At 59.5% G+C, this 56,320-nt stretch carries 53 protein-coding genes and 1 tRNA gene (2 of these 54 cut by a window edge); 28 read left to right on the forward strand and 26 right to left on the reverse strand.

The genetic code is table 11. The features are described 5' to 3' along the window. The 3 genes from QEH54_RS12840 to QEH54_RS12850 form a co-directional block, all read right to left on the reverse strand. Positions 1–387 carry the 5' portion of a hypothetical protein gene (locus QEH54_RS12840; protein WP_309019086.1) on the reverse strand. Its footprint begins 42 nt before the window's first position, so only the first 387 of its 429 coding nucleotides appear in the window; its start codon is at positions 385–387; the stop codon falls past the left edge of the window. A gap of 88 nt (positions 388–475) precedes the next feature. Beyond that, positions 476–1,282 (reverse strand): tryptophan synthase subunit alpha, encoded by an 807-nt coding sequence (gene trpA / locus QEH54_RS12845; protein ID WP_309019087.1) that lies wholly within the window; start codon positions 1,280–1,282, stop codon positions 476–478. 404 nt (positions 1,283–1,686) lie between these two features. Beyond that, positions 1,687–1,763, reverse strand: a tRNA-His gene (locus tag QEH54_RS12850). Positions 1,764–2,164: 401 nt separating this feature from the next. Here QEH54_RS12850 and QEH54_RS12855 point away from each other — a divergent pair. The 3 genes from QEH54_RS12855 (at position 2,165) to QEH54_RS12865 (ending at position 6,597) form a co-directional block, all read left to right on the forward strand. Beyond that, a complete protein-coding gene (locus tag QEH54_RS12855) occupies positions 2,165–3,376 on the forward strand; it encodes an MFS transporter (protein ID WP_309019088.1) in 1,212 nt (403 codons plus the stop codon). A 214-nt stretch (positions 3,377–3,590) separates the two neighbouring features. After that, positions 3,591–6,110: an ATP-binding protein gene (locus QEH54_RS12860; protein WP_309019089.1), complete on the forward strand. Its 2,520-nt coding sequence runs from the start codon at positions 3,591–3,593 to the stop codon at positions 6,108–6,110. Between the two features lie 55 nt (positions 6,111–6,165). Continuing rightward, entirely contained in the window at positions 6,166–6,597 is a 432-nt protein-coding gene (locus QEH54_RS12865; RefSeq protein ID WP_309019090.1) for a VanZ family protein, read from the forward strand. A gap of 90 nt (positions 6,598–6,687) precedes the next feature. Here QEH54_RS12865 and QEH54_RS12870 read toward each other — a convergent pair whose 3' ends face one another. Next, positions 6,688–7,971 (reverse strand): aminotransferase class I/II-fold pyridoxal phosphate-dependent enzyme, encoded by a 1,284-nt coding sequence (locus QEH54_RS12870; RefSeq protein WP_309019091.1) that lies wholly within the window; start codon positions 7,969–7,971, stop codon positions 6,688–6,690. 200 nt (positions 7,972–8,171) lie between these two features. On the opposite strand from QEH54_RS12870, the gene QEH54_RS12875 reads away from it, so the two are divergent. Then, positions 8,172–9,551 carry an MATE family efflux transporter gene (locus QEH54_RS12875; RefSeq protein WP_309019092.1) on the forward strand — a complete coding sequence of 460 codons (1,380 nt, stop codon included), beginning with the start codon at positions 8,172–8,174 and terminating at the stop codon, positions 9,549–9,551. A gap of 20 nt (positions 9,552–9,571) precedes the next feature. Here the strand turns inward: QEH54_RS12875 and QEH54_RS12880 are convergent, their stop codons facing one another. The 5 genes from QEH54_RS12880 to QEH54_RS12900 form a co-directional block, all read right to left on the reverse strand. Next, on the reverse strand, positions 9,572–10,939 hold the full coding sequence (locus QEH54_RS12880; protein WP_309019093.1) for an OmpP1/FadL family transporter: 1,368 nt from the start codon (positions 10,937–10,939) through the stop codon (positions 9,572–9,574). Positions 10,940–11,107: 168 nt separating this feature from the next. Next, the gene (locus tag QEH54_RS12885; RefSeq protein ID WP_309019094.1) at positions 11,108–12,004 is read right to left on the reverse strand and encodes a hypothetical protein; all 897 of its coding nucleotides are present in this window, start codon (positions 12,002–12,004) and stop codon (positions 11,108–11,110) included. Then, complete coding sequence (locus tag QEH54_RS12890) at positions 11,980–12,381, reverse strand: hypothetical protein (protein WP_309019095.1); 402 nt, start codon at positions 12,379–12,381, stop codon at positions 11,980–11,982. The genes QEH54_RS12885 and QEH54_RS12890 overlap by 25 nt, the downstream gene beginning before the upstream one ends. 63 nt (positions 12,382–12,444) lie before the next feature. After that, positions 12,445–13,290: a methyl-accepting chemotaxis protein gene (locus tag QEH54_RS12895; protein ID WP_309019096.1), complete on the reverse strand. Its 846-nt coding sequence runs from the start codon at positions 13,288–13,290 to the stop codon at positions 12,445–12,447. Positions 13,291–13,340: 50 nt separating this feature from the next. Beyond that, the gene (locus QEH54_RS12900) at positions 13,341–13,502 is read right to left on the reverse strand and encodes a hypothetical protein (protein ID WP_309019097.1); all 162 of its coding nucleotides are present in this window, start codon (positions 13,500–13,502) and stop codon (positions 13,341–13,343) included. A 392-nt stretch (positions 13,503–13,894) separates the two neighbouring features. On the opposite strand from QEH54_RS12900, the gene QEH54_RS12905 reads away from it, so the two are divergent. The 3 genes from QEH54_RS12905 to pdxH all read left to right on the forward strand — a co-directional run bounded on the left by QEH54_RS12905 (position 13,895) and on the right by pdxH (position 15,884). Beyond that, complete coding sequence (locus QEH54_RS12905; RefSeq protein WP_309019098.1) at positions 13,895–14,143, forward strand: hypothetical protein; 249 nt, start codon at positions 13,895–13,897, stop codon at positions 14,141–14,143. Between the two features lie 12 nt (positions 14,144–14,155). After that, positions 14,156–15,181, forward strand: a complete 1,026-nt coding sequence (locus QEH54_RS12910; RefSeq protein WP_309019099.1) for a Gfo/Idh/MocA family oxidoreductase — start codon at positions 14,156–14,158, stop codon at positions 15,179–15,181. A gap of 61 nt (positions 15,182–15,242) precedes the next feature. After that, a complete protein-coding gene (gene pdxH / locus QEH54_RS12915) occupies positions 15,243–15,884 on the forward strand; it encodes a pyridoxamine 5'-phosphate oxidase (RefSeq protein ID WP_309019100.1) in 642 nt (213 codons plus the stop codon). 47 nt (positions 15,885–15,931) lie between these two features. On the opposite strand, the gene QEH54_RS12920 is transcribed toward pdxH, so the two are convergent. Genes QEH54_RS12920 through QEH54_RS12935 form a run of 4 tightly spaced genes read right to left on the reverse strand, consistent with a single transcriptional unit; the run spans position 15,932 to position 19,652 of the window. Further along, positions 15,932–16,729: a DNA-formamidopyrimidine glycosylase family protein gene (locus tag QEH54_RS12920; protein ID WP_309019101.1), complete on the reverse strand. Its 798-nt coding sequence runs from the start codon at positions 16,727–16,729 to the stop codon at positions 15,932–15,934. Between the two features lie 5 nt (positions 16,730–16,734). Continuing rightward, positions 16,735–17,895, reverse strand: a complete 1,161-nt coding sequence (locus QEH54_RS12925) for a Xaa-Pro peptidase family protein (protein WP_309019102.1) — start codon at positions 17,893–17,895, stop codon at positions 16,735–16,737. 53 nt (positions 17,896–17,948) lie between these two features. Further along, a complete protein-coding gene (locus tag QEH54_RS12930; protein ID WP_309019103.1) occupies positions 17,949–18,746 on the reverse strand; it encodes an Hsp33 family molecular chaperone HslO in 798 nt (265 codons plus the stop codon). A gap of 60 nt (positions 18,747–18,806) precedes the next feature. Beyond that, positions 18,807–19,652 (reverse strand): hypothetical protein, encoded by an 846-nt coding sequence (locus QEH54_RS12935; RefSeq protein WP_309019104.1) that lies wholly within the window; start codon positions 19,650–19,652, stop codon positions 18,807–18,809. Positions 19,653–19,834: 182 nt separating this feature from the next. On the opposite strand from QEH54_RS12935, the gene QEH54_RS12940 reads away from it, so the two are divergent. Further along, entirely contained in the window at positions 19,835–20,563 is a 729-nt protein-coding gene (locus tag QEH54_RS12940) for a hypothetical protein (protein ID WP_309019105.1), read from the forward strand. A gap of 59 nt (positions 20,564–20,622) precedes the next feature. Here QEH54_RS12940 and QEH54_RS12945 read toward each other — a convergent pair whose 3' ends face one another. The 7 genes from QEH54_RS12945 to QEH54_RS12975 all read right to left on the reverse strand — a co-directional run bounded on the left by QEH54_RS12945 (position 20,623) and on the right by QEH54_RS12975 (position 28,623). After that, complete coding sequence (locus tag QEH54_RS12945; RefSeq protein WP_309019106.1) at positions 20,623–21,705, reverse strand: tetratricopeptide repeat protein; 1,083 nt, start codon at positions 21,703–21,705, stop codon at positions 20,623–20,625. A 125-nt stretch (positions 21,706–21,830) separates the two neighbouring features. Further along, on the reverse strand, positions 21,831–22,496 hold the full coding sequence (gene phoU / locus QEH54_RS12950) for a phosphate signaling complex protein PhoU (protein ID WP_309019107.1): 666 nt from the start codon (positions 22,494–22,496) through the stop codon (positions 21,831–21,833). A gap of 109 nt (positions 22,497–22,605) precedes the next feature. Beyond that, complete coding sequence (pstB, locus tag QEH54_RS12955; protein ID WP_309019108.1) at positions 22,606–23,388, reverse strand: phosphate ABC transporter ATP-binding protein PstB; 783 nt, start codon at positions 23,386–23,388, stop codon at positions 22,606–22,608. A gap of 56 nt (positions 23,389–23,444) precedes the next feature. Continuing rightward, entirely contained in the window at positions 23,445–24,515 is a 1,071-nt protein-coding gene (gene pstA, locus QEH54_RS12960; RefSeq protein ID WP_309019109.1) for a phosphate ABC transporter permease PstA, read from the reverse strand. A gap of 6 nt (positions 24,516–24,521) precedes the next feature. Beyond that, the gene (gene pstC / locus QEH54_RS12965) at positions 24,522–26,111 is read right to left on the reverse strand and encodes a phosphate ABC transporter permease subunit PstC (RefSeq protein WP_309019110.1); all 1,590 of its coding nucleotides are present in this window, start codon (positions 26,109–26,111) and stop codon (positions 24,522–24,524) included. A 157-nt stretch (positions 26,112–26,268) separates the two neighbouring features. Continuing rightward, entirely contained in the window at positions 26,269–27,108 is an 840-nt protein-coding gene (locus QEH54_RS12970; protein WP_309019111.1) for a phosphate ABC transporter substrate-binding protein, read from the reverse strand. A 174-nt stretch (positions 27,109–27,282) separates the two neighbouring features. Next, positions 27,283–28,623 carry a putative porin gene (locus QEH54_RS12975; RefSeq protein ID WP_309019112.1) on the reverse strand — a complete coding sequence of 447 codons (1,341 nt, stop codon included), beginning with the start codon at positions 28,621–28,623 and terminating at the stop codon, positions 27,283–27,285. Between the two features lie 361 nt (positions 28,624–28,984). On the opposite strand from QEH54_RS12975, the gene QEH54_RS12980 reads away from it, so the two are divergent. Together QEH54_RS12980 and QEH54_RS12985 are read left to right on the forward strand one after the other, a co-directional pair. Then, positions 28,985–29,572, forward strand: a complete 588-nt coding sequence (locus tag QEH54_RS12980) for a phospholipid scramblase-related protein (RefSeq protein ID WP_309019113.1) — start codon at positions 28,985–28,987, stop codon at positions 29,570–29,572. 48 nt (positions 29,573–29,620) lie between these two features. Then, positions 29,621–30,004 carry a VOC family protein gene (locus tag QEH54_RS12985; RefSeq protein ID WP_309019114.1) on the forward strand — a complete coding sequence of 128 codons (384 nt, stop codon included), beginning with the start codon at positions 29,621–29,623 and terminating at the stop codon, positions 30,002–30,004. A gap of 179 nt (positions 30,005–30,183) precedes the next feature. Here the strand turns inward: QEH54_RS12985 and QEH54_RS12990 are convergent, their stop codons facing one another. Continuing rightward, positions 30,184–31,605 (reverse strand): tetratricopeptide repeat protein, encoded by a 1,422-nt coding sequence (locus tag QEH54_RS12990; protein ID WP_309019115.1) that lies wholly within the window; start codon positions 31,603–31,605, stop codon positions 30,184–30,186. A gap of 325 nt (positions 31,606–31,930) precedes the next feature. Between QEH54_RS12990 and QEH54_RS12995 the strand changes: the two genes are divergently transcribed. Further along, positions 31,931–32,287, forward strand: a complete 357-nt coding sequence (locus tag QEH54_RS12995; protein ID WP_309019116.1) for a hypothetical protein — start codon at positions 31,931–31,933, stop codon at positions 32,285–32,287. Positions 32,288–32,377: 90 nt separating this feature from the next. Here QEH54_RS12995 and QEH54_RS13000 read toward each other — a convergent pair whose 3' ends face one another. Next, positions 32,378–32,947 carry a hypothetical protein gene (locus QEH54_RS13000; RefSeq protein WP_309019117.1) on the reverse strand — a complete coding sequence of 190 codons (570 nt, stop codon included), beginning with the start codon at positions 32,945–32,947 and terminating at the stop codon, positions 32,378–32,380. A gap of 140 nt (positions 32,948–33,087) precedes the next feature. On the opposite strand from QEH54_RS13000, the gene QEH54_RS13005 reads away from it, so the two are divergent. Next, positions 33,088–34,257: an isochorismatase family protein gene (locus tag QEH54_RS13005; RefSeq protein WP_309019118.1), complete on the forward strand. Its 1,170-nt coding sequence runs from the start codon at positions 33,088–33,090 to the stop codon at positions 34,255–34,257. A gap of 117 nt (positions 34,258–34,374) precedes the next feature. Here QEH54_RS13005 and tsaD read toward each other — a convergent pair whose 3' ends face one another. Next, positions 34,375–35,406 carry a tRNA (adenosine(37)-N6)-threonylcarbamoyltransferase complex transferase subunit TsaD gene (tsaD, locus tag QEH54_RS13010; RefSeq protein WP_309019119.1) on the reverse strand — a complete coding sequence of 344 codons (1,032 nt, stop codon included), beginning with the start codon at positions 35,404–35,406 and terminating at the stop codon, positions 34,375–34,377. A 194-nt stretch (positions 35,407–35,600) separates the two neighbouring features. Between tsaD and QEH54_RS13015 the strand changes: the two genes are divergently transcribed. The 4 genes from QEH54_RS13015 to QEH54_RS13030 all read left to right on the forward strand — a co-directional run bounded on the left by QEH54_RS13015 (position 35,601) and on the right by QEH54_RS13030 (position 38,744). Next, on the forward strand, positions 35,601–36,746 hold the full coding sequence (locus tag QEH54_RS13015; RefSeq protein ID WP_309019120.1) for a CsgG/HfaB family protein: 1,146 nt from the start codon (positions 35,601–35,603) through the stop codon (positions 36,744–36,746). A gap of 150 nt (positions 36,747–36,896) precedes the next feature. Continuing rightward, a complete protein-coding gene (locus tag QEH54_RS13020; RefSeq protein ID WP_309019121.1) occupies positions 36,897–37,916 on the forward strand; it encodes an SAM-dependent methyltransferase in 1,020 nt (339 codons plus the stop codon). 93 nt (positions 37,917–38,009) lie between these two features. Continuing rightward, positions 38,010–38,240: a 50S ribosomal protein L28 gene (gene rpmB, locus QEH54_RS13025; protein ID WP_309019122.1), complete on the forward strand. Its 231-nt coding sequence runs from the start codon at positions 38,010–38,012 to the stop codon at positions 38,238–38,240. 327 nt (positions 38,241–38,567) lie between these two features. Next, positions 38,568–38,744 (forward strand): hypothetical protein, encoded by a 177-nt coding sequence (locus QEH54_RS13030; RefSeq protein ID WP_309019123.1) that lies wholly within the window; start codon positions 38,568–38,570, stop codon positions 38,742–38,744. A gap of 433 nt (positions 38,745–39,177) precedes the next feature. Here the strand turns inward: QEH54_RS13030 and cysH are convergent, their stop codons facing one another. Beyond that, on the reverse strand, positions 39,178–39,897 hold the full coding sequence (gene cysH, locus QEH54_RS13035) for a phosphoadenosine phosphosulfate reductase (RefSeq protein ID WP_309019124.1): 720 nt from the start codon (positions 39,895–39,897) through the stop codon (positions 39,178–39,180). Positions 39,898–40,220: 323 nt separating this feature from the next. On the opposite strand from cysH, the gene QEH54_RS13040 reads away from it, so the two are divergent. From QEH54_RS13040 to QEH54_RS13055, 4 genes are all read left to right on the forward strand, one after another. Beyond that, complete coding sequence (locus tag QEH54_RS13040) at positions 40,221–41,405, forward strand: methyl-accepting chemotaxis protein (RefSeq protein WP_309019125.1); 1,185 nt, start codon at positions 40,221–40,223, stop codon at positions 41,403–41,405. Positions 41,406–41,617: 212 nt separating this feature from the next. After that, positions 41,618–42,826, forward strand: a complete 1,209-nt coding sequence (locus tag QEH54_RS13045; protein WP_309019126.1) for a SpoIIE family protein phosphatase — start codon at positions 41,618–41,620, stop codon at positions 42,824–42,826. Positions 42,827–42,955: 129 nt separating this feature from the next. Then, positions 42,956–43,936 carry an acetylxylan esterase gene (locus QEH54_RS13050; RefSeq protein ID WP_309019127.1) on the forward strand — a complete coding sequence of 327 codons (981 nt, stop codon included), beginning with the start codon at positions 42,956–42,958 and terminating at the stop codon, positions 43,934–43,936. 30 nt (positions 43,937–43,966) lie between these two features. Then, positions 43,967–44,734 (forward strand): alpha/beta hydrolase-fold protein, encoded by a 768-nt coding sequence (locus tag QEH54_RS13055; RefSeq protein ID WP_345785656.1) that lies wholly within the window; start codon positions 43,967–43,969, stop codon positions 44,732–44,734. An 18-nt stretch (positions 44,735–44,752) separates the two neighbouring features. Here QEH54_RS13055 and QEH54_RS13060 read toward each other — a convergent pair whose 3' ends face one another. Next, entirely contained in the window at positions 44,753–45,496 is a 744-nt protein-coding gene (locus tag QEH54_RS13060) for a hypothetical protein (RefSeq protein WP_309019129.1), read from the reverse strand. Positions 45,497–45,586: 90 nt separating this feature from the next. On the opposite strand from QEH54_RS13060, the gene QEH54_RS13065 reads away from it, so the two are divergent. The 8 genes from QEH54_RS13065 to QEH54_RS13100 all read left to right on the forward strand — a co-directional run bounded on the left by QEH54_RS13065 (position 45,587) and on the right by QEH54_RS13100 (position 55,394). Beyond that, positions 45,587–47,392, forward strand: coding sequence for a right-handed parallel beta-helix repeat-containing protein (locus tag QEH54_RS13065; protein ID WP_309019130.1), 1,806 nt, complete (start codon positions 45,587–45,589; stop codon positions 47,390–47,392). A 232-nt stretch (positions 47,393–47,624) separates the two neighbouring features. Next, complete coding sequence (locus tag QEH54_RS13070; RefSeq protein ID WP_309019131.1) at positions 47,625–48,272, forward strand: PspA/IM30 family protein; 648 nt, start codon at positions 47,625–47,627, stop codon at positions 48,270–48,272. A 48-nt stretch (positions 48,273–48,320) separates the two neighbouring features. Next, positions 48,321–49,694 (forward strand): hypothetical protein, encoded by a 1,374-nt coding sequence (locus QEH54_RS13075; RefSeq protein WP_309019132.1) that lies wholly within the window; start codon positions 48,321–48,323, stop codon positions 49,692–49,694. 153 nt (positions 49,695–49,847) lie between these two features. After that, complete coding sequence (locus QEH54_RS13080; protein ID WP_309019133.1) at positions 49,848–50,537, forward strand: DUF2293 domain-containing protein; 690 nt, start codon at positions 49,848–49,850, stop codon at positions 50,535–50,537. Positions 50,538–50,655: 118 nt separating this feature from the next. Next, positions 50,656–51,273, forward strand: a complete 618-nt coding sequence (locus tag QEH54_RS13085) for a hemolysin III family protein (RefSeq protein ID WP_309019134.1) — start codon at positions 50,656–50,658, stop codon at positions 51,271–51,273. 69 nt (positions 51,274–51,342) lie between these two features. After that, the gene (locus QEH54_RS13090) at positions 51,343–52,314 is read left to right on the forward strand and encodes a D-2-hydroxyacid dehydrogenase (protein WP_309019135.1); all 972 of its coding nucleotides are present in this window, start codon (positions 51,343–51,345) and stop codon (positions 52,312–52,314) included. A gap of 129 nt (positions 52,315–52,443) precedes the next feature. Further along, the gene (locus QEH54_RS13095) at positions 52,444–53,400 is read left to right on the forward strand and encodes an ADP-ribosylglycohydrolase family protein (protein ID WP_309019136.1); all 957 of its coding nucleotides are present in this window, start codon (positions 52,444–52,446) and stop codon (positions 53,398–53,400) included. A 686-nt stretch (positions 53,401–54,086) separates the two neighbouring features. Next, a complete protein-coding gene (locus QEH54_RS13100; protein WP_309019137.1) occupies positions 54,087–55,394 on the forward strand; it encodes an acetylxylan esterase in 1,308 nt (435 codons plus the stop codon). Positions 55,395–55,587: 193 nt separating this feature from the next. On the opposite strand, the gene QEH54_RS13105 is transcribed toward QEH54_RS13100, so the two are convergent. Beyond that, a protein-coding gene (locus tag QEH54_RS13105; protein WP_309019138.1) for a glycoside hydrolase family 43 protein crosses the window boundary here: on the reverse strand, positions 55,588–56,320 show its 3' portion. Its footprint extends 248 nt past the window's final position; the window shows 733 of its 981 coding nt (coding positions 249–981); its start codon lies beyond the right edge, outside the window; the stop codon is at positions 55,588–55,590.

Genomic DNA, 56,320 nt, shown 5'->3' on the forward strand with positions numbered 1-56,320 from the left:
TTTCTTGGCTACCAACAGGGGCAAGGAGCTTCGTTTCTCCCCGTCGAGCCAAAGCTGCACCTCGTAGCTTCCGAACGCGGGGAACACCAAACGGGAGATGTTCAGAACCAGATTGATCGCGCAGCTGGCCCGGTTCTCAGCTGGGCGCACGTTTACATTCGCCGTCATCTCGCTTGCGATAGCCTTGCCCGAATTGTCGACGATGCGCACGGCGACTGGATGCGGACCGCCCTCGTCCCGCATGAAACGCATGCGTACCGCGATCGAACAGCGCTCGCGAACGATCGGCGCCTTGGACGAAGCCATTCCTTCGAAGGCTCCCAACAAGTTCAACCGCCCAGCGTAATCCGCCGCCGCATCGCAAATGGAAAAGATCTCAACCTGCATCGAACCCGCATCCTGCGGCGATCCCGCGGGCGAGACAATCGCAATCGGAAAACCGCGAGACAAGAGCCGAGCGCCAGTCGCGCCCTGCCTACCTGACTTTGGTGCCAGCTACCAGATCGCTCACCAGCTCGCCCATCTTTCCCGTGATGGCGCCCACGTCGCCAAGGTTTTCCTTGATCGTATTCACAATGGCGCTACCGACCACCACGCCATCGGCAATCGAGCAAATGGTCGCCACCTGCTCGCGCTTGGAAACCCCGAATCCGACCACCAGAGGCTTGTCGGTGCAGGATCGGATCATGTCCACCATCTCCTGCAGATCGGAAGCCAGATCCTCCCGCACTCCCGTCACACCAGTGCGCGACACGTAGTAGATAAAGCCCGTCGCGTGCTTGGCAATGAACGCCACGCGCTTCGAAGGCGTGGTCGGAGCGATGAGAAACACCGTTTTCATACCATGCCGCTCGCAGGCTTCCATGTGATCGCGCGCCTCCTCCGGCGGCAGGTCCAGCACCAGAAGCCCATCCACGCCAGCCGCTTTGGCATCCGCGATGTACTTGTCCAGCCCGTTGCTGAACATGAGGTTGTAGTAGGTGTAGAAAACGATCGGCACCTGGTCGTTCTCCTTGCGGATATCGCGCACCAGCTGAAAGACGTCCGCTTGCGTGGTACCCGACTCCAGCGCCCGCTGAGCCGCCAGCTGGTTCGTCAAGCCATCGGCGAGCGGATCGGAAAACGGCACGCCCAGCTCCAAAACATCCACCCCGCTCTTGATCAAGGTGCGGCAAACCTCCAGCGACGTCGGGACGTCCGGATCGCCTGCGCAAACGTAGGAAACGAAAGCCGAGCGGCCTTCGCTCTTGGCTTTGGAAAATGCGGACTCGATGCGATTCATCGCCCAAAGCCATGAAGAAGCCACCATCAGAGGTCAAGCGCTGCGAGATGGCCTCCGGCCAGCGCGACACCTCGCGCATAGGACGCGCAAGGCGACAACGTTGTAGTCCTAAGCATCGGACTCATGCCCAGCGCCCTCGTCAACGACACCGTCGGGAACCCCTGTTCCCCAGCGGACGCGAAAAAGCCCGAGTCGCAGTCGCTCGGGCTTTTATCGAGGATGGGGTGGTAAACCGGGTTGACTCGCGGGCCCATCAGGCCCGTCTCGGGGCTGCGCCCACGCGAGCCTCAGCTCGCGTCCTCTCCGCTGCGCTGCGCAAACCGGCTTCGCCGATTCAAGCCCTCGATCATCGTCTCCGGACGCGAAAAAGCCCGAGTCGCAGTCGCTCGGGCTTTTATCGAGGATGGGGTGGTAAACCGGGCTCGAACCGGCGACCCCCGGAATCACAATCCGGTGCTCTAACCAACTGAGCTACTACCACCATCCTCAAATAAAGGAGAGCGACTAACTTCCATCGCCCCTCCCCTTTGTCAACGATTTTTCAGACGAATTCTCAATCCGCTTCCGCCCTTACCTGATGCCACGTTTTGGAGGAAGCCGATGAAGTGCCTCAACAATAAGAGCAGCGTTTCCTGCCGCCACGCTGACACTTTGAAGGCTTCTAGAGCGCTTAGTGATCGACACTTATAAGTTTTTCACAATCTTAGCCACGTTGCCTGACCATCAATCCAGCCGCGACGTCGAGCAGCTCGCGGCGAGCCCCATGACCTAGGCGACCAACCCCCAAACCACCATAAGCAGCGCCTGAAGGAGACCGTCCGACGACTCTATCGGAGTCGGCCTCTGCAACCTTCAACAACCGACTTATATATCACCTATCCCATGAGTTCTGTAAATCCCTCCAAACTGTTCACCGCTAGCTGCCTGGCCCTGATCGTAACCGCCATGTCCTTCGCCATCAGGGCCGGTATCCTTTCAGAGCTTAGCGCGGAATTCACCCTGACCGATCTCCAGCTCGGCTGGATCAACTCCATGTCGGTCATCGGCTTCCCGGTCGCCATGATGGTTCTCGGCCTTCTCTACAACTACTTCGGTCCGAAAAAGCTGATGGCCGTGGCCTTCATCGGCCATTTGCTCGGTCTGATTCTTACCATGTTCGCCACCGGATTCTGGAGCCTGGTGATCGGAGCGTTCTTCATCGGTTTCGCCAACGGATCGGTCGAGGCGGCTTGCAACCCGCTGATCGCCGACATGTATCCGAAAAACAAGACCACCATGTTGAACCGCTTCCACGTCTGGTTCCCTGGCGGGATCGTGATCGGAGCCCTGGCCTCCGCCCTCATGTCCCGGCTCCAGACCGGTTGGGAAGCCCAGATCGGGATCATGCTCATCCCTACCGCGATCTACGGCTGGCTGGTCTTCAAGCAGCCTTTCCCCAAGAGCGAGCACATCGAAACCTCGACCGGCACCAACATAAAGTCGCTCTTCAGCCCGCTCTACATTTTCATGATCCTGTGCATGTCGCTCACCGCGACCACAGAGCTGGGCACGCAACAGTGGGTGGAGCGACTGCTCAGCTCTTCCGGAGCCCATCCCATGATCATCCTCGCTCTCAGCACCGGCCTCATGGCGATCGGACGCCAGTTCGCAGGGCCCGTCATCCACCGACTCAATCCGATCGGGGTGCTGCTGTCCTCCGCGATCGTATCAGCCATCGGCATCTACTTGCTGAGCATCGCCACCGGCGGGCTGGTCTACCTCGCCACCGTCGTTTTCGCCCTGGGCGTCTGCTACTTCTGGCCAACCATGATCGGTTTCACCGGCGAGTACCTGCCGAAGACCGGGGCCCTGGGCATGTCCCTCATGGGCGGAGCCGGCATGTTCGCCCTCAGCGTCTGGAATCCCATCATCGGCGGATGGATCGACGCCTCTCGAGCCGAAGCCAAGCTGGCCGGTCTCACCGGGGAGGAAGCCGAACTGGCCGCCGGACAGGGCGCCCTCGGAAACATCCTGTTCTTCCCGCTCATCCTGATCGTGGCCTTCGGCATCCTCTTCGCCCTGCGCAGCAAGGTGCAGAAGGCGGCGGCCGCTTAAAGGTCCCTTTCGAAAAGAGCTTTCTCGAAACGCCCCATGCCTCGCCGCATGGGGCGTTTTTCTTTTGGCGCGACCGGGCCACAACACCGCTCGGCGCAAGCGGCGGGAGTTCGCGGCCCTGAACGAACAAAATCAGCCCTCGACTGGACCATTGTCCCAACTAGAGTAAGCTTTCCGCGAATAAACTCCTTAAACCACTCCCTTCACCCAAGCAATGAGGCAGCGATCGCGAACGCGCCACGAAGGAACGCACGCCCCCTCGCATTCCGATTTTCTTAAAAGCATATCCGAACTCCCTCTCATCGAAGGATTTCTGGAAGCTTCACCGCAGCCCCACCTATTTCTATCGAACGACGGCCTGGTGCTGCACGCCAACGCGGCCTATCTCCAGCGCCTCGGCTTGGATCGGGACGCGGTGCTAGGCAAGCCCCTCTCTCGCTTCGACGGGGCTTCCGACTCGAAAGAGCGCCGAAAGACCCCTTTCCTCTCCACCCAGGACCTTCCGGAAAACGCGATCGTTCAGCGAAACGAGTCCGGAGAGCTTTTCGTTTTCGAAATTCAAAGCTCGCAAATCGAGCTGGCGGGACAGCGGGCGCAAAGCGTCTTTCTGCACGACATCACCCAACGCGTGCGCCAGGACCAGCTTCGCAAGCAACTCGAGCTGCAGTTCAACGCCACCGCTCGCGTCGGCAAGATCGCCTATTGGGAGTTCGACGCCATCGAGCGGATCTTCACCTTCAACGATCACTTCTACGCCATTTTCGGCTACACCGCCGATGAGGTCGGCGGCTATCAAATGACGCCGCAACAGTACGCCGAGCGCTTCGTGCACCCGGAGGATCAAGGTCTGGTGGCCCAGGAAATCGCTAAAGCCATCGAATCCAAGCATGCCGGATTCCTGGAAACCATCGAGCACCGCATCGTCTACGCCGACGGTTCCAGCGGCTACATAAGCGTGCGCATCTTCCTCGTGAAGGACGAGCATGGAGCGACCGTCAAAACCTACGGAGCAAACCAGGACATCACCAAATACAAGGAGGACGAGCGCTGCCTGATTCGCCTCAACGAGCTGCTGAAAGCCATCCGCGACACCAACCAGTTCATCAATCGGGCCGAAGACGCCCAAGAGCTCGCCCGCCAGGCCACCCGCAACCTCATGGGAGAGCGCGGTTTCCCGTACGCATGGATCGCTCTGGCCTCGGAGCAGGACGGAAGTTTTCAAACGATCGCCTCCCAGCCCGAGTCCTCCCCCGGCCCCGAGCTTCTGCAAAGCGATGGCTCGCTTCCCGGACAGGAATGGCTGAAACGGTATCAGGAGCAGACTCATGAAAGACGCCAGGCGGAGGGACGCGCGATTCGCCGGTTGCAGGACGACGACCGCAAAACACTCTGCATCCCGCTCCGCCACAAGGAGCGAGTGTTCGGCTTTCTCTTCGTTGTCACCACAAAATGGACACAGCCAAACTCCATCGAAGAACAGCTTTGCGCGGAGCTAGGGGACGACCTGGCCTTCGCGTTTCACAAGCTGGAGCTCGACAGAAAGCAACGCCTGGCGACGGATGAGATTCTGCAGGCGAAAGAGGCCGCGGAAAAAGCCATCAAGGCCAAGGACGAGTTTCTCGCGGTCATGAGCCACGAAATCAGAACTCCGCTAAATCCGATTCTTGGATACACTCACCTGCTAAAGATCAGCAACCCGTCCGAAACCAGTCTGGGCTACCTCGAATCCATTTCGCGAGCGGCGAAACAACAGCTCTCCCTCATCGACAACATCCTCACGTTCTCCCGCCTCGACCGCGGCAAGATCACGCCCAACCTGCAGGATTTCAATCCCTATCGGCTTTGTCGCGACGCCTACGAAGACGCGGTCAGCAGCTATCCCGACCTCACGCTGCGCTTCGAAAACGGCGCCACCGGCGAGGCTCTTCCGGAGCAGCTCGAAGCCAACGGAGACCCTTGCATGCTGCAGGAGATACTGGACAACCTCCTCAACAATGCCTGCAAATACACCGAAAAAGGCGTAGTGACACTAAAAACCGGATACAAGCGCCTCGCGGACGACCGCGTGCTCCTGCGGGCCGTCATCACCGATACCGGCATTGGCATCAGTCCTGAGCTCAAGAAAAAGCTCTTCGAACCCTTCACTCAGGAGGATACGACCTACACGCGGGAGTTTGGCGGGGCAGGCATCGGACTGGCTATCGTCAAGAAGCTGGTGCAAGTGCTCAAAGGAAAGATCGGTGTGGACAGCGAGCTGGGATCGGGTTCCCGCTTCTGGGTGGAGATCCCCCTCAGCCTCTCGCGGTTCGAGAATAAGCGAGCGGAAATCGCGAAACAGCCCCAAAAGCTCGACCCCAGCTTCATCCAAGGCCGCCGAATCCTCATCGTGGAAGACACGCCCGAAAACTCCGACGTAACCCGGCTGCTGCTCGAAGGCTACGGGGCGGAGGTGAGCGAGGTCTCGAATGGTTTGGAAGCGGTGAAGATGTGCGAGAAATCGACCTTCGACGCCATACTGATGGACTTGGCCATGCCAGTCATGAACGGATTCGAAGCCAGCTCGATCATCCGAAACGGATACGGCCCCAATGCCCGCGTTCCGATCATCACAATCACCGCAGACGTATCGGCGGAAGCGCAACGCCAGGCTCGCAAGCTGAACGTGCAAGGACACATCGTGAAACCGGTCGACATCTGGGAGCTTCTGGCATGCTTGAAACGCGTCCTCAGCTGACACCAAGGCAGTACGCGTTTGACTCCTCGCTCGCGGCGGGACAAGCCTAGCCAGCATGGGAAACGGTTCTCGCTCGAAGACGCTCCTCTACCTCGCAGGCAGCCTTCTCTCCCTAGGCGTCCTCGGCTTCAGCATCTGGTTGATCCATGAGGCGAACATCGGGCGCGACAACATCCTGTTTCAAACGGTTCGCGCCACTCCCTACGGTGACAAGATCGGTCACTTCCTCCTCGCCGGAGTCCTCACCTTGGCAGCGAACTTCGCTCTGAGGAACAAAGCCGCCCGCTGGGGACCGTTGCGCCTCCCATACGGCTCGCTCGTCATCCTCGTGCTCGTGATCACGGAGGAGAGCAGCCAGTACTATCTGCCGACGCGCAGCCTCGACCTGGTGGACGCTTTGGCGAACTTCGCTGGAATCGTCGTATTCAGTATTCCCGCACGTCTTCTAGACAAGCGTCGCGAGCGAAAAGTCAGGGCCGACCGGTAGCGGCCTACCTCCATTCGCCGCTTGGAAAACAAAGGATCCCCGCGCCATCAGCAACGGGGATCCGGAAAACGAATACAATCGGCCGGACAATCAGCCCGCCGCGATATCCAGAGCCTGATCGAGGTCCGCTAGGATATCGTCGATGTGCTCGATGCCCACCGACAAACGGATCAGCTCCGGCTTGATTCCCCCCGCGGCCTGCTGCTCCGGACTGAGCTGGCTATGGGTGGTGGTAGCTGGATGGATAGCCAGGCTCTTGGCGTCGCCCACGTTGGCGAGATGACTGTGGAGCTTCAGCGAATCGATGAACTTGGCGCCCGCTTCCTTGCCGCCCTTGATGCCGAACACCACCATGGAGCCGCCCTTGCCAGCGAGGTACTTGGCCGACTTCTCCTGATTCGCGTCGCCATCGAGTCCGGGAAACTTCACCCATTCCACATCGGCTCGCGACTGCAAGTGCTTCGCCACCGCCAAGGCGTTTTCGCAATGGCGCTCCATGCGCAGATGCAAGGTCTCGATGCCTTGCAGAAACATCCACGCGTTGTCCGGCGAGATACACGCGCCGAGATTGCGCAAAGGCACGGTGCGCATGCGCAGGATGAACGCTATCGGCGCCAGCGGCTCAGGCAGGTCGTGCCCCCAGCGCAAGCCATGGTAGGAATGGTCCGGCTCGTCGTAGAGCGGGAAGTTTCCGTTGGCCCAATTGAACTTGCCCGAGTCGACCACCACCCCTCCGATTCCCACGCCATGTCCGCCGAACCACTTGGTCAAGGAATGCACCACGATATCCGCCCCGTGCTCGATGGGACGCGTGAGGTAGGGAGTGGAAAAGGTGCTGTCGACCACCATGGGAATGCCGCGGTCGTGGGCGATCTTGCCAATCGCTTCCAGATCCGCCACGTCCAGCCCTGGATTGCTGACCGTTTCGCAGAACACCGCCTTGGTCTTTTCGTCGATGGCGGAGGCGAAGTTTTCCGGATCGTTCGGATCGACGAACTTCACCGTGATGCCGAGGGCCGGCAGGATGTCGTTGAACTGAGTGTAGGTTCCTCCGTAGAGATTGTTGGCGCTGACGATATTGTCGCCCGCCTTGGCCAGGTTGATCACCGTATAGAAAACGCCGCTGGTTCCGGACGCCACCGCGAGAGCCGCCGCCCCGCCTTCCAGCTCAGCCACACGCTTCTCCAGCACGTCCTGAGTCGGATTCATGATGCGGGTGTAGATGTTTCCCAGCTCCTTGAGAGCGAAGAGATTGGCGGCATGCTCGGTATTGTCGAACACGTAGGACGCGGTTCGATACACGGGCACGGCGCGCGATTTAGTGGTAGGGTCTGGCTCTTGACCAGCGTGGAGGCACTTCGTCTCGATCTTCATAAGTGGGTTGTAACTAGGGTTCAATCACAAGGCCGCCTCCAAGGCGGCGAATGAAAAGGGAGGCATCTTGGTACAGGCCGAAGGCCGGCACAATGCGGAATGCGAACAAATCTCTCATCAAAGCGAATGAAAAAGCTCGCATCCGCTCTTTCCACCTAAGTCATTGCATCCCATAAACAACTCCCTCTCCTCTACAATCCATGATTCCCTTTCTGAAAGGCCGCTGGACCGGACAAGCCGGGTACCGTCAGATTCTGACGGTCGCCTTTCCGCTGATCCTTAGCTCGGGCTCCATCTCGGTGCTGCTCTTCGTTGATCGCATGCTTCTGAGCTGGGACTCCAACGAAAACATCGCCGCCGTGCTTCCGGCCGGCATCCTGAACTGGGCTCTGCTCTGCCCCTTCTTCGGCACCGCCCTGTACACTTCGACCTTCGTGGCGCAGTACATCGGCGCGGGCAGACCGGACCGCGTGGGGGCTTCGGTGTGGCAGGGCATCTACATCTCCCTGATCGGAGCGTGCCTCATGCCGCTTCTAGCCCCGTTCGCCGATGAGATCTTCGCCCTCATCGGCCATGCCCCTGATATCCAAAAACTGGAGACCGACTACTTCCGCATCCTCAACTTCTGCGCTGGCTTCTTTCTCATAAACACCGTATTCTCCAGCTTCTACTCAGGCCGGAGCAAGGCGTGGACCATCGTATGGATCAACCTGCTGCTCACCGCCTTGAACACGCTGTTCGACTACGTGCTGATCTTCGGCAAGTGGGGCTTCCCCGCGATGGGCATCGTAGGCGCGGGCTGGGCCACCATGATCAGCTCCGCCATCGTGACCCTCGTCTACCTCGCCCTCTTCCTTAGCTCTTCCCAGGAAAGAGCCTACTGCACGCGCTCCAATTGGCGTTTCCAGCCCGAGCTCTTCAATCGAATGCTGCGCTTCGGTTTCCCATCCGGTATCCACTTCTTCCTGGACGTGATCGGCATCACCATCTTCATGCTTTTGATCGGGCGTATCGGAATTCTGGAGCAGGCCGCCACAAACATCACCCACCAGATCCATCTCCTCGGCCTGCTTCCTTTGGCCGGACTCGGCATCGCGAACGGAATTCTCGTCGGGCAATACCAGGGGGCCGGTCGTAGCGACCTGGCGGAAAAGACCACCTACTCCTCCCTGCAGTTGGCTCTTGGATACAACCTAAGCGTCACCGCGCTGTATCTGACGATCCCCTACCTTTTCATCTATCCGTTTCTTGCCGGACGCGAAAACGCTTTCCCTGCCGAGCTCGTCGAGCTTTGCACCCACCTGCTCCGCTTCGTAGCCGCGTTCACCATTTTCGAAAGCTTCGTCATCCTTTGCAGCTCCACCCTGAAGGGAGCGGGCGATACCAAGTTCGTCATGCGCACCCTCGGCATAACTTCCATCTTCCTGGTCATCATCCCCTCCTATCTGGTGATCGAGGTCTTCGCCCTGCCGGTTTCCTACGCCTGGGGCATCCTGGCCCTCAATCTCGCCGTGGCAGGCACCGTCTTCTTCATCCGATTCCGCTCCGGCAAGTGGAAGGAAATCAGCGTCATCGACTGACAACGACCTGCCGCGGCCTCCTAAAACCGCTTGTTCACCCCGATGCTGAGCAGGTCCACGGCCGCATCGATCTTCCCGATCAAATGCTGTCCCGCGGAGTGGCTGCTATTGTCGATCACGGGGTCGTCCACAAAGATATGGGTGTACGCTAGGTGGACATCGATGCTATCCGAGGCGGCGATGCTCAGGCCTAGCGATAGCCACATGCGATCCTCGTCCGGAATTCTCGGCGAACGCACTTCGTCATTGGGAACGGGAGACTCGTCGTAAGCGACCCCGAATCGTCCTCGGAGCGTGTCGCTGAACGCGTAGGTAGCCCCCAGACTGTACTTGTTCACGTCCTCCCAAAGCTCAGGGATGACGCTATCGGGAGGCGACGGATTTTCGAACTCTATGGTCAGGGTTTGGAAATCGCTCCACCAGGTGCGCGTCACGTCGCCCATCAGAGTCCACCTGTCATTGAGTTCATGATACATGGAAACGGAAGCGGAATCTGGAAGATCCAAGCTGACGGCGCCGCCCTGGTCCATGAAAGCGGGGCCGAGCAGACTCTGCAAGGGGCCGACCTCGAAGGTCGCCTGCCCGCTCAGATCCAAGGATATGCCAGAGCGATAGTGAGCGCCCAAACGCGTAGCGTCAGAAAGCTCGTAGATCAGGCCCAAATTGAAGCCCCAGCCTTCGCCGTCGCCTTCGAGACTCACCCCACCGTCATACTTGCCGGTGCCGAAGTTGGCTTGGATGTCGCCGGCCAGAGCCATGGTCTGCTGGTTCATCGGAATTCCCCCAGCCTGAAACTGGCTGAGAAACACCAAACCCATGTCGATGGCGTTGCTGAGCACGGCTTCGCCTTTCAGGTAGCTGAATCCGCCCCCCACCGAAAGCTTGTCGGATACTCGGTACGCCAGCGAGGGATTGAACAGCACGGTCTTGAGCTCCGTCTTGCGAGCGACGTACCGACCGACCCAGTCATCGTCGTATTCCGTCGTCAGTCCGAACGGAGCGGAAAGCCCCACTCCCCATACCAGATCGTCGTTGAGCGGAGCCACATAGTAGAGATTTGGCACCAGGGCGCCTTCATCCGAAGTGGCATTTCCACCTTGAGTTGGCGCACCCATGGTGGAGCTCCCCTGATTGGTGAAAGAAGCCTCCGGCAGGATGGCATGCAGTCCTGCGGAGAGTTGCGGCTTGTCGATCAGGGACATGCCTGCCGGATTGAAATATACGGTGCTCGCGTCCTCGGCCGACGCCGCTCCGCCCGCAAAGGCGTTGCCCAGTCCGGAGACGCCTTGCTCCTGGATGGCGAAGCCGGCCCCATGCGCGGAGACGCAGAAAGAAGTGAATGAAAAAAGCGAGGCGCCGCACGCGGCCAACAAGCGTGTTCGTGTCATACGGGGAGAAGAATGTCGTGAGGTTTTTTTCCGAGGAGCAGCCGCTCGAGCAATCGCTCCGGTTTGGGAGTGGGGATCAGTAGAGTTCCGCTTGCCCGATTATGCAAGTCAGAGGGCAGGTCAACGAGCCGAGAGACGACCTGTGAAAAAGCTAGGGTTTTCACCTATTCAGGCAAGAACTCGATCGCAAAGCTGGAGGAAACGTTGCGCAAGCCGCTGCCCGCATTCGTAGATGGCTTCCTGCTCTTTCTTGTACTGGTCGCGGCCCTCGACGGTTTCGATGAGTATCGGCTCGTATCCGTAGTCGGACAGCTCGTAGGGACTGGCCCGCATGTCCACTTCGCGAGCCCGCATAGCGAGAAGAAAGCTGTCTCGGATCAAATCGCTGCCTAGCCAAGGACAAAGCTTCGCGCTCCAGCGATACAGATCCATGTTGAAATGGATGCAGCCGAACTGCTCCATTTCCAGACGGTCCTCCCGCGTGGGCTGAAACTCGTTTCGCGGCGCGGCGGGCGCGGTGAAGAACCGGAACGCATCGAAGTGAGTGCAGCGAATGGAGCTGCCCTCCACCACCGCGTTGACCTCGCTTTGACTAAGCCGTAGCGGTACCTGACGATGGCGAACGTCCTCCGCCTTGTACACCATGGCCCATTCGTGAAGACCGAAGCAATTGAAACGCGGCGGGCGAGACTGGGCTCGCCGTATCAGCTGGCAGGTCCACTCCATCATGGCCCGGGTCGACTCGTCGAGACGCGAGCGGTCGAGCCGCACTCCATCCGTCGTCTCGCGATAGCGATCGTCCTCCAGAAACGAACGCGCCGCCTCGCCCTGCAGGACCTGGTCCACCGTCGGCCGCCAACGACGCAGCACATGACGTTTCACCTGATAGTACTCGAAGAGAAAGTCGTGCACCGGATGCTTCTGTCGGCTGGCGCGTCGATCTCGATAGGCATCGATCCATGGCCCCACCGCGGCCTCATGGGCTCTCGCCATGTTGAGCCAGCGTTTCTCAGGAAGCGGAACCAGCTCTTCGCCGGCCGTCACAAGGGTCTCTCGGCGATCCATCGCTCAATCTCCTGCTCGAAATAAACGTCCTCCAAAGCCTCTCGAGCCCAGAGTTCGTCCTTGCCCAGACGGTCCAAGACACGAGCGGCCATCACTTGAACCGCTGGCACCTCGCTCCAAACGCTTTTCGTAGCGCAGCGCCAGTGGGCCGGATCCAGGCGCTTGGGGTTTTCCAAGTCATCACGACAGGTCTGGCAGAGAAAAACGCAGCTTTCCGCCTGCGGCTCCTCCTCTTCCGGCGGGACTTCGTAGACGCTCAAGGACACCCCCGAAGCCTCGCATAGCTCGCACTTGGAGCCGGACCGACGCGTCAGCTCCTTGCCCAGCAAATTTACCTGAGCCATGCGAGCTTGATGCTTTTCGAAACCTTTCGCCATCGTGAAATCGCTTTTGATCGCTCGCCGCAGGTCTGGCAATGCCCAATCACGGCCCGCGCCCGCTCACCGACGACGATCCTCGTCCAGCGCGTCGTCGAGCGACTCCGCCAGGCGCATGTTGTCGTCCCTCGCCTTGCGTAAGTCCTCCGTCATGGCGTTGACCGCTACCAGCAGCGAGTCCATCTCGTCCTGACGCTGCATCTCCACGCGCTTGTCGAGGTCGCCAGCCCCCACCGCCTGACAATGCTCGATGATGGCTTCGATCGGCTGACGAAAATGGCGAGACATCCAAGACGCGATGACCCAGGACAGCAGGACCGCGATCACGATGCTGGCCGCTCCGACCTGCTTGATGCGGTCCAGCTTGTTGCGAACTTCCGAGGCGTTCATGTCGATGCCCACGAGAAACTCCCCCTTGCTGTTCAAAGTCGGGGCATAGCCGGAAAGAAAGGTGCCCCACGCGTCCGTCACGAACTCCTCGTCCGCAGACTGCTGAGTGAAACCGAGCATCAATCGCGGCGTCGCCGACTCATACACCCTACCCGGCAGGGCCTGATCCTCGGACTCGTCGGAATCAACCACGAAGCGCACCCTGCCATCTTCGTCCAAACGCATCACGTAGAGGTAAGCGACGTCCGCGTTGCTGCGACGCATCTGCCTCAGGCTCTCCAACGCTTCGACGTACTCCCGCTTGCTCACATCCCGCTCGAAACGCACGTCGCGCAGCTCGTTGGCATCGATCTCACGGCTGATCATAGCCGCCGTGCCGCTCAGACGGGCTCGCAACTGATCGAGCAAGCTATCACGCGCCGCCAGATAGAAGATGACGCCTACGGCGCTGGAGACGAAAAACGTGGCGAGGAAGTGGGAGAAGAAGAGTTTCCTTCGGAGGGGGAACGGAGGATTCATCGAGCTTGCGAAACACCGTAACAAGATCGTAACTACGGTCAACCGGAGAATCAGTCGCCCAGCTTATACTCGGTAAAATCGTTCACGATATCCTCGTAAGGGCGATCCTGCTTGAACAGCTTCAGAATTTCCAAGTGCTCCTGCTCGGTGGTGGGCCACTCCCGATGGTAGTCCGGAAGCATCAGCACCGTGTAGGATTGGGAACGTGTCACTTTTCGACGAATCACCAGCACGACTCGCATCCTTCCCATTCGCCCGCCGAGCTCAAGACCAGAAAGCGCGATTCGCGCTCGAGAGCGACCCTCCGCCCTCGGCGCTCCCGTGGAAAATGGAGACAAATCGCCCCGGTCCGACCAGAAAACGCGCGTGTATACAATTTTTTATGACAACTCCTTAGGGAACAGACCCCCACTAGGCAGTTCATCGCGCATGGAGACCTAGAGTCTTCCCTCTAAATGGCGTGAATTCTATTGCAGTCAGGCGACAAAAAGCACCAAGGTAAATCGCAGACTGGCGCTCATCGGCCCTGTGAAACTAGCCGTTTCAATCGAGCTCCCCAAACGCCGTCGCTACGACTCTAACCCGCAACTTCTGGATACGACTCATGGACCGAATAGGCTCAAATCCTTATCTCAATACCACCCGTCTCTACCAGCAATCCCTGCAGCAGCGCCAAGAGACCCATCAGAGCCAGTCGAACGCGTCCAAGATCGAGACAAGCGCCGCCACCCAGAAGACCGACCCCAGCGGATTCTCCAGCATGTTCGGAGACAACGAATTGCTCAAGCTGCAAGGAAATCTGGAAGCGATCGCCCAGATGGCCGAGCACGCCCTGAAACGCTTCGACGGTTAGCCCTTTTCTCCCATGCTTCGCGCCGGCATCATCGGCACCGGACGCATCGGATCCTCTCTCGAAAAGGACCCGCTCCGGCCACCCGGATCGTCGCACGCCGGTTCGTACGCCCTCTCCAAGGAAGTGGAACTGGTCAGCGGCTGCGATATAGATCCGGCGGCGCTTGCCACGTTCGGCGACGACTGGAAAATCGAATCGGACCACCTGTATTCAAATTTTTACGACATGCTCCGTTCGGAACGGCTCGACATCGTCAGCGTGTGCGCCTACGCCACCGAACGTCTGGAAATGGCCCAAGCTGCTCTGGAAGCGGGAGCGAAAGGCCTCTGGCTTGAGAAGTCCCTCGGTTGCAGCCTCCAGGAAGCGGATGCGATCGCGAGACTCCTGCATCAGCGCCAAGCGGTCGGAGTGGTCGACTATCCGCGACGAGGCAGAGCTCCCTATCGCAAGATCAAGTCGCTGATCGACCAAGGCGACTTCGGCAGGCTGCAAAGCGTAACCTGCCACATGACCCATCAGCTGATCCACACCGGGACCCATGCCTTCGACGTCATTCGCTACTGGTGTGGCGAAGCGTTGCAGGCCAGAGGCGTTCTTGAGAACGCAGCAGGCCAATCAAAGGAAATCGTCGACCAGGGAGGCAGCGGGGAGTTCGCCATGAGCTCCGGTACCCAGGTGTTCGTTTCCGCGTATCGAAAGAAGTACTACATCTTTCAGTTCGACCTGATCTTCGACGACGCCCGCATTTTGATCGGCAACGACATCGCCAAAGTCTACCGACCTGCCCCGAGCACCAACTACAGCGGATTCAAGGAACTCTTCGAGCAGCCAAGCTTCGACTGGGGCCCGTCCTACGGGCGCGACATGGTCGGCGAGCTGGTTCATTGCGCGAAGACCGGCGAGGAGCCGCTCTTTTCCATGCGCAACGCCACTGAAGCGCTGCGCATGGCCCTCGCTCTCTTCGCTTCCGCTCGCGAAGGTGGCGTCGCGATCGATCCGCGAACGCTCGAGCCGGACTTTCGAATCGAAAACCACTGATTCGACCGAAGGCCGCAATTGCGTTTGCCAGCCCGCGGCCAGCCGCTAAAGCTCTCAGTTCATGCCAGATCTCAGCGACTTTAGAGAAGAATACGGCCACGACATCCTGACCAAGGAATCAGTCCATCCCAATCCGGTGGAGCAGTTTCGCATCTGGTTCGACTATGCGGTGTCGCAAAAAATAACCGAGCCCAACGCTATGAGCCTCGCCACGGTGGACGAGCACGCCCAGCCTTGGCTCCGCACCGTGCTCCTAAAGGCCTACGACGATCGCGGTTTCGTATTCTACACCAACTACGACAGCCGCAAAGGCAAACAGCTCGCCAACAATCCAAAGGCATCCGTACTCTTCCCCTGGATACAGCTGGAGCGACAGGTGATCATCAATGGGGAGGTGGAGCGGGTCTCCAACAGCGAGTCCTTGAAATACTTTTCCAGCCGCCCGTTTGGCAGTCGCCTCGGAGCCTGGGTCTCCCAGCAAAGCTCCGTCGTATCCTCGCGCTCCCTGCTGCTCGCCAAGCTGGAGGAGATGAAGCGCAAGTTCAAAAACGGCGAAGTGCCGCTGCCGTCCTTCTGGGGCGGCTATCGCGTGAAGCCGAAAACCATCGAGTTCTGGCTGGGCGGCAAAAACCGCATCCACGACCGCATCTTCTACTCCAGGCGAGAGGACGGGACGTGGAGCATCGAGCGGCTCGCCCCGTAAACGGAGGCACCCCTCGGGGCCCTTCGCCGCGCGTCGCAGGCGCCGGCTCAGCGCTGCCAAGCGGGGGACCAACAGGTCGTGCGCCCGCCTATTGTTTCCCGAACGAGCGGCTTTCCGGTCGCCGGGCAGTCGCCTCCATCCTTCCAACGATGCTGGAAGAGCCAGGTCTCCGGCGGATCGCTGTAGTCACCCCCAATCGTCCGTATCGCTTCCGCGCATACAAAGCGTAGCTTCTCGAAGAGGGCATCGCTTTCCTTCTTCGACAAGCTCTCAACCTTCCGCGAAGGTCGGACACGAGCCTGCCAAAGGATCTCGTCCGCCATCCAATTCCCAACTCCAGGAAAGTACTCCTGCTTGAGCAGGAAAGCTTTCAGCACGCTGCGGGGCGAGCGAGACAGGATCTCCTCGAATCGTTCCGGAGTGAACTGCTCGTCGTGCGGCTGGGGAGGAAGCTCGCGCCACCAAGCAGGCAGATCGCCCTCGGTCCGGTGAAAGGCCACTTTTCCGAACTGTCGAGAATCCTGAAAAACCAGCAGCGTCCGCTCGCCCCGCAAGACCAGGTGATCATGCTTGACTCGCTCATAGTCGAGGTTCTCGCGACGCAGCGACCCGGTCATTCCAAGGTGGATCTCAAGATACGATCGATCTCCGAAGGAGAATAGCATTCGCTTGCCATGCGTGTATCCAGCTTTCAAGACAGAGTCGTCCAAGGCTGATCGCAGCGTATCCGCATCGCAATGACGGCAGCAACGCGCCTTAGGCGAGATCCAGTCGAGGCGAAACCGCTGCCCGACCGCCGCCTTCCATTTGGAGGCGTGAAAGGCGACTTCCGCTAGCTCCGGCATCGGTTCTATCGAAGCTGCCAGCGGTAGTGATAGGAGCTGAGGAGTTCGGGTCCCTCGTCCTTCACAGCTACCACATCCTCGATGCGACAGCCGCCGATGCCCGGGTAGTACAGGCCTGGCTCGACCGTGATCACCGCGTTGCGCTTGAGCTTTTGAGACACGATGGAAACGCGTGGAGCTTCGTGCACCTCCAAGCCCAGCCCGTGACCCGTTCCGTGGATGAAACCTTCCGCCCCGGACTGTCCCCGGCGAGTTTCAAAGCCCAGTTTGGCGAACGTTTCCACCACGTGGCCGTGCACCGTTTTCCCATTCACTCCGGTCTTGACGCGCCCGATCGCGCTCTGCTGCGCTTCGAAGACCGCTTCCACGATCCCCTTTTGGGCGTCGGAAGCCTTCCCCTTGAGAAAGGTGCGCGTCATGTCGCCGTGATAGCCCGTTTTCGAAACTCGAGGGAAAACGTCCACGATGATCAGCTCGTTGGCCCGCAAGGGCCCCGTGCCGACGCAGTGCGGATCGCAGGCCTGGTCGCCGCCAGCCGCTATGGTATCGCTGGAGATCGATCCCGCTTCCAAGCAGGCGATTTCGATGAGGCTCCTGAGACGCTCCGAGCTGAGCAGCTTGCCGTCGAGGTAGAGTTTGCCCTTCTTCACCACGCTCCTGCGCAGGGCTTTCTCCGCGGCTCGAATGCCCGCGGCGCTGCAGCGGTTTCCCTCTTCGATGAATGCCAGCTCCTGATCCGTCTTGGTTTCCCGCTTCGGAAACAAGGAGCCATCCACCACGTTGATCTCCAAGCCAAGTTCCAGAAGCTTGAACGCGAGACCGCTGGGGAAGTCGCTTGGCACCTTGAAGGCGGCGATTTCGAACTCCTTGGCGATCACGAAGACCACCTCGGCATATCCCACCTTGGCCCGCTGAAACTGCTCCCGAGCCATCTCGAGGTAGATTTCGAGCGGCAGCACCACGTCGAACTTGGATTCCTTCAGAGCCCGGGCGTATTCGAGCTGGTTGAGAACCGCGTACCATTTGCGACCCTTGCTGAAGGAGAGAAACGCATCCGGCACGCCGAAGCCTCCGATGTAGAGCTGGTCGGCGCTTTTTTGCGTATCTGCAAACAGCAGCGGCGACGCGGTGGTCTTGGCGGACTTTCGGGCGGATTTCTTCGGCATAGCCCCCAGCAAATCGCGTCCGCTCCAACTGTAAAGCGCCGAAGCGAAGGCTCTCAGTGATCCGCCACGTAGGCCTCGAGCAGCTCGCGGGAAATCCGATACTTGCCGGCGCAGCGCGGGCAGTTCACTTCGATCAGCTCTTCGCCGAGAAACAGCTCCTCCGCATCGCTGAGAAACACTGGGGCCAGGGTCTTGAGGATGCGCTCCTGGTTGCAGCCGCAGCTCCAGCGAACGAAGCGCGTCTCCAAATCGACCACCTCCTCGTCCTCCTCCAAGCTCCTCACCTGCTCCATCGTGAGCCCCTTGAACCAGTCCACGTCGTAGTCCGGATGAGCCGCCACGATGGCGTAGTCATCCGGTTCGATCTCGAAAAACCGGGCCGGACGCTGCTCGCTGAACGCGTAAAAGGTCTCCACCGCCTGAATCATGTCGCCGCCTTGAAACCCCACCACCGAACGGTGCGGATCGCGGCCGCGACGCACGATGTCCTGATAGAACGCGTTCTCCTCGGCGGGTTTCACGTTTTCGGTGTAGATGCGGCCCACCACCTGGCCCGTGCCGGTATCGCCCCCCAGGAAGACGTTCAGCAAGGGATCCTGAAAGTTCACCGTCCAAGCAAGCACGTCGTTTCTCGGATGGGAAATGCAATGCAGGCTGAAGAGAGCCAGAGCGGTCTTGAGCCGCTGATCGTGCGAAGGCTCCAGCTCGATGCGGTTGTCCTTGAGGTGGAGATAGTAGTCCACGTAGAGCTGGCTGAAGTTAGCCCGGGCGTAGAGCACGTTTCTCCCGCGCACGAAGCGGGACTTGATGGCGAGAAGATCTGACTCGTTGGAAGGAGACTGGTCTGGCATAGGCTGCTTTTGTAAAAGCCTGCCTCAGATCTCAAGCCCGAGAGCTCTCTGACGGGAAACTTATTTGCCTCCTGCCACCGCCAAGGTCCGACGAAGCTCTCGCGCCCGCGAGCGAAAGTGCTCCGCCCTTTCGTGACGCGGATCGATCAGCAGCAGTTCGTTGTAGGCCTGCAAGGCCCGCCTTGGCTCGCCTACCTGCTCGCCGAGCTCGGCCAGCAATTCGAGCACCTCGATACGGATCGACTCCACCGGCAGACCCATTTCGTAGGCCGTTTCCAAATGCTCAAAGGCCGCTCGAGCATCGAGATCGAAATGCACGTAGGCTTCGCCGGCGATGCGGTGGAAGTTTCGGCGGATCTCCGGCAAGCTCAGGCTCGCCGCCATGCGTTCCAGCTCGCTCAGCCGCCGGGCCACGTCGGGCTCTTCGCCCTGCTCGTCGTAGATTTCCATAGTCGCGTACTTGATGAACGCCATCTGCCCGAAGAAGCGGTCCTTGTTCGGCAGGTAGAGATCGTAGTACAGCTGCTTGGCCACGGTCATGTCCTGCTCGATCGGATTGGACTGAGCGATCCGAGCCAGGTAGTAGAGCGAAGCCAAACCGATGGCGTCGGAGTCGTTTTCAGCCACCAGGCTGCGAAAAAGGCTTTGGGCGTAGCGGTACGGCTCCTCCCCGCCCTCCAGCTCGATCTTGCCGTGCAGCACGTCCAGGGCTTCGGTGTAGGCTCCGAGGCGCTTGTTGCTCCTGCCGAAGGTGCGGAGGCGAGTGAACTCCGCCGAGCTGTCGCTGTAGATCAGCATGGCCTCCTCCTCCCAGATCGGGCGACCCTCCTCCTGAGCCATGACCCGGGGAGCATCTTGAAGGAAATACGCGAGGGAGACGAGTGCGAGAAGGGAGTATGCGCTCATGGTATCGGATAGTACGGGGTAGTGGCTGAAATAGTTTCCTAGTGATGGGCGACGACCACGCAACATATGATTCGCTGAACAGTCAAAGAATCGCCTGAAAGCCCAATCCGATAGAGTCTTGCCTTAAAACCGCTTTAGCCAGACCCTCGAGATCCCCGTTTTCTCCCCGCGCCTGCCAGCCAATGCCCACAACGCCGACGACTTCCCCCTACCGCGCCATCGCCAAACTGCTGGTTCTCGCCACCGTGCTGGTCGCGGTGTCCGGCTGCGTCTACCTGCGACTGCTTCGCTTCAAAGGCCACCTCAAGGAGTTCGAGCAATACGTGCAGGTGGACCGCTCCCACGGACTGGCTCTCATCTTCCTCGAGCCGGCGCTCAGGGACGAGGATTTCATCTTCATCACCGAGTCCGAACCCACGCTCAAGCAAGCCCTGCCCGGATCCCCATCCGGGGAGGTCTGGCACTGGGTTTTCGAAAAGGAGCTGCCGGCGGAATCGGGGGCGGAGCCTTTCGATATCCTTTTCCGGACCACCTTCGAGGACCACTTGCTGACCCGCATCGACTTCGACCCCGAGCTGCTCTCCGCCATACCCAAAGACTTCATCGTGGAGCTTTTCAAAAGCATGGGCAAAGCCCGCATCAACAAGCTCAGACGCAGCGCCACCGCCAAGATGTCGCGCGACGCGCTGGTCGACGTGCCTCTGCCCAGCCTCAAGGAAATCGAATCTGTCATGGGTGATCCGAGCGAGCGGGAGACCAAAGGGAAACGATCGCTCTGGCGCTACGAGTTCAACTTTCACAATCCGGAAAACCGCGAGCTCTCCGGACAGTTTCGCATCGTATTCAAATCCGATAGCAGGGACCTGGACCAGCAGATCACCGGTTTCGAAGTCTCCGGAAAGGGACGCTAGCGCAGCGCCGGGATGCTGATGCTCCTCGACGGGATAGGGAAAACCGCTCGAAGCAGGGCCTAAGGCGCCGTGGCAGCCGTTTCCCCCTCTTGCATCTTGCCCTTGTATCGGCGAGCCAGCGTTTCGTCGCCTAGCTCCAAGGCCTTTTCGTAGCCTTGACGGTAGATGGCCCTCGCTTCTTCCGCTCGGTCCTGCGTGGCGAGAAAGGATGCGTAGAGACCATAGGCGTTGAGCGAATCCGGGTTGGTCTCCAACAACGTTCTGAAAGCAGCTTCCGATGCTTCGTATTCACCAAGCTCATACCGCATGGTGGCGATCCCCGCTAGGATCTCACCGTTTTCCGGATCGAGCTGATGGGCTTTCTGCAGCGACTGCACAGCACGGTCCAATTCGCCACCCTCCGCCTTCAAGTATGCGAAAAACTGATACGTGTGCACCATCATGCGCTCCACCTGCGCATTGTCTGGATGCTTTTCGTAGACCGACTCCATGAGGTCCAAGGCTTCTTTCCCTTCCCGGTTGGTTAGCAGCAAATCGGTTTTCAGCAAATACGCTTCCACCAGATCCGTATCCTTTTCGATAAGAGTAGAAATCAGGGCGTCGGCTTGCTCCAACTTCTCCTGCGTGCGGTAGGCGTCCGCCAAGAAGAAGACCGGACCATGCTCCTCCGGGTGCGTTTCGATGGCTCGCTTCAGGATGGAAATGGCGGCATAGGTTTTCCCCCGAGCGATATAGACCCGACCAAGCTCCTCCATCAGATCCAGCGAATCCGGAAACGCCTCCGAGCCGATCTTTAGCATTTCGATGCTAAGCTCCGGCCGCTCCGCCGCAGCGAGCACGCGGGCAACCTTGAGAAAAAGCTCCTCCGTACCGCCGAAGGTCTCGATGGCGCGGTTGAAGACGAAGATCGCTCGTTGAACGTCTCCAATCTTCAAATACATATCCCCGATCGCTTCCAGCTTCTCGAGGCTCTCGCCATTCGCCTCCACGTCGTCCAAGGCGAAGCGCAGCTGGTCGATGAGCGAAATGCTCTCTGTCGCCGGTTCCGGTGAAACGGCCTCGCTCTGCTGCCCATCCTGGGCGCAGAGGTTGATCGCGGCAGCGAACGCGAGAACACTGTATGAAAAACGAATACGAAACATCGGAAAGCCTTCGGGTCGGGGTTGTCGTTGGGACGCAAGAAGGCCATACATTGGCTCGGTCTTCCTGCGAAAGGCAAGTATTCTCGCCCGGCCCGTTCGATCAAGGGAGCCGGCGATCGCCTGCTCTACTTCTTATTCAGCTCCTTGCGCAAGGACTTCGCAGTGAGCAGATAATAAACTTCCTCCGCGATGTTCTGAGCATGGTCGGCGACGCGCTCCAGGGATTTGGAGATGAAGACCAACTCAGTGAACGCCTCCACCTGCGAAGGGTCGCTCTTCACGCTGTCCACGAAATGCTGGAAGTTGAAGCGGTTGAGAAAGTCCACTTCCTTGTCGCGCTCGCAAATGGGATAAGCGCGATTGGAATCCTCGTCGATGAAGCAGTGCAAGGCATCGTGCAGCATGCTCACCGCCAGCTCGCACATGCGCGGCAGCTTGCCGAGGTCGTCGATGGAGCCGCCCTTCTTCAGGATCCTCGCCGTGCGCTTGGCCATGCTGGTGGCTTCGTCGCCGACGCGCTCGAGATCGTGGCTGGCTTTGATCGCCACGAAAAGCAGGCGCAAGTCGCGAGCGACCGGGGCGCGAAGACTGATGTAACGTGCCACCTCGTCGTCGATCTGCGTCTCGATTTCGTCGATACGATCATCGGCGTCCTTCACCTCCTGCGTCAGAGCGAGGTCCGACTCGAGCATGGCTCGCATAGCCAGGTTGACGTTGGCGATCGCGCGTTCGCCCATCACCATCAAGTGGGATCGAACGGCTTCGAGCTCTTCGTGAAAATAACGCTTCATACGGCTAGTGGACCCCTAGGTAAATGCTCAGGGCAGGTCCTGCTGGATTGGGCACGGAAGCTAGGAGATGCCCCAGCTGCGGTCAAAACAAAAGCAGTCCCGGACGATCTTAGCCAAAACGCCCCGAAATGTAGGCTTCGGTCTGCTCGTTCTTCGGGCTCATGAAGATCTCATCGGTCGGCGCCATTTCGATCAGTTTTCCGAGATAGAAGAACGCGGTCTTGTCCGAAACGCGGGCCGCCTGCTGCATGTTGTGGGTCACGATCACGATGGTGTACTGGTCCTTGAGCGAGTGGATCAACTCCTCCACCTTGGCCGTGGCCACCGGATCGAGAGCCGAACATGGCTCGTCCATCAGGAGGATGTCCGGCTCGACCGCCAAGGCCCGAGCGATGCAGAGGCGCTGCTGCTGTCCGCCCGAAAGGCTCAGTCCGCTGGTATCCAGTCTGTCCTTCACCTCGTCCCAGAGGGCGGCTCCTTTCAGGCAGCGTTCCACGGTCTCGTCGAGGCGGGACTTCTTATTGATTCCTTGGATACGCAGACCGTAGACCACGTTTTCGTAGATCGACTTGGGAAAGGGATTGGACTTCTGAAACACCATTCCGACCTTCTTGCGCAGTTCGATGGTATCCACGCGCTGGTCGTAGATGTCGGCTCCATGCACCTCGATCTTGCCGCGTCCGATGCGGGCCACCTCGACCAGATCGTTCATGCGGTTGATGCAACGCAACAGGGTGCTCTTGCCGCAACCGGACGGTCCGATGAACGCCGTCACCTCATGCTCCTTCATGTCCATGTTGATGTCGAAAAGCGCCTGCTTTTCGCCATAGTAGAAGTCGAAGTCCGAGATGCGGATGAGGGGACGCGATGTTTCAGAGGAAGCGGATGACATAGACTTGGAGGTCTTATGTGTTTTGTTACGGACGAGCTTGTCGGTTACCATAGACATTACCAGCGATATTTATTCCGCATGCGGATTCTGAGGATGATGGATGCGAGGGCGATCGACGCCACCAAAGCGAGGAAAACGAAGGCGGTGCCGTACTGCATCCGCTCGGTATACTCGTTCTGGGGAATCTTGGAACTGACCACGTAAATGTGATAAGGCAAGGCCATGACGCCTTGGAAGAAGAAGTCGCTCCAGCGCTCGAGGCCTTCCCATGGAAGCTGGTCGCGCATGGCGTAGGCCGCGGTGAACATGATAGGGGCCGTCTCGCCCGCCACTCGGGCCACCCCGATGATCGAGGAGGTCAAGATGCCTGGCATGGCGTAGGGCAGCACGTTGGTGCGAATGGTGGTCCACTTGCTGGCTCCCAAAGCCAGCGACGCCTCGCGCAGCCCTTGCGGAATCGCTCGCAGCGACTCCTCGCTCGCCGAGATGACGATGGGCAAGACCATGAAGGCCAGGGTGAACCATCCTGCGAGCAGCGACGTTTCCCAGCCAAAGGCCAGCACGAACATGCCCACCCCGAAAATGCCGAACACGATGGAGGGCACCCCCGCGAGGTTCAGGATCGATAGGCGCACCACGTTAAGCGTTCGCCCCGGACTGGAGTATTCGCTCAAAAAGATGGCGCTGAGCACGCCCAAGGTCAGAGCGATGGCCATGGACCCCATCACCAGCAGGAAGGTGCCAACGATGCAGGGCCAGATGCCGCCGCCGGAGTAGGCGTAGGTGGTGGTGGAGATCTCGACTCCCTGCTCGTTTTCGAAGGCTCGGAATTCGTTGTCGCTCATCTCGTACTGCTGGCCCTGATACTCGAAGACGTGCAGGGTCTGCGGGGCCTCGGTCAGAAACTCCACGTTGACGAAGGGATAGGAGGTCTGGAACACCGTTTGACTGCCTTTGAAGATGATAGTCAGAAAGATGATCGACGCGCAGAACAGGATGAAATAGGTGCCCGCGCGGAAGCCCCAGAAGACCAGCTTTTCGGCGGTCTTGGCCTTGGTCGGGCGAGCGTGAAAACCGGTATAGGTTTCCTTGGCGGGTTCTTCTGGGAGGGTTGCTACGGAACTCATCTGAATCTAGCCTCGGGAAATCTGATACTTGAGCACGATCTTCTGAGCCATGTAGTTGATGGCCAGGGAGATGATGAAGAGGGTCATGCCCACCATGAAAAGGGCCCGGTAGTGGATGCTGCCATTGACCACCTCCCCTAGCTCCTGGGCGATGATGCCGGTCATGGTGTGCACCGGCTGGAAAAACGCTCCCAAGCCTTGGGTGAAGTCCGGGATCTCGATGCGGTTGCCGGCGCAGAGCAGGACCACCATGGTCTCGCCGATCACGCGACCGAAGCCCAGCAGCACCGCGGAAATGATCCCGGAGAGCGAGGTCGGCACGATGATGCGCCAGGTGGTCTGCAACCGGGTGGCTCCCATGGCCAGAGACGCTTCCTTGAAGGACTTCGGCACGTTGTTGATGGCGTCTTCCGCCAGAGTGAAAATGGTGGGAATGGCCATCAAAGCCAGCAGGCAGCCCGCGGTGAAGGCGGTCAAACGCTCGCTGAGCGGCATGAAGTCGAGCCAGGCGAAGATCTCCATGTGGGAGGTCTCCCGCAGGAATTGCCCAAAGATGGCGATACCGAAGAAACCGATCACCACGGAAGGGATGGCGGAGATGAACTCGATGTACGGCTTGATGAGGTTCTGCTCCACCGGCTTGGCGACCTGGTTCACGTAGATGGCGGCTCCCACGCCCAGAGGTACCGCGATGAGCATGGCGATGAATGCCACCAGAAGCGAACCGGAAAACAGCGGCCACAAGCCGTACCAGTCCTGAATGGAGCTGTTGGTGGTCCAGTTTTCCCCGAAAACGAAGGCGGTGAAGGCTCGGAACATGCCGACCGGCTCGTCGCTATCCCAGTTGGCCAGCTTGGCTTCGTAGTCAGGCATCTCCGCGATGAACATGCGGGCCAGCTCGGCGAAGCGCTTCATCTTTCGGTCGAGCGCCGGCACCCCGATGGTGGGCAGATTCTCGAGCGCCTGCTCGATGCCGCTTTCAAGGTTCTCGTTGATCTCCTCGAAGCGTCCCGCTTCGTCGCGCAGCATGCCCACGATCAAACTCAGATCGATGTCCTGCACCTCCACTTCGGCGGCGTCCTCGGTGCGTCCGAGCTCCAGGAGGTTCTCCTTGTGCTCGGCCAAGTGAAGCGACTCCTGGTACATGTTTCGCGCTTCGATGGCCAGCTCGGTGAGCTCCATCACCTGGGTGCGCAGCGGCAGACCGAGATCCTCGAACTCGTAGATGAAGTCCGCGTAGGCGTTGAGCTCCGACTTGATCTCGGAAAACTCCATGCCCTGCTCGCTCAGCATGGAGGAGTGGTCGGCCCGAATGGAATTCAGGTAGCGGTTGAGCTGCGTCAGAGCCTCCTGCTCCTGACTCATGATCTCCACGTACTCCAGACCGGACTTGCGATAGAGCTCCAGGCTGGTGCGGTATTGCCCGAAAAACCCGACTCCCTCCTTGAAGAGGAAAAACGTGATCAGCGCCAGCACCACGATAGACACCAGGGCGTTTCCGCCGAAGAGCCCCTTCAAGGCCTGATCCTTGTCCAGGCCGAGGAATCGTCTCTGCTTCGAGTGCAGGTTATAGCGGTTTTCGTCTTCTTGGCTCATGCGTCAATAGTCTCGCTCACGGGTCCGCATTGCTGCGCAAGCCATCGGGCGAGGGCAATCGTTTAAAAAAATCGTAACGGCTTCGTAAGAACGGGAAGAGGCGTTCCCAAGTAAAAACCGAGAACGCCTCTCGAAAGTATCGCGAAATCTCTACGGGCTAGAGGATGGAGATGAAGTGAACGTCCTTCACGATCTTCTGGCCTTCAGGGCTGAGGCAGAAGTCGATGAACTCCTGCACGATGGGACGAAGCTCCTTCTTGCCGTCCTTGTAGAAGTAAAGCGGACGAGCGAAGGGATAGGACGCCTTCTCCGGCGTGACGCCGTCAACGGGAAGGGTCTTGATGCCCGGAGTGCCCAGGTAGGCGAGACCGACGTAGCCGATGCCGTTGGGGTTCTTGGCCACTTCGGAAGCAATCTGCTCGTTGCCGGCCATCTTCTGCGACGAAGCTGCGTAGTCGCGCTTCTTGAGAGCCATCTGCTGGAAGACCGCGTAGGTGCCTGAGGAGGTGTTGCGGGTGTAGATGGAGATGTCGCCGGACTTGCCGTTGATGGCGCTCCAGTCCTGCACGTCGCCGGTGAAGATCTTCTCCACTTCGCGCGAGGAGATCTGGTCCATGGGATTGGCCTCGTTGACGATGATGGCGATGCCGTCCTTGGCCACTTCGATGGGCACCATCTTGACGCCCTTGAGCATGGCCTTGGACTCTTCGGTCTTCTTGGCCTCGCGAGAGGACATGCCGAGATCGGCAGTGCCGTCGATGACCGCGGCCACGCCAGTGGAGGACCCTTCGGCGGCGATTTCGAAAATGACTTCCACGCCATCCTTGGACTTGATGGCCTTGAACTCCTCGGCCAGCTGCGGGACCATCTTGGCTCCGAGAGTGTCCGAGCCCTTGATTACGATCTTCTCAGCGGCAGCGGCCAAGCTGACGAAGCCAAGACTGAGGGCCAACAGAGCGGTTTTCTTTGCGATGCGGGATGCGCTAATTGCTTTCATAGGTCTAGTATGTCTTTTCCGGATGAACAGTCGTCCGAATCTAAGGGGAATTCTTGACCAAGGCCATTCCGAGCCAAGCGCTTAATTGTCACTTTTCGGTTACGGCCAAGGGGCGGACGCCCCCCTTTCGAATCGCTGATCGTACGAGGATTTCTATCGATAAACAGTTGATTGTTAGAACTTAACCGCAGCGTCGATCTGCAGGAGCTTGACGTCGTCCTTGGCCACGACAGCGGCATCGTAGGCGTCGTCAATGGTGTCGCTGTCCATGTAGGTCAGGCCAGCGGTGAAGAAGTCCGTCACGGCGTACTTGTAGCTGAGAACGAAGCCCGCGTGGTTCATGCTGTTCTTGCCGAAATCCGAGTCGGTCAGATTTGGAGTGAACGAGGCGCCTTCGATGTGACGGTATTCCAATCCCGCCTGCCAGGTTCCGGCCTTCTTGGCGCTGCCGTACTGATAGCCGAAGTTGAAGAAGGTGTCTTCGTCGCCAGCGTTGGCGCTGTAGAACGGAGAGTCCACATCCGCCACCGCGTCGTCCGCCGAGAAGTTCATTCCGACGGTGCCGTAGAGCTTCTGGCCGATTCCGTTTTCGCCCTTGAAGGAATACTCCACCGGTACCGCCAGAACATGGAAGTTGCGGAAGTACTTGATGGCGTTTTCGCCCTTGAAGGTGGCGCTCTCGGAGACGTAGGACTCGCCGTCAGTGGTGGCGAAGAAGATAGGAGCCACGGTCAAGCCTTCGCCATTGCTCCACTCCGCCTGGGCCGCGAAAAGGAAATCGTCGTCGCCGGAGCCCGCCTTGTCCTCGCGCTCCTCGTCGATGATGTACTGGCCGAGGTTGAGCTTCCAGGAACCGAAGTCGAAGGACTCGGAAATGCCTTCGGGGTTGATGTCGCCATCCCAGAAGGCGCCGTCGATAGTGAAGGGATGCTTGTGCTTGCCGAGGCTGATCTCCATGTTCTCGCCTTCGTAGTTGAGGTACACCAGTCCGAGGAAGAGCTCGTCGCCGACCTTGTCGAAGAAGCCGCCGAAATTGTTGTTGGTGGAATCGTTGGCGGAACCCGATTCGACCCGCACGCCCAACGAAAACGGGCTTTCAGCAAAGCCGTACTCCGCCCCGAAGCGAGCCCGATAGCGCCAGCGCAGTCGGGTGTCGTTGTCGTCCACGTCCTCGCCCTGGAAACGGAAACGGGCGTCTCCGTAGAGCTTGAGATTGTCCAAGGCCTTGGGCATGGGCACCGCATTGGCCGGAGCGGCCGAAGCGACGGTGGCCTTGGCTTCCTGGGTCGCGGCGGCGACCGCGTTTTCCACGATTTCCGCTTCCGCCGCTGCTGCTACCATTTCCACCTCCTGGCGGATCTCGAGAGCTTCCTCCTCTGTCAGGATGCCCTTGCGAACGAGGACGTCGATTAGGATGTCGGAAGTATCGGCCCCAGCGTGAAGCTGGTGAGCGAAGGGAGCAGAAAACAGCGCTCCAGACAAAATAGCTGTTTGAGTAAGCTTATTAAGTTTCATGAGTGGCTTGTGAGTTACGGGGAGGCGCCGGGCGGAACCCTGCGCACTCCTAGCCAACTGACTCTGAAAAATCCCGAATGCGAGGGGATTTTGGCGTTTCGCGGCGGCGTCACGGACATGTAACTTCGCCGTAACCTTTCCGTAACATTTGACCAAAACCCTAGGGGTTCCGCCGGCGGTTTGGCGCGCAATCGGCGCCGTTATGTTACAGTGAGCAGCCGAACGAGCCCCTCCCAGTGCCGAAGCGGATGGCCCCAGCCGGGCCGAGCGGCCTGAGCGCACCCGGCAGCCTCATCCAAATGAGGATCCGTTTCGCCTTATTTCATTGCTCCGGAAGTGGCGACCGCGAAGCATAGGTCGCATGCCCCCTCCCCTCGCCCTCAACCAATTCCTCGTCAAGGAACATGTCGGCCTCTTCAAGGCCGCCAACAACTTCGACATCCTCGATCCCGCCACCGGCCTGCCGGTCATGGAATGTCGTGAGGAAAAGCTCGGAGGCTTCACCAAGCTGATGCGCTTCACCGACTACAAGCGCATGACGCCGTTTCACATCGAGATCCGCGAACCGAACGGACCCACGCTAATCCAAGTCAAGCGCGGCGTCTCGTTCTTCCTCTCAGAAGTGGAGGTGCTCGACGGCGAAAACAACCTGCTGGGCCGCTTCAAGCAGCGCATGCTCTCCATCGGCGGGAAGTTCGACGTGCTGAGCGCCGACAACAGCTTGCTCTGCTCGCTGCAGGGAAAATGGACCGGCTGGGAATTCTCCTTCGGGCGCGAGGGCATCGAGTTCGCCCGCGTCTCCAAGAAATGGTCCGGCGTCGGCAAGGAGTTCTTCACCAACGCCGACAACTACATCCTGGAAATCAGTCCGGATCTGGAAGCGGATCATCCGCTGCGAAAACTGATCATCGCCGCCGTCATGTGCATCGACATGGTGCTGAAGGAGTGAATTCGCCAGCCGCCCTCCCGCCGCCTTCAACCCCAATCATCCAAGACCATGAGATTCGAACACTTCGCCATCAATGTGCCCTCTCCGGCTCGCGTCGCCGACTGGTACGTCGCCCATTGCGGCATGCGCATCGCCCGGAGGCTGGAGGAGGCTCCCTTCACCCACTTTCTCGAAGATGCCAGCGGACGAGTGGTCTGGGAAATCTATCACAACGACGCCGCGCCGGTGCCTGACTACCGGGCGCAAGATCCCTTGGTTTTTCACTGGGCCCTCGCCGTCGATGACGCCGTGGCCGAGCGGGCCCGGCTCGAAGCAGCCGGAGCCACTCTCTTCCAGGAAGTCAGGCCCGCCGATGGATCGCTGCTGCTCATGATGCGCGACCCTTTCGGTCTGCCGCTTCAGCTCTGCCAAAGGGCCGTTCCCTTCAAATAAACCTCCCCGCCGGACGCAGCGGAGTATTTCAACAACACGGTGAGATCGAGCCGACGCCTCCTTGTCGGGCGGGGCGTGGACCCGCAGCCTCTCTCCGTCGCCTCAACCCCGCACCTAGCAGCACGACCAAGGCGGCGAGGCTTTGCTCCAAAAACGAACCAACCCGGGCCTCTTCAAGGCTAGGGAGCTGGGATGGCTCGCAGGTCCTCCGCCAGTCCCGGATAGTCCGGATCCAAGGCCAGCGCCGCCTCCAAATGGGTCCGGGCCCTGTCGTACGCGCCTGCGTCCAGCAGCGAATATCCCAGGGCCAGCCGAGCCTCCAGCAGCTCCGGACTCGACTCGAGCAGCTCGCTCATCCAGTCACGCCCTTGCTCGGGGCGGACCCGCAACAGCAGCAGGCCGTAGTCGCTGGCGATCGACGGGTCGCTTCCCGCTTCCTGCGCTTGCAGGACCCGCCGATACGCCGCTTCCGCCTGCTCCCAGTTTTCCAGCAAATGGTGAAGCCGGGCCAACTGACGCTCGGCGTCCATGCCTCCATTCGCCCGGTTCCGCCAGTGGAGCAAAGCCTGCTCCGCCAACTCTCCCCGTCCTTCGTCTACGCAAACGGTGACGAGATCCGCGTAGGGAAATTCTCGAGCGGCCGCGGCCGCTTCCGAGACGGCGCCCTCCTCACCCCAGACCATTTCAGCCCAGCCGAGCAGCGCGTCAGGAAATCCCGGATACAGTCGCAACGCTTTCCCGAACAGCGTCGATGCCTGGTCTAAGTGCCCCCACCGGGCATGGCGTTGAGCGAGCGAAGTCAAGCGCTGGGCCTCGTAGCAGTGGGAATCGACAAACTCGAGCTGATCGTCCCAGCCTCGCGACAAGCTGGCTACCGAAGCCTCGAAACGGTCTCGAATCTGCTTAGCCGCTTCGATGTCGCCAGTTTCCAAATACAAATCGCCTAGAAGCTCGTATGGAGCCGTCGCCCTTGGCTCCGCTTCCAGGGCTTGCAGCAACCACTGCTCCGCAAGCTCGAAACGTCCTTCGCCCAGAGCTGCTCCAGCCAAGCCGACCATGGCCCACGCGTCTCCCGACGAACTGGCTAATCGCGACTGAAACGCCTGACGCGCCGCCTCCCATTCCCCCAGCTGGAGCAAGGCCTCGCCGCGGCGCTGATGGGCATACGCGATGGTCGGATCGAGCGCCAACGCTCGATCCAGATAGCGCAGCTGACGGCGAGTGTCCGAATAGTCGTCCCGCAAGGCGGCGATCAGGTACGGCCAGCGCCCGTTTTCCGGCTGATAAGCCTCCAAGCCGAGCAGACAAGACTCCGCCTCCCGCGTGAATCCGTTGGCGAAATAGAGAAAGGCCAGCTCCGCCAAAGCGCGCGCCTGCCCGTCTCCCGTTTCGCTCAAGCCCGAGTGAGCCGCGTCCAGCCGCTCCACGAACGAGTCGGGCCAACCGTGCAAAGGCGGGATCTCCGGCAAGGTTTCCACCACCAGCCGCTCGAAGGGCTTGCCGACCTGCTTGGAAAACTGGGTCACCAGCAGCGACAGTCCGCCCACGATGGCCAGGGAGACTAGCAGCGGGGCAACTTGCTTGAAGAATCGTCGGTACACAGGATGCGTTCGGACCGCGGCGGCGTTTCGCGGATCCGCCCCAGCCTCCGATATCCTACGCGAACCGCAAGCTCCCGGATGTCGAAACTTGTCTCGCTCTCCCTGGCTCTCGACTTGACTCCACCTCCCGGATGATGCCTATTGACCCTCAAAATGATCGCAAAAACCGCCACCACCATTATTATGATGACCAAAGCGAACACGCCTTGGGCTGGTGGCACGTACCGATTGCGCTAACGAACGCAGCAAACGATCTACCTGACGATTTCCGCCCAAGGCCGCCAAGCCTTGGGTTTTTTGTTATCCACTCAACACCAAGCATTCCATGATCACTCACCTGACACCAGAAAGCCGACCGGCCGTCACGGACGGGCAACTCGTGCGGCGCTTCCAGCGCGCAAGCCGCGCGGTGCTGCTCTTCGCCCGATCCCAACGCCTGCAGCATTTCCGATGTTGCCAGCGCCCCGGCGACGCCTCGACCGATGTCGACTCCTACCTCGCCCGATTCGCCCAACTGGAGGACCAGCTGCAGACTCTCAGTCGCAAGGCGCGTTGCGAAAACTCCGTGATCGAGATACTCAAACAGTTCTCCGACCTCCGCCGCCTGCCGCAGCAGTTTCCGAAATCGCTCCGCCAACGTCTCGCTCGGGAGATCGAAGCGGTTCTAGAGGCGCTCAGATAGCGCCCCGCCACTGCGAGTTCCGCCGCGACTAGTGTAAACCCAGCCCTGCTCAGCCGCGCTTCCCAGCGACCCAATCGAAAAACGCCAAGCCTAGTCTGCCGACTCGTCCTTTTTCTCTGGCGCCTCTTCCGATGCGTCGTCATCGCCGCCAGAATCCAGGTCGCCGCCTTCGATGATGAACGACAGCTTTTCCTCGTTTTCGAAAAAGAACTGCGGCTCCAGAGCGACCTGCGGCACTAGAAACTCCCGCTTGCTGGGACGGTGCACGTAGCGGGTATACTTGCGGTTTCGGGCCTTCACTCGCAGCACCCGCCGACGCTCCAGCATCAAAGCCAAAAAGTGCTTCAACTCGCTGTTCTCCTCCGAAAGCGTCGCTTCCTCCTCCCCCTCGAACAAGCTGATGAACAGATTGTCCGCGGTCAGCTTGAGAGCTTCCGCCTCCTCCTTGCCATCGTCCGGCTTCGGCTTGAAGACCTGAGTCCAGCGACAGATCTCCTCGCCCGGCAACTCCACCTGGTCGCGCTCGACGAAGGCCACGTCCACGCGCTGCAGTTCGCCGTCCTCGGTCTTCACCAAGGCGCTGGACACGCGCTCGTCCTTCTCAAACTCCCTATTGCTCAAATAGGACTTCCTCGCCACCGGGCTAATATGCCAATCCATGCCCATTCTCTATTTGAGCCCTAGAGCCGCTGGCTAGAAAAATCTCCGGCTTCTTATTGATTCCCTCCACGGATTGCTCTTTAAGCTTCTCACTTCTCGCGGCTTAAGCCGACCAAAAAACTCAAATCCAGCATCGCAGCATGCAAATCAACCGCAAGGTTCGCCCTGAAATCCTCGACTCCGTCGCCCTGCTCGTTCTCGACGCGCAAGACGTCTTCATCGACACCCTCCACAACAAGGACGCCTTTCTCAAGCGCGCCGCATTCGCCATCGAGGCCGCCCGCTGCCTGCGCATCCAGACCATATTCACCGAACAAGTCCCCGAAAAGCTGGGACGCACCAACTCCAGCCTCTACAAGCTGGCCAAGAACCCCAAGGTCTTCGGCAAGCACACCTTCTCCGCCCTCGGAGCCGCCGGCATGGACCGCTTCCTGCGCGAAAAGGAAATCTACCACCTGCTGATCATCGGACTGGAAACGCCAATCTGCGTCTACCAAACCGGACTGCAGGCCACCGACGAGGATGTAGACGCCACTTTCTTCAGCGATTGCCTCGGAGCCCGCCGCGCGGAGGACGAAGGACCCGCTCTCGACGCCCTCAAGCGCATCGGCTGCCAGGTGCTACCCTCGGAAACGGTTTTCTACAGCCTGCTGGGCGACGTTCATAACCCCTACTTCCGCCCCTTCACCAAACTAGTGAAGGCCTTCGGAGATCCCGACTTCTCCCTCGAGACCTACCTGGAAAACCGCGTCGCTCCCGCCGAGGACTCCCCGCGCGAGGTTCGTCAAAAACAGAGACCCCCACAAGGAGAGCAGCCAAGCGAAAGCGACGAGCATCAGGACAACCAAGCTTCCGATGATAGCGACGACGAGCGAAACGAGCAGCGACGCGGTCGTCGCCGCGGTCGCCGACGGGGCCGAGGACGCGGTCGCGATCGAGACAACCGCCAGGACGGCGGGGAGCGACCTGATTCCGAGCGTCCGAACGACGACGGTTCCTCCTCATCCGAATCCCGCCACCAAGGAAGGCCGAGCGAGCAACCGGACCCGACGCCCTCGAAAGGCGAACGCGAGCTGTCACCGACGCCCGCCGCCGCTGTAGAGCCCAAGGCGCCAGACGCCTCGACGCCTGATTCGGAGGCCGAACAGCCGAAATCCGCCAAAAAGGCAGCCAAGAAAACCGCCCGAAAAACAGCGAAGAAGGCCGCCAAGAAAGTTGCCAAAAAAGCGGCGAAGAAGGCCGCCAAGAAAGCGGCTAGAAAAGTCGCCAAAAAAGAAGAGCCCCAGCCCGAGTCTAACCAAGGCGAATAGGCCTGATTCTGCCACCTTCAGGTAGCCGTAGTCGGCGGGCGGTCGGAGATTAACGATCCCCCGCTCACCTGCTACTTGACCTAGTTCGCGAAGCCTCTCGCCGAAAAGCGTTCTAAATCAGCCGAGCTGCTCGATCTGCAATGCTGGATACACATCCAGCTCCCGCGTTTGTCGGGATTTCTCGAATACGTGACTGAAGGCGATCATTCCGGCGTTGTCGCCAGTGTGGCAACGCTGAGCGAGCAAGCTTTTTACCTGTCGACGCTTCGCCAGCTGCTCGAATCGATGGCGTAGATTTCCATTGTTGGATACGCCTCCCGAGAGGCCAATGCTTTTGTAGCCGCCTCGCTTCAGCGCAATGTCGGTTTTCCGTATCAACGCATCAACTACTGCCTCTTGGTAGGAGGAGCAGAGATGAGACAGCTCTCGCTCCACCGCCTGCGTATCCATTTTCTCCAACTGATAGCGTAGACTGGTCTTCAATCCGGAAAAGCTGAAATCCAAGCGTTTCTTATCCATCAAGGCCCGCGGAAAGCCATAGGCTTTGGCATCGCCGCCCGCAGCGAGTTTTTCCAGCTTCGGTCCGCCTGGATAGCCAAGGGCCAGTAGCTTCGCGCCCTTATCGAGGGCCTCTCCGGCTGCATCATCAATGGTCGAACCCAACAGTTTCAAAGAGCGGTCCGTATCGATGCGAGCGAGCAAGGTGTTGCCTCCCGATACGACCAGCGACAAATGCGGAAGCAAATCCTTCTCCAGATTGGCATCGAACGCCTCAGGGTCAGTTTCGTAAACGGGAAGGAATGGCGAATGAGCGTGGGCCCGAAGGTGATTCACTCCGTAAACCGGCACCTGCCACGCGACCGCTAACGCCTTGGCCACCGAGAGGCCCATGGCCAAGCAAGCGGCAAGGCCCGGACCGGTAGTCACTGCGATTTCATCGATCCGATCAAATCCATTCGCCGAGCGAGCTTCCTTGAGCAATGGCCCGAAATTATTGAGATGCTCGCGGCTAGCGAGATCCGGTACCACACCGCCGTATTCGGCATGCAAAGACACCTGGCTGCTGATCCATTCGCCCACCAAGCCCCTGCCGGGCTCGAACAGAGCGAGGGCCGACTCGTCGCAGGAACTTTCGATGGCAAGCAGCATTTCGACCACTGCATTACGCCTCTCGACTCGACGCGCAACCAAATAGCGGTCAGGCCCTTACTTGAATCGCCCCCCCTCCGCCTTCGGCCCGGCAAATAAGGTTTGAAGCGAACCCTTAGGTGGGTGAAGATAACCCTTGGTTGGATCCAACCCTCCCAAACTGTTACAACAACCACCTAATCCTAACTCAGCTCATGAAAAAAGCCTTCCTCCCGCTGGTGGTCGCGTGCGCGACTGCAGCGTCATCCTATGCCGACTACCTCGCTTACGCCGAAATAAAGGGCGACCTGATCCCCCTTCCGGAGAGCCTCGACGCCATCGCCGAAAACCAGCCGATGGACCTGATCAAGGTCCAGTACGGCGACTACGAAGGGCCGAAAACGCGCATCGGCGTGCTTCCGGTCGAAAACTCTTCTTCCACCGCCACCCATTCCATCAGCTACGGAAACGGGCAGACCATCAAATACTCGGCGGCCGACTTCAACCAGGTCCCGGTCAACGGCATCGACGCCATGATCACCGACATCCTCAACAACACCGGTCGCTTCCGCATCGTGGAGCGCGAGGTGCTCGGCAACCTGCTCGACGAGCAGGACCTAGGCGCCTCCGGACGCGTGGCCCAGCCCTCAGCTGCCAAGGTCGGAAAAGTCCTCGGGGCGAACACCTTCATCAAAGCGGTGGTCACCTCCTACGAGCCGAACTACAAAGGAAACAGCATCGGACTGGGCGGCCTCACCGGCGGAGCCCTCGCTGGCGTGCGAGTGGGCGGCAGCAAGTCCATGGTGCAGATGGCCTTTCGCCTTATCGACGCGGAAACCAGCGAGGTGACCTTCTCCAAGCAGGTCACCGTGGTGACTTCCTCCAAGAGCCTTGGCTTCGGCGGCGGAGCCTGGGGGGGCAGCGGCGCCGCCGGCGGCGCCTTCAGCAATTTCTCGAAATCCCCAATCGGCAAGGCCATGATCGTCGCCGTCAATGTAGGCATCTACGAGCTGATCAAGCAGATCGGTCTCGAACCGACCGAGGGCTCGGTGATCCAAGTCGCTCCCAACGGCCAGGTGGTGATCAATCTCGGGGAAAACGCGGTGGACAACGGCCAGGTCCTGCAAGCCATCAGCAAGGGCGAGGAATTCATCGACCCGGATACCGGTCTCTCGCTGGGGGCCATGGAAACCGCTCTGGGAAATCTGAAAATCGTGAAGGTCCAGGAAAAGTTCTCGTTCGCCCAAGCGGTCGACTTCGACGCCAGCGCCCTCTCCCGAGGCGACAAGGTCGTATCCGCCGCCCCGGTGGGCGAAATCGAATACGGCGAAGACTGGAACTTGAAAGGCAAGCGAAAGTAGTAGTCGAGGCAGCCCGCAGCTCAGCACCTTTGATGGACCCGCTTGTTCGCTCAAGCGGGTCTTTTTTCACGAGGCCCAACCCCGTTCAAGACCCTATCAGCGGCTTGACCCAGGGCCAACGCCGCGAATGCTGCACCCGCTCACGTTTTCATGACTGAACTTCCCACGCCTTCTTCCGAACTGCTCGACGCCCTGGCCGCCCAGGCCAACGCCGCCGGCTTCATCGAGCTGCCCGATTTCATCGAAACCGCGCTCTACCACCCCCAGCACGGATACTATATAAAAGAGCGGCAGCGGGTGGGACGAAACCCGCAGTCCGACTTTTACACTTCCGTAAGCCTCCGAGCAGCTTTCGCCGAGATCATCATCGAGGCGGCCTGCGATCGCCTTCGCTCCCTAGAAATCGACCCATCCGACGCCCATTGGGTGGAAATCGGAGCGGAACCGGACAGCTCGCTCCTTAGCCCGGAAGGGCATCCCTTTCGCAGCCTTGCCACTATAGGATTCGGGCAACCCATCGAGATTCCCTCGCCAGCAGTGGTTTTCTCCAACGAGCTTTTCGACGCCCAGAGCTTCCGCCAAGTCAGGGTCGCTTCTGGCGATTGGAAGGAATACGGTCTCAGATTCGAAGATCGCGAGCTTCGCTGGCAACAGCGAGAGACGCTCAGCGACGAGGCCACATCCTACCTGCGCCCCCTGCCCGATCAGCGTCCCGAAGGCTACACCATCGATCTTCCCACCGGAGCCAACAGCCTGGCACGTTCGATCGTCAACCAGCCCTGGGATGGAGTCTTCATCGCCTTCGACTACGGAAAAACCTGGCAATCCCTCCTACACGACACGCCCCAAGGCAGCTGTCGAGGCTACTTCCGCCACCAGATTATTCCCGACATCCTGCAATCGCCCGGCTGCATCGACATCACCCACCACATTTGCTGGGACGATCTGGAGAGCGCCCTCAAGCAGTCCGGCTTCGTAGACCTCTCGCTGCAGAGCCAAGAGTCCTTCATCATTCGCCGAGCGCCGAGCTTCCTGCAAAAGGTCTTCGATCCCTCGCGCTCCAGCCTCGACCCTATCCGTCGAAAGCTCAAGGAACTCACCCACCCCTCGCTCATGGGACAAAAATTCCAAGCCCTTTCCGCGACACGCCTCTCCACTCCGCGAGCGTAGCGCGATCCCAAGCGACCACGAAAAAAACGCATTTCATCCTTGCCAAGCGGGGTCCCGCTCCATTTCTTCCCCGTTTCTCAACCAATTTCCGACATGGCTAGAATCTGCGCAATCACAGGCAAACGTCCCACAACCGGCTCGATCATCCACCGCAAGGGTCAGACCAAAAAGAGCGGCGGCATCGGTACCCACGTTACCAAGACCACCAAGCGAAAGTTCCGTCCGAACCTTCAGCGCGTTCGCGTTCGTCTCGCTTCTGGACAAATCAAGCGCATCTGGGTCAGCGTCAAGGCTCTCAAAGCCGGCCTGGTGGAAAAGGCATAAGCCCGATCAAGCCCAATAGACTTTACTAATCAGCCGCCTCCTTTCGCAGGATGCGGCTTTTTCGCGTCCCTGCGCCCCCCTAGCCCATGCGCCCGCGCTGGCTCGCCAGGACTCACCTCGCTCCCAGATACCAAGGCCTGATCGCGCTCCCCTCCACGGCTCGTCGCAATCGCGACGGGCTTTCCTTCTCCTTCCCTTCCGTATCTGAGCTCAAAGCATAGGCTAAACCTATGATTCATATACTTTATAAGTATTTCCGAATATAGCTCGTATGTCGTATACTACCCACGAACAAGAAAAAGGAAGAAAAGAAGAAAGAAGAAAGAAATGAAGATGAACGAAACCACCATAACACGACTACGGGCGATCGGAATCGCCACCACCATCACAGCAGCGACCGCAACTCTGGTAATGCCAGCAGCTGCAGGAGTCCTCGCAGGACTGACAATCGCCGGAGCCCTCTTCGAGATGGGCCTGATGGAAACACGCAAGCGCGCCTACTAAGCCAGGCGGACCGCTTTTGGAATTTTAAAACTGACAACGCTAAACCAGCATGGCCGACGCGCGAGCGCGACGATCTGAGAACACCAAGAAACTGACACCCTCGGGGAAATCCGCTCAGGACATGCTGCAATTTATTGGGGTATAAAAAGCGATTCGAAACGCTCCTCAGGAGCGACGATAGCGAATAAGAAGAATAGCCTGCTTTGGGGATGGGGCCTCGGAGCAGGCTTTCTTGTGCCCTTGAACCCGCCTCGGCCGACTCATTGAGCCAAATACCTCGCAACTCTTTTTTGCAACGTGGCGAAAATGAGTTGCAAACAAGCCCGCTCCCCGGTTTCGCGTCGGCGATTTCGGAACGGTTTCCTACCAAAAAGCCGGCTTCGACGGGCGTCGAAACCGGCTCTCACATCGCAAAAAAAGTGTCGCGTGGCTGCTATATCTGGAAATCCGCCTGTCCGGAGAGCTCATGCAACCCGCACTCTCGCTTGAGACCTCCAAAGCGCGTGTCCTCCTCGGCCATGCCGGGCATCAATTTCGAGGTGCTGTGCCAGTCGCCCAACGAAACGTAGCCTTCGTCCCAGAGGGGATGGTAGGGCAACTCGTGCTTGGTCAGGTATTGGTGCATGGTCCGGTTGTCCCAGTCGAGAATCGGGTAGATCTTGGTCAGCTGGTTTTGACTCTCCACGATCTGCCGTTCGCTACGAGAGGCGCCTTGGCTCCGCCGCAACCCCGCCAGCCACGCCTTCGCTCCCAACTCCTTCACCGCTCGATTCATCGGCTCCACCTTGTTCATCAGGTTGTACTGCTTGAGACCCTCTTCGCCATTCTCCCAAAGCTTGCCAAACAATGCCTCCTGCTCCGCTGCGGAGCGAAGCGAATGGTATTTCTTTAGATTCAGATCCAATCGCTCCCGCAAATCCTCCGCGAAGCGATAGGTCTCCGGAAACAAGTAGCCAGTATCGATGAAGACCACCGGGATATCCGGCAAGACAGAGGTCACCAGATGCAGCATCACCGCGGAATGCGTGCCGAAGCTCGTGGTCATGATCAGCTCGTCGCCAAACTGCTCTGCCGCCCAGCGAATGCGTTCCTCCGCCGAAACTCCTTCAAGCTCCTCTTCTCTCAATTGCGTCGCTCCGTTTATCGTAGTCATCCTAATCTTTACTTTAGTAAATTGCTTAATTTACTGATGTTTGGTGTAGCAAGTGAGACGATCGAGTCAAGCAAGCGATTGCCAGGCGCTCGGACTCGAGGCAACGATCAACGGTCTGAGGCGGAGGATTCGCGATGGCTGGACTTGCTGGCAGAGCAAACGAACGCCTGGAGCCGCTCCCGGCCTACCGCCGAAAAAACCCTAAAAATGAGCGCATTCCGCATCAAGCGGTAGCCTGCGGCGCCGATACTAACTGCATCCTCCTCAAGCGCTTTCGGGTGCCGCGGGGGAAAAGTCCCTAAAATTGCTTCCCACCAACTAACATGCTCAAATCCGTCTCTATCAGCGCCCGACTTTACATCGTCCTGGGCACCCTCGGATTCTTCCTCCTGGCTGTCGGAATCCTCGCTCTCAACAGCGCCTCGAAAATCGACGCCGCTGCCGCTGCCTTGGCAAGCGAATCGAGCGAGGCTCAGGTGGAAAAAACCGTTGACGCGCTGCGAACCTCCGCCTCCTGGACCAGCGGAGCGACCTATTCCGCGCTCGCCCTCGGCCTCGGAACTGCCGGATTCCTCGGATTCTCCCTCGTCGGCTCCATCACCAAGCCGCTTCATGAAGTGGAAACCTCTTTGCTTGCCATGTCGCAGCAGACCGGCAGCGCCGCCACCCAGGTCTCCGCTTCCAGCCAAGGCCTCGCCGAGGGCGCCAGTCGCCAGGCCGCATCCATCCAGCAAACCTCCTCCGCTCTCGCCGAACTCTCCGAAACCACTTCCCTCAACGCGGAAAACGCCATGAAGGCCAGCGACATGGCGACTGAGACCCGTCAGGCCGCGGAATCCGGAACGCGTGGCATGAACGAGATGATCGATGCCATGAACGCGATCAAAGCGTCCAGCGACAACATCGCCAACATCATCAAGACCATCGACGAAATCGCGTTTCAAACCAACATCCTCGCTCTCAACGCCGCAGTGGAAGCGGCCCGAGCTGGCGAAGCCGGAGCCGGTTTCGCCGTGGTGGCCGACGAGGTTCGCAACCTCGCTCAACGCTGCGCCGCCGCCGCCAAGGACACCGCTTCGCAAATCGAAGACTCCATCCAACGCAGCGAGCGCGGGGTGGAGATCTCCAACCGCGTCGGTCAGAGCTTCGAAAACATTCTCGGCAAGGCTCGCGACGTGAACGAATTGATCGGCGGCATCTCCCAAGCCAGCCAACACCAGACCAACAGCATTTCTCAAATCAACTCCGCGGTGAAGGAGCTCGACGGCGACATCCAGTCGAACTCCGCCACGGCAGAGGAAACCGCCAGCACCGCCGAGGAGCTCTCCTCCCAAGCCGAAATGCTGCAGCAGACCGTGCTCGATCTGCAGCGCATCCTCAGCGGCAGCGGAACCGAAGCCGTCAGCTTCGCCACAAGCTCCCGCGCCAGCGTCCGATCTCAGAACCTCGACTGGGACAAGATCGGAGCCTCCTCGGAACGCTCCAAAGCGGAAGCGCTTTTCAACTAATTTTTCATACTACTAGGTTTTTAGGAAATCTTGGCCGACTCCGACGGGGGTCGGCCTATTTCGTGCCCAATTAGCCCAATCCAGCGCGAAACGGCGCCGTCTCGCGACCGAACTGAACCGGAGCGCGAAGCGAACCGTTTTCCGAGTTACAATCCAGCAACAGGCGCTCAGCGCCATTGCAGCCCAGACGCCAATGCGAAATACCTGAGCCCATGATCGAGCTGGCAGACAGTGCAGTGGAGCAATCGCTCGACCTCGCCTCGCGCATCGGTCACCGACTGTCGGTCGACGCGGACGACTCGCTCGAATCCGTGCGCGAGCGCTTCGAGCAACATGCATACGAATACATGGCAGTGCTCGAGGGCCAAGCCCTGATCGGCTTGTGCAGCCGAAGCCGACTGGGCATGGTCCTCGGCTCCCGCTATGGACACGCCGTCTTCGCCCGCCGCCCCATCAAAAAGAGCAAAGCGCTCTTCCCCGCCAGCAGGGTGACCGTGGACATGCCTATCGATTCGGTGCTGCAGACCGCCTTCACTCGATCGGAAAGCGAGGTTTTCGACGACGTGGCTCTGCTCGATTCCCATGGCGGCTTTCTAGGGCTGATCTTCGCCCACACCCTGGTGCGCATCCAAACCCAGAGGCTGCTGCGAAAGGTGCAGCTCATGCAGGAAAACCTCCACATGGCCCGCGACGTCCAGCAAGCCCTGCTCCCCCGCGACTTCCCCCAGCTCGCTGATCGATCGGAAAACCTGCGCTTCGCCCATCGCTACCTGCCCGCCGACATCGTGAGCGGAGACTTCTTTCACACCTGGCAGATCGACGAGAGCTCGGTCGGCGTCTTCATCTGCGACGTCATGGGGCATGGCGTGCAATCCGCTTTCGCGACGGCCTTGCTCCGCGCTCTGGTGGAGCAATCCCATCGACACGCCAAATCGCCCGGGCTCCTGCTGGAGCAAGTGAACCGCGAACTTACCGCCATCCTGCCTACGGAAACCATTCTCCTTTTCGCCACCGCCCTCTACCTCACCATCGATATCGCGACCAACAGCCTCGTATTCGCCAACGCAGGACACCCCGCGCCCATACGATACCAGCCGCGACGCCGCTTGGCCGAGCTGCTCCAGATCCCCGACGCCTCGATCGGCTCCGCCCTCGGACTGCTGCCAAACAGCAAGTATCCGGAAAGTCGCTTCTCCTTCCCGCTCGGAGCGATGCTCGTGCTCTACACCGACGGAATCTACGAGGTGACCAACGCGGCAGGCCTCGAGCTGAACAAGGAGAGCCTCGCGCAAGCCTTGACGGAAGCCCAGCCGAGCACGGCCGACCGAGCCCTGTCGACGCTTCTCGATCAAACGCTAAGCTACGCGACAGCGCCTCTGCAAGACGACGTGTGCCTTGTCGCCATCCACCGAAGCCAATAGCGATCCGACGAGCTGGCTCGACCGCGCCAAGCTAGGACCTTTTTCCAAGCATTGCGGATTTTGCCCCTCGCTAGCGCGATGCTTGCTGGCACCTTCACGCAAAACGAAAGAAATAAGCAAAAGCAATTGATGAGGTCCGTTCAGATAAACGGGAAACAGTTTTCCCATCCTTACGATTTTGATCCAACTTATGGATACGACTTGAAAAAGCTGCTATCGATAGAACCGCCGGAGGAGCCAGCGGAATTCGCCCACTTCTGGAAGCGCCGCTACGATCGAGCCCGCAACCAGTCGCCCGAGCTCTGCCTGGTCAACCAGCGCGAGCTGTCCTCCGCCTGGAAGGTCGCGGACATCAGCTACCGCAGCACCGATAGCTTCACTCTGGGCGGATGGGCCCTGCTTCCCAGCAAAGGGCATATCAGGCGAGGTTTCGTAGTCGGCCATGGCTACGGGGGCCGAGACCTACCGGATATCGCCCTGCCCTTCCCCGACTCAGTCATCTTCTTCCCCTGCGCTCGAGGAATCAGCCGCAGCAAGGACCCGCGCCTCCCCGAAGACCCGAATCGCCACGTCGCCCACGGCATAGAAGACAAGGAAACGTATGTGATAGGTGGCTGCGTCGACGACCTCTGGATCGCCGTTTCCGCCATGCTGGAGGGCTTTCCCGAGGTCGAGTCGTCGCTTCACGTTCTCGGCGTCAGTTTCTCCGGAGGCACCACCATGCTGGCCGCCCCCTGGGACCACCGCATCCAAAGCTGCCACGTCAACGTACCGACCTTCGGGCATCAGCAGCTCCGCCTTTCGCTTCCCACCGTGGGCAGCGGAGCTGGAGCCCAAGCGTTCGAAAAGAGAAACCCCGGCGTGGCATCGCGCACGCTCGCCTTTTTCGACGCCGCCACCGCGGCCAAGTACGCTCAAGCGCCGTCCCACTGCGCCTGCGCCCTCTTCGATCCAGCAGTGGCTCCACCTGGCCAATACGCCATCTACAACGCCCTTCCTCCGACGGTGCGCCAACGCTTCGACCTCACCGCAGGGCACCACGAGTATCCAGGGAAAGGAGACGAAGACGCCAGATTGTTGCAGGAACTTTGCGCCTTCTTCGAAAACTAGCCGCTTGTTTGCGCTATAACGGTTTCTAGCGTGAACAGGGAATATCATAGATGGTGGAGTCCGCGGTTGCAGCGGCAGATGGAGCTACTGGTTTTCGGACATGCCGGAGATCGAACACTGGTGTTTCCGACCCGCGGCGGGCGCTTCTACGAGTACGAGAACATGGGAATGGTCGAGCAAGCTCGGGACCGCATCGAAGCTGGCGAACTGCAGCTCTACTGCGTCGACAGCGTCGACGCGGAAAGCTTCTATTGCTGGTGGGCCCACTCACAGGGGAGAATCGAGCGCCATCAGCGATACGAAGACTACCTGCTGGAAGAGGTTTTCCCGCTGATGGATTTGAAAAATGGATACGGAAAGACCATCGCCCACGGCTGCAGTCTAGGCGCCTTCCACGCGGCGAATCTCGCCTTCCGCCATCCGGAGCGCATCGACAGGCTCGTCGCTTTCTCCGGGAGATTCGACCTCACCCTGAGCATCGAGAGCTTTCGCGATCTCTTCGACGGCTACTACAGCGAAGACATCTTTTTCCACACGCCTGCCCACTACCTCCCAGGCCTCGGCTGCCAGCGACGGCTCGATCTGCTTCGGAAAATGGAGATCGTCTTCCTGATCGGGACCGACGATCCGTTTCGAGAGAACAACGAGCGCCTCAGCCACGTTCTTTGGCAGAAAGGCGTTTGGCATGCCTTGCGCTACTGGGAAGGCCGCGCCCATCGAGCCCGTTTCTGGAAGCAAATGGCTCCCCTCTTTCTTACCCCGAGCAGCAGGGATCAGGAAAACCTGCTTTCGATGTAGTTGCTTTCTAACTACTCTTCAACCATCGCGGCTCATACCGCCTGCGATCAAGAAGTAGACAGGCCCTATGCTGATAAACGCATCGGCGTTCGGATACAGCACGGTACGCGAACTCTCGGCATCGATTTGGAAACCCTCCGCCCGGGCCACTTCCTCGGCCACCTCCGGCGAGAGGCGAAGCGAGCTGAGATACGGACAGTTCACCGAAATGGTGGCTTCGCCTCCTGTGACCATCAGACCTGGCTGGTTGCGCCGGGCCCAATCCTCAATCCCGCCCACGAGTTCGACGAAAGCGAAAACGCCAAGCTCCTCCCAATAGGAGATCTCTTCCTCGTAGGGAGGACGCTTGATCACGTACAGGTACGCCCGCTCGATCACGTCGCGATACTCCGATTCGTCGTAAGCGAGCTCCTCTAGATAGATCCGAACCCACTCCACATAGGGATGAGCCGGAGCGCCGTTTTCCGCGACCGCGCTTTCAGCTGGCTGCTGGCCAAATACGTCAAGAAACGCGTTTCGACGCGCCACGCCGGCCTTTTGTTTCGAACTCAGGCTTCGGGCCAACGTCTTCTTCGCATCCGCATAGCTCTCCGATTTCTTCAAGCGCTTCGCGTCCGATTCGTTCAGCTCGCCAAACGTCAGAACGAGCGCGGCGTCGCGGCGCTGCTGAGCGAGACTGTCGGTCGAAGCGCCGAGCGAGAGGGCGCAGACGGCGAACCAAACAAAAAAGCAAACGAGTCCAAACAATGCGTTTCGGGGCATGGCACCTACTAGATTCGTTCAACGCGCATCCGTCAACGATGGTCGTTTCACTTGCCCGCGCCCAAGGGGCAATTAAGTTATTAGACGTTCATGCGCTATCTCATCCGACCCCATTTCGCCCTCCTATTCGCTCTCGCAGCCCTGCAAGCCGCCCTTTTCGCCGCTCCATCCGGCGGACCCTACGGACCGATCCAGCAGTCCTACGAGATTCCCGCGGAGGGCGCCGTCTTTTACGTTTCTCCCGACGGAGACGAGCGAAGCGAAGGCGCTTCCATCGAGAGTCCGACCACGCTCGAGAACGCCATCGCCCAGGCCAGCACGGGGGACGCCATCGTCCTGCGCGGCGGCGACTATCGCGTGGGCAGCCTTCGCCTCAGCCAAGGCATCGTTCTGCAACCCTATCAGAGCGAGCGTCCGGTGCTCAAAGGCACGCGCATCGCCCGCGATTGGGTCGAAGTCGGCGACGGGCTCTGGCGGACCGACTGGGACACGCTCTTCCCTGCCCAGCCCGCCGACTGGTGGCGCAGGGAGCGAAACGTGCAGCGCACCCCGCTGCATCGCTTCAACAACGACATGGTCTTCATCGACGGCCAGAGGCTGCTTTCAGCCGGTTCGCTGGAGGAGCTGTCCGAAGGCGTCTTCTTCATCGACTACCTCGAAGGCACGGTGACCATCGCTCAGGACCCGAGCGGAAAAACGATCGAGATCACGGCCCACAACTCCGCTCTGACCCGCACCATGCGGGCGGCCCACGGCAAAGCCAACGACGGCATCGGTCCCACCATACGCGGCATCACCTTCACCCAATACGCTCGCCTCGCCCTGGAAATCGAAGGCATCGAGCCTGGCGAATACACCTCCCCGGAGAACTTCGGCAAGGAGGTCGTAGGCGCCACTCTGGAGCACCTCACCATCTCCCACTGTTCGCGCGTTGCCGGATACTTCCGCGGCGACAACCTCACGATTCGCAACTGCCTCATCTCCGACTGCGGCACCGAAGGCATCTACGTCATCAACTCAGCTGACCTCCTCCTGGAACGAAACATCGTCACTCGAACCAACAGCCACGAGCAGTTCAGCGGCTACTACGCGTCCTCGGTCAAGATCTTCAACCAATCCTACAATGCGGTCTGCCGAGACAATCTCATCATCGACAACCCCCACGCCAGCGGCATCTGGTACGATGTGGGAAACGTGGACGGCTTGGTGGTGGACAACTGGTTCCAAAACACCAACGACGGCTTCTTCTTCGAGATCTCCAAGGGAGCCATCGCGATGGGCAACGTCTTCGTCAACTGCTCGCCTGGCTCGAGGGTCCTCAATAGCAGCGGGGTCAAGCTGTATCAAAACACCTACTACAACAGCCGTGCGGAGTTCATCCGAACGGAGCGCTCCCACACCGCGGGCGACCACTTCGGCTGGCACGCCAGTTCGGGGCCTGACGTCGAGGAGCGGCACAGCCACGCCTTCATCAACAATCTGCTCCACGCCGACAACCATTTCGAAGAATCGCTGGTCGCATTCTTCGAGACCCCAGGCGTCACCGAGCGCGTCGAGACGCCACAGCTCGAGGCCATGAACGGCAACGTCTACGCGCGCACCAGCAGCCGCGGCGAGCAGCCACTGTTCGCTCTTAGCTCCGCAAACGCGGACGAGCCCTTCCGCCCCGTGCACGGACTGGTCGAATTGCGAAACGAGTATCCAAGCTTCGAGGACGCTGGAGTGGAATTGCTCGACTACTGGGGTCCGCTTTTCAAAAGCAAGGAGCTCCTCAACTTCGAGCTGCTGAGCGACTTCCCAGCCGCCGAACATGGCGCCGAGTTGCCCGCTTCCGCCCAAAACCTCTGGCGGAAGCAACCAAGCCCCGCTTTTCCCGGGGCCTACCCGCCCCGATGATAACGACTCTTTCCGACAGACGGCGTACCTTTTAGGTACGCCTTTTTTGTTCCCTATTTGTACGAAACATAAAGCCACATACCTTTCGATAGCCCAGACAGAATTCCTTTCTCACTGAAGATCAGCAACTAACAACCCAGCAGCGATCAACGACAGCCTTCTTGGCACGGGGAGTGATTAAAGAGACGCGGATATTTCTTCCGAAAACGTCAACACAAGAGAAAGGATCGCTATGAAACGCATAAAACGCTGGACTGCTAGCATCGTATCGGGGTTCGACTCCGTCATCAACCAAGTCGAAAACCACGAATCGGTGGTGAACGGCTCCCTTCGTGAGCTGCACGAGCATGCCGCTCGCGCCAAAGTGAAGCTCGGCCGCCTGAAGGGCGAGCTCGCTTCCATGAAAAGCAAATCGACCGAACTGGAACAGGCGCGCGAAAAATGGACCCAGCGAGCTCTCTCGCTCCGCGACGCGGATAAGAAAAAGGCCCTCGAGTGCCTCCGCCGGCGCAGGCGTGTCGAGACGGAAATCGAAAGGATCAGCCAAGAGCTTCCGCGCCATGAAGCCCTCGTCGCCAACATTGAAAACGACGTATCCAAGCTGGAAGCTCGCATCGACGACATCCGACGAAAGAAGCTCTCGTTCAGCAGTCGAGCCAGTCGGGCCAAAGCTATGGAAGTGATACGCGATCACGACCTCGATCATTCAAACTGCGTGGACGACGTTTTCGAACGCTGGGAGATCAAGCTAACGGAATCGGAAATAGGAGCCAACCTCGGCGTGGGCTCCGACTCCCTGGAGGACGAGTTCCTCAAAGAGGAGGAGGAGGCCGAGCTAGAGCGTCAGCTCGAAGCGCTAGACGATACGGAAAAACGCTAAGCGAGCTCGCATCGAACTGTATCCAAGAAACCAAACCTTTCATCTGATATGAATATAGAAAACACTTCCCCATCCTTCGAAACACCGGAACCGGACGCGTGCGAAACGCTACAGCAACCTGCGCCAGACGAGACCGAGCGATCGCGTATCTGGAGCAAGCTCCCTCAACTCCTTCGCTGGATCGGAGGCATATCCCTATTTGGATCAGCCGCGGCCTTTCTGCTGGGCGGATGGATGGACGCGGAACCGCTAACGCGGTACTACAGTTTCTTCGGACTCACCACCGTTCTCTCGCTGGCAGGCCTGTTTTGTGGACTGCGCCTGAAGGAGGACAAAGGAGCTAGAACCTTTCTCGCTCTTGGGACCGCGTTCCTGCCGGCGCTTTTCTGCCAGCTCGGAGGACTTGTCTACGCAAAACGGATCGGGCATTCGTCACAGTTTTCCGAATACTTCCACCTATTTCAGTTCGACCCAATCAGTTCCCCACTGCTCGCCCTTACCCTCGCGGTTGCCCTAGCGCTGCTGCCGCTCTACGCCTTCTTGGGCTTCTCGTCGATGGCTCGAAAGGACGCCAAGGCCCTGACCTTGACCTACATCCTGTCGAATGCGGTCCTGCTCATCCCGACCCGCAGCGATCTCGCCATCACCAGCATAGGCCTGGCGTTGCTAACTGGACTCGTATCCACGGATTTACGACACTTCGCTAAGCGGCCTAGCTTGAAGAACTGGGATGGACGAGCCATGCGGACCTTGCTCTTCGCGCCCTTCGCCCTTCTGCTCTTGAGAAACGCGTTGCTGCACGACGTATCCACTTCTCTGGCCAGCCTGCTCTTCGCTTCGATCGGCGCTCTTTTCTTCGTGGCTTTGCCAAAGTGCTGCCAAAGCGCCGGCCTGCAGCGTTTCTACCAGCACTTCAGCATCCTGCCACTGTTCGTAGCTTGGATGGCTTTCATTTCGTCGTTCGAGTTCAACGCCCATCCGATCGGTATCAGCTTCTACCTTACATTCGGTTCGATTCCTTTCGCCCTTATTCTCTTGGCGCTCTCCAAACGAGCCGTGGACGGGGGCCGTTCGCTACGCTTCCTCGCAGCTGCCTTGGCCATTTCAAGCGCAGTTTTCCAAATGTCCGATCTCGGCGGCCTAGCAGCGTCCGCCCTCTCCCTCATCGTATCCATCGCGGCGATCGTCGGCTCCTACTTCCTGCGCGAGAAAGGCATCCTCTACCTGGGCCTCATCGGCACGGCCGTGAGCCTTATCTTTCACCTTGGTTTCGCTATCGACCTCTATCAGAGCAAGCTTTGGCTTTCGCTGGCTGGCACCGGGGTCGCCGTCATCCTTGCCGCTTCCTACCTGGAACGCCATTGGCAACGCCTTCTTTCCCAAGGCAAGGAACTGCGAAGCAGTCTGCAAAGCTGGAGCTAAGCCTCAGCCACCTCCTCGCCGCAGCGAGCCAGCAAACCGATTCTAATCAGACGAAAGGCAGCGGCGGACCGAGCGTTTACGGTTCGCCGCTTTTGCGGGCGGAAACGCTTGTCGCTTGCCAGACGCTGCCACATTCCTAGCCCTCCTCCTTAGATGCCCAATCAAGACAGAGAGGTACGCCCACATTCCCAACCGCGCCAAGCGATTTCGCTGGAGGGACTCGTGCTCACCGCGCCTGAAAACTGGTCCCTGCTCGCCCCTGGCGACGCGGCCCTGACCCGACGCGTCAAGGCGGCCACGCCAACCTGGACCGTGAAGGAGAAGCGGGGTCGACGCGTCATTTCCCTCGGCGTCTGGGCCGATAGCGAAGTCATCGAGACGGAACGACTGAAGCTGCTCATCGAGCGCCAATCTCCCGCCTACAAGAAGCGCCTCGCAGCCGACCGACGACGCCGATCAGAAAAACAGACCGCCTACGAGCGAACGTTTCGCGAAGCGGTGCTGCGCTACCTCGATTTCCACTCGTCCTATCAGGACCTTGCTGCAGCCCTGGCGAGCCGCATCGCCGATCACGCCGTACCCGTGGGCAGCGGCACCGTCGCCCGCACCCAGCGCATCCCTCTCGAGCGCCGCGCCGAAGCCGCCACCATCGCCTGGCTGCGACACCAGACGACCGGCTACGACCACATGTCGATTCCGCTCATCAAAGGGCGAAGACGGGAAACCCGACGCAAACTCGCCGCCCAGTCCAAGGCGCTGCTCGACGTCTACCGAAAGGGCCTGCCAGTGGACTCCACGAAATGCCCTTTGCAAATCTCCATCTCCTCACCGATAGACAGCTAGCCGGTCTAGCGAGCATTTGCCCGATTATTCGCGAACAAAACCAGCTTCAAAGCGTCTGCCCTAGAGGCGGCCTCTCCGTCGCCGACCAATTCGCCCGCTCATCCCTGACACCGCCCACATGTACCACGGAGAACGTTTCAACAGCATCAGCCACCTCGTCGGGTCGTTTCTCGCCCTCGTCGGACTATCTCTCCTCGTAGTGTTCGGATCACTACAAGGAGACCCCTGGAAGATCGTCAGCTTCAGCGTCTACGGAGCCAGCCTGCTGCTGCTCTACGCCTTCTCGTCGCTCTACCATAGCATTCGCGGACCTGCCAAGCGACTGTTCCAAACCTTCGACCACCTCGCGATCTACCTTCTCATCGCCGGCACCTACACGCCTTTCACCTTGGTGACGCTCCGTGGGCCGTGGGGCTGGTCCCTCTTCGGAGCGGTCTGGGGACTGGCCCTTCTCGGCATCCTGCTGGAAACGCGTTTCAAAAGCGAAAAACGCATCCTCCCGGTGGTCGTTTACATTGGCATGGGCTGGCTGATCGCCATCGCCTTCAAACCGCTTCTGTCCGCCCTGCCGCCACGCGGCATCACTCTGCTGGTCGCTGGCGGTCTGCTCTACAGCGTCGGCGTCATTTTCTACGCCCTCGACAAAAAGGTCCGCCACTTCCACGGCATTTGGCATCTCTTCGTGCTGGGCGGCAGCATTTGCCACTACCTGGCCATCTTTCTCGACGTCCTGTAGAAAACCGCAGCCTGCACGCCAGAGGATTTTCGTTCGTATATCCACGCCTCCCCGTTCTATCCTCGCCTCATGTCCCTCAAGATCTACATCGACTTTCCCCTCTCCGAAAACGCTCGCCAGCTTCTCGAAAGCCAAACGAACGGACACACCCTGGTCTTTCCCTCCATCCCTGCCGAGTCCGTGCTGGCCAAATCCCATCCGGATCCCGCGTTGCTCGAATGCGACGTGGTCTTCGGTCAGCCGGAACCGGCTGAGATCGAAAAGGCCAAGCGCTTGAAGTGGATACAGATCAGCTCCTCCGGCATCACCCGCTACGACAACTCGGACTTTCGCTCGCACGTCGCCAAAAAACGAATACCCGTCTGCAACAGCGCCAGCGTCTACAACGACGCCTGCGCCGATCATCTGCTCGCGTTCATGCTGGCCCAATCCCGCTGCCTTCCCCAAGGCCTGGCCTCCAGCGACGAAAACGGCTCGCCCCCTTGGCTGGCCCTTCGCGACGGCAGCGTTCCACTGCGCGGACAGAGCGCCATCATTCTGGGATACGGCGCCATTGGGGCCCGACTCGTGGAGCTGCTGGCGCCATATCGCATGAAACTCGTGGCCTATCGCCGGAAAGCTCGAGGCGATGAAGCGATACCCGTCACCACCGCCGAAAACCTGCCCGAAGCCCTAGCCAGCGCGGATCACGTGATCAATATTCTCCCCGACAGCCCTGCCACCCAAGGCTTTTTCGACGCCGCTCGCTTCGCTCAGTGCAAGCCGGGAAGCGTTTTCTACAACATCGGCCGCGGCACCACCGTCGACCAAGAGGCCCTCGCGAACAGCCTGCGATCCGCCCACACAAAAGCGGCCTGGCTCGACGTCACCGATCCGGAGCCCTTGCCGACCGACCACCGACTGCGCTCGGCGCCCAATTGCTTCATCACGCCCCACGTGGCAGGCGGCCACCTCGAGGAATCGACCACTTGCGTCAGCCACTTTCTCGAAAACCTGCAGCGCTTCGTCGAGGGACGGGAGCTTCTAGACCGAGTGATGTAAGCCGAAGACCCATTCCCAGCGCTCGTAACATCGCGGCATAAGCCAGCCTTCTTGACGGCAGTAGCAAAACGGCGCTTAGAAAAGCGTCGTATTCGTTTCTTGGATCCGCTAGCTATCCGTCCCGACACAATGGAAGGAAGCGATACAGATCAATCTACCATCGATCGGCGCCAGCGCCTGCAAGGCGGCCTGCTGGGCATGCTGGTGGGAGATGCTCTGGGCGTGCCCTACGAATTCAAGAGCAGCGAACGCATCCCATCGTACCATCAGATCGAGTTCGAGCCGCCAGCGGGCTTTCTTCGCTCCTATCCGGAGGTCCCACCTGGCACCTGGTCGGACGACGGCGCCCAGGCCCTCTGCCTGCTCGAGTCGCTGCTCGCCCACGGCGAGCTCAATCTCATCGACTTCTCGCAACGCCTGCAAAACTGGTACTTCGAAGGCCATATGGCCGTCGGGAAACATGTATTCGACGTCGGGATACAAACCAGAGAGGCGATCGTAAAGCTCTCCAAAAACTACTTCCCCGAGGAGTCGGGACGTCGCGACGAATACGCCAACGGAAACGGCTCGCTCATGCGTGTCCTGCCGCTCGCTCTTTGGCATCAAGGCGACGACCGCCAGCTGGTCGCTGACGCGCACGAGCAATCCATCGTCACCCACGCCCATCCGCGGGCCATGGTCTGCTGCGCTCTCTACTGCCTCTGGGCTCGACGCGTCCTGGAGAGATGCCCGACCCCTTGGGAGGCGGCGGTGGCCGCGCTGCGAGAGCTTTATAGGGAGCTGCCTGTCCACAAGGAGCAGCTGGAGGAACACGTGCGTCCAGACTCCCGACCTGGCGGAAACGGCACCGGCTATGTCGTCGACTCCCTCCACTCCGCCCGCCTCGCCTGCGAAGAGACGAGTTTCGAAAAGGTGGTCAAGCGAGCTGTCCAGATCGGAAACGACACCGATACCACCGCTTGCGTGGCCGGAGGCATCGCCGGAATCCAATATGGAATCCAGCAAATCCCGCGACGCTTCCTCGAAGGTCTCAGAGGCCAGGAGCTCGTCGCCCCGCTTCTAGATAAGCTCCTCAGCGGCTCCTAGAGCGCTTGCGATCTCGGGCGATTCCTTGCGTCACGCCACGGCACGGCACCTTCCGGCTCCACCCGCGAAACCGGTTTTTGAATAACTGACAAGCCCATCGCCATTCGACGGGCCCGCTATCGCATCGCCGCCATGCGCCGCTCTCTGGCAGCGCGGTTCATCGCCGCTCGGATGCGATCCATCCGGGCGGTCTTGGTATCGCCCTGCGGCGATCCCTTTGACGACGGCTTTTCCGTCGGGTTTGCTTCTGACGGAGCAGGTCTATCCAATACTCTCTGACTCATGGGTACTAAGCTCTCTACTTAGAATTTGACTAGGTTGCGGAAACACGTCGGCCACAGGGACATTCGCCGACGCGGAAAAAAAACGATTCGAACTCTCGAAAAAGCGGTCGAAAAGACGGGCCGCCGACCGGATGCCAGCGCCAGGTTCTCCCTCCGGCGCCATCCTCTTGAATTGCTAAAAGACGTTAGCGAACCCTAACGCCCGCGCTCAATAGAGGCCGGGACTTGCAACGTTCGCCCGCCTGCAAGTGCCACAATCGTTACTCAATTGCGCCGCAAAAGCAAAGAACAGATTTGAATTTCGCAATATCCGCAGACCATACCTAATTGCTAGCACCGATGGATTTGACTCGTCCCACGGCTTCGATAGCCTCCGCCCAAATCATCGCGATCCGCTTACCAATGAAACGCCTCCTCATCTCCCTCCTCTGCGCGACCAATACCACAGCCGTACTGGCGCAGTCGATACAACTCTCCCTCAACAACCCTACCGGGGTTTACCAGATCGGAGAAACCATCGCGATCACCGCTGAAATCGCCGATGGCGATTCCCTAAGCGATGGCGAGCGAATCATCACCCTTCGAACCTTCCAAAACAACCAGGAAACGACCACCCAAAGGACCGTGCGCCTCCACGACGAGCAAATCCCTATCTACGAAACCTCGCTCGATCATCCAGGCTCGATCATGGTGGAAGCGAGCCTCGGCGACGCAAAAGACACTATCGGCGCCATCGTAGGGCCGGAACAACTACAGCCAGGCCTAGACCGTCCAGCCGATTTCGAGACCTTCTGGGAAAGGGAAAAAGCGCAGCTCGCCACCCTGCCCCTGGACGCCTCCCTGTCGCCGATCCAGCTTCCGGACTCCCAAATCGACCTCGTCGCGTACGACGTCGAAATCCCCACTCCCGGACCGCGACCCGCTCGGGCCATCTTCGCCAAGCCGGCCAGGGCCGAACCGAAATCCTTGCCGATCGTGCTCAATCTTCACGCGGCTGGCGTGAAGGGCGACTGGTGCCGGGCCCATCTCGACGAAGCGACCTCCCTCGCTCGGCGAGGCAGCGGCGCCCTCGCATTCGACCTCAACGCCCACGGCATGCTCAACCACGAGGACGAGTCCTACTACGAGGCGCTCGAAAGCGGGCCGCTGGAAGCCTACTGGACCCAGGGCATCGAGGATCGAAACGAGTACTACTTCCGCTTCATGTACTTGCGCCTCCTGCGCAGCATCGAGTTTCTCGCTCGACAACCGGAATGGGACGGAAAACGCATTCTCGTCATCGGAGAAAGCCAAGGCGGCGGCCAGGCCCTCGCAGCTTCCGGACTCGACTCCCGCGTCACCGCAGTCGTCGCCACCGTACCCGCCATGTGCGACTTCGGAGGCCCTCTAGCCAAACGCAAAGGGGGCTGGCCTCAGCCCCTCGACGAGCGTCCGGACAACGCTCAGGTCCAGAACGCCGTGGCCTATTTCGACATCGCCAGCATCTTGCCCGACAGCCACGCAACCCTCGTGGTCGAAGTGGGCCTCATCGACCAAGCCTGTCCCAGCACCTCCATCTTCGCCGCGATCAATCAAGCGAAAGGAGAAAAAAACATACTCTCCGTCCCCTACCGAGCCCACCCCTGGCCAGAGCAAGCAGATCGCGAACGCCACTGGGACGAGCACGTTCTCGCCAAGAAAGAAGCGTTCATCGACGCCTTTCTCAAATAGGCGCCCGCGCCACGGTTCCCCAAACAAAAAAACGCCTCCCGGTCAAAGGAGGCGCCTGCCATTTTTTGAAAACTCCCAAGGAGCGCGACCCGTAGCCGCCGTTTCTGCGAAACGCGCCTCGAGCACCATGCCGCACCCACGTTTCCTCAACGAAACGCGACGCCCCGAGCGCCGGACCCGCTTTCGCGAAACGCTAGTCGACTCTCGGCACGCTGGTGGTCGTGCGAATGATCGGCTTGATGGTGCCGTCCTCGTTGTACTCCAGCTTGTCCACGCAAACCGAGCGCCGGTATACGCCGCCGGTCGGCAGGGCCGAGCTGTGGTAGACGAAGTACCAGTTTCCCTTGAACTCGATGATCGCCTGATGGTTCGTTTCCGAACGTGGCATGAGACCATTGATCACGCCCTTATATTCCCAAGGTCCCATCGGACTGTCGCTGGTTGAATACTCTATCTTCGAAGGGTATCCAGAACCCGCATACGAAAGGTAGTACGTGTCCTTGTACTTGTGAACCCAGGGAGCCTCGAAAATGTTTTTCGCATCCAGGTTCTGCACCTCGCCGTCCAGCTCCAGCATGTTGTCCTTGAGCTTGACCCAACGCGCGTCGCTCCAGGATCCCCAGTAGAGATAGGCCTGGCCGTCGTCATCGATGAAGACCGCCGGATCAATGTTCAACACGATGGAATTCGGGGTTTCGTCCGTGATCAAGGCCCCGCCTATGGCGTCCTTGAACGGACCCGTGGGACTGTCGGAAACCGCCACGCCGATCGAGAAGCCCTCGTTTACCCTGATCGAACCATGCCGGATCGAAACGTACCAGTAGAACTTGCCGTCGCGCTCCGTCACATGGCTGGCGAATGCGTCGCCACTGGCCCACTCGAAATCCTCGACCGTCAGCAACGGACCATGGTTTTTGTAGTCCACC

It is taken from the genome of Pelagicoccus sp. SDUM812003 (assembly GCF_031127815.1).
Lineage (GTDB): Bacteria > Verrucomicrobiota > Verrucomicrobiia > Opitutales > Opitutaceae > Pelagicoccus.

Coding starts and splice junctions, on each gene's coding strand:
- trpA (WP_309019087.1), bottom strand. CDS start 1,282: ATGAATCGCATCGAGTCCGCATTTTCCAAAGCCAAGAGCGAAGGCCGC.
- QEH54_RS12855 (WP_309019088.1), top strand. CDS start 2,165: ATGAGTTCTGTAAATCCCTCCAAACTGTTCACCGCTAGCTGCCTGGCC.
- QEH54_RS12860 (WP_309019089.1), top strand. CDS start 3,591: ATGAGGCAGCGATCGCGAACGCGCCACGAAGGAACGCACGCCCCCTCG.
- QEH54_RS12865 (WP_309019090.1), top strand. CDS start 6,166: ATGGGAAACGGTTCTCGCTCGAAGACGCTCCTCTACCTCGCAGGCAGC.
- QEH54_RS12870 (WP_309019091.1), bottom strand. CDS start 7,971: ATGAAGATCGAGACGAAGTGCCTCCACGCTGGTCAAGAGCCAGACCCT.
- QEH54_RS12875 (WP_309019092.1), top strand. CDS start 8,172: ATGATTCCCTTTCTGAAAGGCCGCTGGACCGGACAAGCCGGGTACCGT.
- QEH54_RS12880 (WP_309019093.1), bottom strand. CDS start 10,939: ATGACACGAACACGCTTGTTGGCCGCGTGCGGCGCCTCGCTTTTTTCA.
- QEH54_RS12885 (WP_309019094.1), bottom strand. CDS start 12,004: ATGGATCGCCGAGAGACCCTTGTGACGGCCGGCGAAGAGCTGGTTCCG.
- QEH54_RS12890 (WP_309019095.1), bottom strand. CDS start 12,381: ATGGCGAAAGGTTTCGAAAAGCATCAAGCTCGCATGGCTCAGGTAAAT.
- QEH54_RS12895 (WP_309019096.1), bottom strand. CDS start 13,290: ATGAATCCTCCGTTCCCCCTCCGAAGGAAACTCTTCTTCTCCCACTTC.
- QEH54_RS12905 (WP_309019098.1), top strand. CDS start 13,895: ATGGACCGAATAGGCTCAAATCCTTATCTCAATACCACCCGTCTCTAC.
- QEH54_RS12910 (WP_309019099.1), top strand. CDS start 14,156: ATGCTTCGCGCCGGCATCATCGGCACCGGACGCATCGGATCCTCTCTC.
- pdxH (WP_309019100.1), top strand. CDS start 15,243: ATGCCAGATCTCAGCGACTTTAGAGAAGAATACGGCCACGACATCCTG.
- QEH54_RS12920 (WP_309019101.1), bottom strand. CDS start 16,729: ATGCCGGAGCTAGCGGAAGTCGCCTTTCACGCCTCCAAATGGAAGGCG.
- QEH54_RS12925 (WP_309019102.1), bottom strand. CDS start 17,895: ATGCCGAAGAAATCCGCCCGAAAGTCCGCCAAGACCACCGCGTCGCCG.
- QEH54_RS12930 (WP_309019103.1), bottom strand. CDS start 18,746: ATGCCAGACCAGTCTCCTTCCAACGAGTCAGATCTTCTCGCCATCAAG.
- QEH54_RS12935 (WP_309019104.1), bottom strand. CDS start 19,652: ATGAGCGCATACTCCCTTCTCGCACTCGTCTCCCTCGCGTATTTCCTT.
- QEH54_RS12940 (WP_309019105.1), top strand. CDS start 19,835: ATGCCCACAACGCCGACGACTTCCCCCTACCGCGCCATCGCCAAACTG.
- QEH54_RS12945 (WP_309019106.1), bottom strand. CDS start 21,705: ATGTTTCGTATTCGTTTTTCATACAGTGTTCTCGCGTTCGCTGCCGCG.
- phoU (WP_309019107.1), bottom strand. CDS start 22,496: ATGAAGCGTTATTTTCACGAAGAGCTCGAAGCCGTTCGATCCCACTTG.
- pstB (WP_309019108.1), bottom strand. CDS start 23,388: ATGTCATCCGCTTCCTCTGAAACATCGCGTCCCCTCATCCGCATCTCG.
- pstA (WP_309019109.1), bottom strand. CDS start 24,515: ATGAGTTCCGTAGCAACCCTCCCAGAAGAACCCGCCAAGGAAACCTAT.
- pstC (WP_309019110.1), bottom strand. CDS start 26,111: ATGAGCCAAGAAGACGAAAACCGCTATAACCTGCACTCGAAGCAGAGA.
- QEH54_RS12970 (WP_309019111.1), bottom strand. CDS start 27,108: ATGAAAGCAATTAGCGCATCCCGCATCGCAAAGAAAACCGCTCTGTTG.
- QEH54_RS12975 (WP_309019112.1), bottom strand. CDS start 28,623: ATGAAACTTAATAAGCTTACTCAAACAGCTATTTTGTCTGGAGCGCTG.
- QEH54_RS12980 (WP_309019113.1), top strand. CDS start 28,985: ATGCCCCCTCCCCTCGCCCTCAACCAATTCCTCGTCAAGGAACATGTC.
- QEH54_RS12985 (WP_309019114.1), top strand. CDS start 29,621: ATGAGATTCGAACACTTCGCCATCAATGTGCCCTCTCCGGCTCGCGTC.
- QEH54_RS12995 (WP_309019116.1), top strand. CDS start 31,931: ATGATCACTCACCTGACACCAGAAAGCCGACCGGCCGTCACGGACGGG.
- QEH54_RS13000 (WP_309019117.1), bottom strand. CDS start 32,947: ATGGATTGGCATATTAGCCCGGTGGCGAGGAAGTCCTATTTGAGCAAT.
- QEH54_RS13005 (WP_309019118.1), top strand. CDS start 33,088: ATGCAAATCAACCGCAAGGTTCGCCCTGAAATCCTCGACTCCGTCGCC.
- tsaD (WP_309019119.1), bottom strand. CDS start 35,406: ATGCTGCTTGCCATCGAAAGTTCCTGCGACGAGTCGGCCCTCGCTCTG.
- QEH54_RS13015 (WP_309019120.1), top strand. CDS start 35,601: ATGAAAAAAGCCTTCCTCCCGCTGGTGGTCGCGTGCGCGACTGCAGCG.
- QEH54_RS13020 (WP_309019121.1), top strand. CDS start 36,897: ATGACTGAACTTCCCACGCCTTCTTCCGAACTGCTCGACGCCCTGGCC.
- rpmB (WP_309019122.1), top strand. CDS start 38,010: ATGGCTAGAATCTGCGCAATCACAGGCAAACGTCCCACAACCGGCTCG.
- QEH54_RS13030 (WP_309019123.1), top strand. CDS start 38,568: ATGAAGATGAACGAAACCACCATAACACGACTACGGGCGATCGGAATC.
- cysH (WP_309019124.1), bottom strand. CDS start 39,897: ATGACTACGATAAACGGAGCGACGCAATTGAGAGAAGAGGAGCTTGAA.
- QEH54_RS13040 (WP_309019125.1), top strand. CDS start 40,221: ATGCTCAAATCCGTCTCTATCAGCGCCCGACTTTACATCGTCCTGGGC.
- QEH54_RS13045 (WP_309019126.1), top strand. CDS start 41,618: ATGATCGAGCTGGCAGACAGTGCAGTGGAGCAATCGCTCGACCTCGCC.
- QEH54_RS13050 (WP_309019127.1), top strand. CDS start 42,956: ATGAGGTCCGTTCAGATAAACGGGAAACAGTTTTCCCATCCTTACGAT.
- QEH54_RS13060 (WP_309019129.1), bottom strand. CDS start 45,496: ATGCCCCGAAACGCATTGTTTGGACTCGTTTGCTTTTTTGTTTGGTTC.
- QEH54_RS13065 (WP_309019130.1), top strand. CDS start 45,587: ATGCGCTATCTCATCCGACCCCATTTCGCCCTCCTATTCGCTCTCGCA.
- QEH54_RS13070 (WP_309019131.1), top strand. CDS start 47,625: ATGAAACGCATAAAACGCTGGACTGCTAGCATCGTATCGGGGTTCGAC.
- QEH54_RS13075 (WP_309019132.1), top strand. CDS start 48,321: ATGAATATAGAAAACACTTCCCCATCCTTCGAAACACCGGAACCGGAC.
- QEH54_RS13080 (WP_309019133.1), top strand. CDS start 49,848: ATGCCCAATCAAGACAGAGAGGTACGCCCACATTCCCAACCGCGCCAA.
- QEH54_RS13085 (WP_309019134.1), top strand. CDS start 50,656: ATGTACCACGGAGAACGTTTCAACAGCATCAGCCACCTCGTCGGGTCG.
- QEH54_RS13090 (WP_309019135.1), top strand. CDS start 51,343: ATGTCCCTCAAGATCTACATCGACTTTCCCCTCTCCGAAAACGCTCGC.
- QEH54_RS13095 (WP_309019136.1), top strand. CDS start 52,444: ATGGAAGGAAGCGATACAGATCAATCTACCATCGATCGGCGCCAGCGC.
- QEH54_RS13100 (WP_309019137.1), top strand. CDS start 54,087: ATGAAACGCCTCCTCATCTCCCTCCTCTGCGCGACCAATACCACAGCC.